This is a genomic window from Streptomyces sp. NPDC060205, from assembly GCF_042728395.1.
Classification (GTDB): Bacteria; Actinomycetota; Actinomycetes; order Streptomycetales; family Streptomycetaceae; genus Streptomyces.
Genome location: NZ_JBHWZP010000015.1, coordinates 1 through 57164 on the forward strand (window position 1 = coordinate 1; position 57164 = coordinate 57164).

At 72.2% G+C, this 57164-nt stretch carries 46 protein-coding genes and 2 pseudogenes (1 of these 48 running past the window's edge); 23 read left to right on the forward strand and 25 right to left on the reverse strand.

Annotation, left to right across the window (positions count from 1 at the left end; all coding sequences use genetic code 11):
• Positions 1-50: 50 nt before the first annotated feature.
• From ACFWGJ_RS04530 to ACFWGJ_RS04545, 4 genes are all read right to left on the reverse strand, one after another.
• Positions 51-656 (reverse strand): ATP/GTP-binding protein, encoded by a 606-nt coding sequence (locus tag ACFWGJ_RS04530; protein WP_387320966.1) that lies wholly within the window; start codon positions 654-656, stop codon positions 51-53.
• A 61-nt stretch (positions 657-717) separates the two neighbouring features.
• Entirely contained in the window at positions 718-1113 is a 396-nt protein-coding gene (locus tag ACFWGJ_RS04535) for a DUF742 domain-containing protein (protein ID WP_107019590.1), read from the reverse strand.
• 9 nt (positions 1114-1122) lie between these two features.
• Positions 1123-1563, reverse strand: coding sequence for a roadblock/LC7 domain-containing protein (locus ACFWGJ_RS04540; protein WP_387320967.1), 441 nt, complete (start codon positions 1561-1563; stop codon positions 1123-1125).
• Positions 1560-4571, reverse strand: coding sequence for a nitrate- and nitrite sensing domain-containing protein (locus ACFWGJ_RS04545; protein ID WP_387320968.1), 3012 nt, complete (start codon positions 4569-4571; stop codon positions 1560-1562). Before ACFWGJ_RS04545 ends, ACFWGJ_RS04540 begins: the two co-directional genes overlap by 4 nt.
• Positions 4572-5274: 703 nt before the next feature.
• On the opposite strand from ACFWGJ_RS04545, the gene ACFWGJ_RS04550 reads away from it, so the two are divergent.
• Positions 5275-5790 (forward strand): hypothetical protein, encoded by a 516-nt coding sequence (locus tag ACFWGJ_RS04550; protein ID WP_387321031.1) that lies wholly within the window; start codon positions 5275-5277, stop codon positions 5788-5790.
• Between the two features lie 33 nt (positions 5791-5823).
• On the opposite strand, the gene ACFWGJ_RS04555 is transcribed toward ACFWGJ_RS04550, so the two are convergent.
• Genes ACFWGJ_RS04555 through ACFWGJ_RS04565 form a run of 3 tightly spaced genes read right to left on the reverse strand, consistent with a single transcriptional unit; the run spans position 5824 to position 7735 of the window.
• Positions 5824-7005: an NAD(P)/FAD-dependent oxidoreductase gene (locus tag ACFWGJ_RS04555; RefSeq protein ID WP_387320970.1), complete on the reverse strand. Its 1182-nt coding sequence runs from the start codon at positions 7003-7005 to the stop codon at positions 5824-5826.
• Positions 7002-7418, reverse strand: a complete 417-nt coding sequence (locus ACFWGJ_RS04560) for a hypothetical protein (protein ID WP_387320972.1) — start codon at positions 7416-7418, stop codon at positions 7002-7004. Before ACFWGJ_RS04560 ends, ACFWGJ_RS04555 begins: the two co-directional genes overlap by 4 nt.
• Positions 7415-7735 carry a bifunctional 3-phenylpropionate/cinnamic acid dioxygenase ferredoxin subunit gene (locus ACFWGJ_RS04565; RefSeq protein ID WP_384812145.1) on the reverse strand — a complete coding sequence of 107 codons (321 nt, stop codon included), beginning with the start codon at positions 7733-7735 and terminating at the stop codon, positions 7415-7417. The genes ACFWGJ_RS04560 and ACFWGJ_RS04565 overlap by 4 nt, the downstream gene beginning before the upstream one ends.
• Before the next feature lie 215 nt (positions 7736-7950).
• Here ACFWGJ_RS04565 and ACFWGJ_RS04570 point away from each other — a divergent pair, with 215 nt between their 5' ends.
• The 8 genes from ACFWGJ_RS04570 (at position 7951) to ACFWGJ_RS04605 (ending at position 20269) form a co-directional block, all read left to right on the forward strand.
• Entirely contained in the window at positions 7951-8769 is an 819-nt protein-coding gene (locus tag ACFWGJ_RS04570) for an IclR family transcriptional regulator (protein WP_328497635.1), read from the forward strand.
• A 514-nt stretch (positions 8770-9283) separates the two neighbouring features.
• On the forward strand, positions 9284-10369 hold the full coding sequence (locus tag ACFWGJ_RS04575) for an S-(hydroxymethyl)mycothiol dehydrogenase (protein WP_387320974.1): 1086 nt from the start codon (positions 9284-9286) through the stop codon (positions 10367-10369).
• Entirely contained in the window at positions 10366-12882 is a 2517-nt protein-coding gene (locus ACFWGJ_RS04580; RefSeq protein ID WP_387320976.1) for an FAD-dependent oxidoreductase, read from the forward strand. Before ACFWGJ_RS04575 ends, ACFWGJ_RS04580 begins: the two co-directional genes overlap by 4 nt.
• A 175-nt stretch (positions 12883-13057) precedes the next feature.
• A complete protein-coding gene (solA, locus tag ACFWGJ_RS04585) occupies positions 13058-14212 on the forward strand; it encodes an N-methyl-L-tryptophan oxidase (protein WP_387320978.1) in 1155 nt (384 codons plus the stop codon).
• Positions 14213-14223: 11 nt separating this feature from the next.
• The gene (locus ACFWGJ_RS04590; protein WP_387320979.1) at positions 14224-15426 is read left to right on the forward strand and encodes an aromatic ring-hydroxylating dioxygenase subunit alpha; all 1203 of its coding nucleotides are present in this window, start codon (positions 14224-14226) and stop codon (positions 15424-15426) included.
• Entirely contained in the window at positions 15368-16834 is a 1467-nt protein-coding gene (locus ACFWGJ_RS04595; RefSeq protein WP_387320981.1) for an aldehyde dehydrogenase family protein, read from the forward strand. Before ACFWGJ_RS04590 ends, ACFWGJ_RS04595 begins: the two co-directional genes overlap by 59 nt.
• Before the next feature lie 183 nt (positions 16835-17017).
• On the forward strand, positions 17018-18625 hold the full coding sequence (locus ACFWGJ_RS04600; RefSeq protein WP_387320982.1) for an APC family permease: 1608 nt from the start codon (positions 17018-17020) through the stop codon (positions 18623-18625).
• Positions 18626-18715: 90 nt separating this feature from the next.
• The gene (locus tag ACFWGJ_RS04605; protein ID WP_387320983.1) at positions 18716-20269 is read left to right on the forward strand and encodes a GMC family oxidoreductase; all 1554 of its coding nucleotides are present in this window, start codon (positions 18716-18718) and stop codon (positions 20267-20269) included.
• A 146-nt stretch (positions 20270-20415) separates the two neighbouring features.
• On the opposite strand, the pseudogene ACFWGJ_RS04610 reads toward ACFWGJ_RS04605, so the two are convergent.
• The 5 genes and pseudogenes from ACFWGJ_RS04610 to ACFWGJ_RS04630 all read right to left on the reverse strand — a co-directional run.
• Positions 20416-22371: pseudogene (locus ACFWGJ_RS04610) on the reverse strand (hypothetical protein); the annotation flags it as partial.
• Positions 22372-22492: 121 nt separating this feature from the next.
• Positions 22493-25222: pseudogene (locus ACFWGJ_RS04615) on the reverse strand (hypothetical protein); the annotation flags it as partial.
• 67 nt (positions 25223-25289) lie between these two features.
• Positions 25290-26168, reverse strand: coding sequence for a hypothetical protein (locus ACFWGJ_RS04620; protein WP_387320984.1), 879 nt, complete (start codon positions 26166-26168; stop codon positions 25290-25292).
• Positions 26169-26322: 154 nt separating this feature from the next.
• On the reverse strand, positions 26323-27849 hold the full coding sequence (locus ACFWGJ_RS04625) for a hypothetical protein (protein ID WP_387320985.1): 1527 nt from the start codon (positions 27847-27849) through the stop codon (positions 26323-26325).
• A 180-nt stretch (positions 27850-28029) separates the two neighbouring features.
• Positions 28030-28722 (reverse strand): GntR family transcriptional regulator, encoded by a 693-nt coding sequence (locus tag ACFWGJ_RS04630; RefSeq protein WP_387320986.1) that lies wholly within the window; start codon positions 28720-28722, stop codon positions 28030-28032.
• A gap of 230 nt (positions 28723-28952) precedes the next feature.
• Between ACFWGJ_RS04630 and ACFWGJ_RS04635 the strand changes: the two genes are divergently transcribed.
• The 5 genes from ACFWGJ_RS04635 to ACFWGJ_RS04655 are packed head-to-tail and all read left to right on the forward strand — an operon-like array spanning position 28953 to position 33431.
• On the forward strand, positions 28953-30272 hold the full coding sequence (locus ACFWGJ_RS04635; protein WP_387320988.1) for an MFS transporter: 1320 nt from the start codon (positions 28953-28955) through the stop codon (positions 30270-30272).
• Entirely contained in the window at positions 30269-31099 is an 831-nt protein-coding gene (locus ACFWGJ_RS04640) for a putative hydro-lyase (RefSeq protein ID WP_387320990.1), read from the forward strand. Before ACFWGJ_RS04635 ends, ACFWGJ_RS04640 begins: the two co-directional genes overlap by 4 nt.
• 36 nt (positions 31100-31135) lie before the next feature.
• Positions 31136-31918: a LamB/YcsF family protein gene (locus ACFWGJ_RS04645; RefSeq protein ID WP_387320991.1), complete on the forward strand. Its 783-nt coding sequence runs from the start codon at positions 31136-31138 to the stop codon at positions 31916-31918.
• A complete protein-coding gene (gene pxpB, locus ACFWGJ_RS04650) occupies positions 31915-32529 on the forward strand; it encodes a 5-oxoprolinase subunit PxpB (RefSeq protein ID WP_387320993.1) in 615 nt (204 codons plus the stop codon). Before ACFWGJ_RS04645 ends, pxpB begins: the two co-directional genes overlap by 4 nt.
• Entirely contained in the window at positions 32529-33431 is a 903-nt protein-coding gene (locus tag ACFWGJ_RS04655) for a biotin-dependent carboxyltransferase family protein (RefSeq protein WP_387320995.1), read from the forward strand. Before pxpB ends, ACFWGJ_RS04655 begins: the two co-directional genes overlap by 1 nt.
• A gap of 195 nt (positions 33432-33626) precedes the next feature.
• Here ACFWGJ_RS04655 and ACFWGJ_RS04660 read toward each other — a convergent pair whose 3' ends face one another.
• The 5 genes from ACFWGJ_RS04660 to ACFWGJ_RS04680 form a co-directional block, all read right to left on the reverse strand.
• Positions 33627-34481: an SGNH/GDSL hydrolase family protein gene (locus ACFWGJ_RS04660; protein ID WP_387320997.1), complete on the reverse strand. Its 855-nt coding sequence runs from the start codon at positions 34479-34481 to the stop codon at positions 33627-33629.
• Positions 34478-35710: a glycosyltransferase gene (locus ACFWGJ_RS04665; protein WP_387320999.1), complete on the reverse strand. Its 1233-nt coding sequence runs from the start codon at positions 35708-35710 to the stop codon at positions 34478-34480. The genes ACFWGJ_RS04660 and ACFWGJ_RS04665 overlap by 4 nt, the downstream gene beginning before the upstream one ends.
• Positions 35707-36873: a glycosyltransferase family 4 protein gene (locus ACFWGJ_RS04670; protein ID WP_387321001.1), complete on the reverse strand. Its 1167-nt coding sequence runs from the start codon at positions 36871-36873 to the stop codon at positions 35707-35709. Before ACFWGJ_RS04670 ends, ACFWGJ_RS04665 begins: the two co-directional genes overlap by 4 nt.
• Positions 36874-37161: 288 nt before the next feature.
• Positions 37162-38580 (reverse strand): HEAT repeat domain-containing protein, encoded by a 1419-nt coding sequence (locus ACFWGJ_RS04675; protein ID WP_387321003.1) that lies wholly within the window; start codon positions 38578-38580, stop codon positions 37162-37164.
• 300 nt (positions 38581-38880) lie between these two features.
• A complete protein-coding gene (locus tag ACFWGJ_RS04680; protein WP_387321005.1) occupies positions 38881-39273 on the reverse strand; it encodes an ankyrin repeat domain-containing protein in 393 nt (130 codons plus the stop codon).
• Positions 39274-39624: 351 nt separating this feature from the next.
• Between ACFWGJ_RS04680 and ACFWGJ_RS04685 the strand changes: the two genes are divergently transcribed.
• Entirely contained in the window at positions 39625-39819 is a 195-nt protein-coding gene (locus tag ACFWGJ_RS04685; RefSeq protein WP_041991757.1) for a hypothetical protein, read from the forward strand.
• Between the two features lie 37 nt (positions 39820-39856).
• Positions 39857-41443 (forward strand): hypothetical protein, encoded by a 1587-nt coding sequence (locus ACFWGJ_RS04690; protein ID WP_387321008.1) that lies wholly within the window; start codon positions 39857-39859, stop codon positions 41441-41443.
• A 269-nt stretch (positions 41444-41712) separates the two neighbouring features.
• Here the strand turns inward: ACFWGJ_RS04690 and ACFWGJ_RS04695 are convergent, their stop codons facing one another.
• A complete protein-coding gene (locus ACFWGJ_RS04695) occupies positions 41713-43212 on the reverse strand; it encodes a PLP-dependent aminotransferase family protein (protein WP_387321010.1) in 1500 nt (499 codons plus the stop codon).
• Positions 43213-43323: 111 nt separating this feature from the next.
• Between ACFWGJ_RS04695 and ACFWGJ_RS04700 the strand changes: the two genes are divergently transcribed.
• The 4 genes from ACFWGJ_RS04700 (at position 43324) to ACFWGJ_RS04715 (ending at position 46805) form a co-directional block, all read left to right on the forward strand.
• Positions 43324-43986 carry a YitT family protein gene (locus ACFWGJ_RS04700; RefSeq protein WP_387321012.1) on the forward strand — a complete coding sequence of 221 codons (663 nt, stop codon included), beginning with the start codon at positions 43324-43326 and terminating at the stop codon, positions 43984-43986.
• On the forward strand, positions 43983-44750 hold the full coding sequence (locus tag ACFWGJ_RS04705; RefSeq protein WP_387321013.1) for a glycerophosphodiester phosphodiesterase: 768 nt from the start codon (positions 43983-43985) through the stop codon (positions 44748-44750). Before ACFWGJ_RS04700 ends, ACFWGJ_RS04705 begins: the two co-directional genes overlap by 4 nt.
• Before the next feature lie 63 nt (positions 44751-44813).
• Positions 44814-46175, forward strand: a complete 1362-nt coding sequence (locus tag ACFWGJ_RS04710) for an MFS transporter (RefSeq protein WP_387321015.1) — start codon at positions 44814-44816, stop codon at positions 46173-46175.
• 255 nt (positions 46176-46430) lie between these two features.
• Entirely contained in the window at positions 46431-46805 is a 375-nt protein-coding gene (locus ACFWGJ_RS04715) for an RNA polymerase-binding protein RbpA (protein WP_003977404.1), read from the forward strand.
• Positions 46806-47151: 346 nt separating this feature from the next.
• Here ACFWGJ_RS04715 and fxsA read toward each other — a convergent pair whose 3' ends face one another.
• The 4 genes from fxsA to ACFWGJ_RS04735 form a co-directional block, all read right to left on the reverse strand.
• On the reverse strand, positions 47152-47748 hold the full coding sequence (fxsA, locus tag ACFWGJ_RS04720) for an FxsA family membrane protein (protein WP_387321017.1): 597 nt from the start codon (positions 47746-47748) through the stop codon (positions 47152-47154).
• Positions 47749-47831: 83 nt separating this feature from the next.
• Positions 47832-48599 (reverse strand): polyprenol monophosphomannose synthase, encoded by a 768-nt coding sequence (locus ACFWGJ_RS04725; RefSeq protein WP_387321018.1) that lies wholly within the window; start codon positions 48597-48599, stop codon positions 47832-47834.
• 536 nt (positions 48600-49135) lie between these two features.
• On the reverse strand, positions 49136-50782 hold the full coding sequence (locus tag ACFWGJ_RS04730) for an amidohydrolase (RefSeq protein ID WP_387321020.1): 1647 nt from the start codon (positions 50780-50782) through the stop codon (positions 49136-49138).
• Positions 50783-51084: 302 nt separating this feature from the next.
• The gene (locus ACFWGJ_RS04735; RefSeq protein ID WP_107019623.1) at positions 51085-51525 is read right to left on the reverse strand and encodes an Lrp/AsnC family transcriptional regulator; all 441 of its coding nucleotides are present in this window, start codon (positions 51523-51525) and stop codon (positions 51085-51087) included.
• Between the two features lie 265 nt (positions 51526-51790).
• Here ACFWGJ_RS04735 and ACFWGJ_RS04740 point away from each other — a divergent pair, with 265 nt between their 5' ends.
• Positions 51791-52228 carry a hypothetical protein gene (locus tag ACFWGJ_RS04740; protein ID WP_387321021.1) on the forward strand — a complete coding sequence of 146 codons (438 nt, stop codon included), beginning with the start codon at positions 51791-51793 and terminating at the stop codon, positions 52226-52228.
• 51 nt (positions 52229-52279) lie between these two features.
• On the opposite strand, the gene ACFWGJ_RS04745 is transcribed toward ACFWGJ_RS04740, so the two are convergent.
• Both ACFWGJ_RS04745 and ACFWGJ_RS04750 read right to left on the reverse strand, forming a co-directional pair.
• On the reverse strand, positions 52280-53392 hold the full coding sequence (locus tag ACFWGJ_RS04745) for a phosphotransferase family protein (protein WP_387321023.1): 1113 nt from the start codon (positions 53390-53392) through the stop codon (positions 52280-52282).
• A 63-nt stretch (positions 53393-53455) separates the two neighbouring features.
• A complete protein-coding gene (locus ACFWGJ_RS04750) occupies positions 53456-54580 on the reverse strand; it encodes a hypothetical protein (protein WP_387321024.1) in 1125 nt (374 codons plus the stop codon).
• Between the two features lie 401 nt (positions 54581-54981).
• Between ACFWGJ_RS04750 and ACFWGJ_RS04755 the strand changes: the two genes are divergently transcribed.
• The gene (locus tag ACFWGJ_RS04755) at positions 54982-55218 is read left to right on the forward strand and encodes a hypothetical protein (protein ID WP_387321032.1); all 237 of its coding nucleotides are present in this window, start codon (positions 54982-54984) and stop codon (positions 55216-55218) included.
• Here ACFWGJ_RS04755 and ACFWGJ_RS04760 read toward each other — a convergent pair.
• On the reverse strand, positions 55181-56353 hold the full coding sequence (locus tag ACFWGJ_RS04760; protein ID WP_387321025.1) for an acyl-CoA dehydrogenase family protein: 1173 nt from the start codon (positions 56351-56353) through the stop codon (positions 55181-55183). The two genes, ACFWGJ_RS04755 and ACFWGJ_RS04760, sit on opposite strands and share 38 nt — an antisense overlap.
• 331 nt (positions 56354-56684) lie before the next feature.
• On the opposite strand from ACFWGJ_RS04760, the gene ACFWGJ_RS04765 reads away from it, so the two are divergent.
• A protein-coding gene (locus ACFWGJ_RS04765) for a glycoside hydrolase family 18 protein (protein ID WP_387321026.1) crosses the window boundary here: on the forward strand, positions 56685-57164 show its beginning. The gene runs 801 nt beyond the window's last position; the window shows 480 of its 1281 coding nt (coding positions 1-480); it begins with the start codon at positions 56685-56687; its stop codon lies off the right edge, out of view.

Below are 57164 nucleotides of genomic sequence, written 5' to 3' on the forward strand. Positions count from 1 at the left end.
CGCGTGGAGCACGAAAAGCGGTGGAAGCACGGCCAGGGTCTCCGGGTGGTTCAGCCGGTGACGGTGTGCCGGCGTTCGGCCGCGTACGCCATCGCGTGCTGGACGACCTCGATGAGGACCTCCTTGACCGACTCCCGGCCGCGTGCGTCGCACAGGACCACGGGGACCGCGGCGTCCAGGTCGAGGGCCTGGCGGACGTCCTCGGTGGGGTAACGGGAGGCGCCCTCGAAGCAGTTGACGCCCACCACGAAGGGGATGGAGCGCCGCTCGAAGTAGTCGACCGCCGCGAAGCAGTCCTCCAGGCGGCGGGTGTCGGCGAGCACGATCGCCCCCAGGGCGCCGGTCGCGAGCTCGTCCCACAGGAACCAGAAGCGGTCCTGGCCGGGGGTGCCGAAGAGATACAGCACGAGGTCCTCGCGCAGCGTGATGCGGCCGAAGTCCATGGCGACGGTGGTGGTGTGCTTGCCCTCCACACCGCTGGTGTCGTCCACCGGACGGCCCGCCTCGGTCAGCAGTTCCTCGGTGCGCAGCGGCTTGATCTCGCTGACGGCGCCGACCAGGGTGGTCTTGCCGACGCCGAAGCCGCCCGCCACGAGGATCTTGAGAGTGACGGGCTCGACCGGGGCCTTGCCGCGTTCAGTGCGCCCGAAGATCATCGGTCTCTTCTCTCGCTTCTCGCTCGCTCAGGTGGTGTCTCGTTGCCGCTGTGCCAGGGGTTCACAGGGCCCGAAGGCCGCTGATCACGTCACGCAGAATGCTTTCGTCCGGCAGCTCCGCTGGGGGTACCGGACGGGTCACATGGACCAGTTCGTCCTCGACGAGGTCGCCGATGAGGACCCGTACGACCCCGATGGGCAGGTCGAGTTCGGCGGCCAGTTCCGCGACCGACTGGGGGGCGTCACGGCAGAGTTCGACGATGTCCACGTGTTCCGGGGACAGGGAGTTGTCCGCCTCCGGGTCGGAGGCGTACTCCTCCGTCACCACGACCGCGATCAGGTCGAGGCGGTGCTGGTTCGGGCTGGTGGTGCGGCCCCGTGTCATGGCATACGGACGGACCACCGGTCCGGCCTCGTCGTCGAACCAGTGGGACAGCTCCTGCCCGTCTCCGCTCATGCCGACTCACTACCCGCCCGAGGACAGTTCGGTGCGCGGAGCGGCGGCGAGATGTGCGCCGACGCGCTTCACCAGCAGCGTCATCTCGTACGCGACCTGCCCGACGTCGGAGTCGGCGTCGGAGAGCACGGCGAGGCAGCTGCCGTCACCGGCGGCCGTGACGAACAGGAACGCCTCGTCCAGTTCGACCACCGTCTGCCGGACGCTGCCCGCGTCGAAGTGCCGGCCGACGCCCTTGGCGAGGCTGTGGAATCCGGAGGCGACGGCGGCGAGGTGTTCGCTGTCCTCCCTCGTCAGATCGGTCGAGACCCCCGTGGGGAGGCCGTCTCCGGAGAGCACGAGTGCTTTGCGGATGCTGGCGACACGCGCCACCAGGTCGTCGAGGAGCCAGTTGAGCTCCCCCGTCGCCGTGGTGGTCGTCATGTGGCCGGCGGCCTTCGGTGCGGTCATCGGCCGTCTCCCTTGGTCGTTCCTGGTGCTGTGCCGTCCTGGGCCTCGTCGCCCGCGGCGTTCTCCTCGCGCCCACGCCGCCAACCACGCTGGAGCGAGGCCATCCGGTTGCGTACTTCGTCCGCGTCACGCTCCGAGGGGTCCGTCGTACGGGCCGGGGCGCGCGTGGTGCGCAGGTCGGGCCCTTCCTTGAGCTGCGGGGCGAGATTGGCCTGCCGTACCCGGCGGGGCAGGCCGGAAGCAGGGCCTCCGGCCGGTCCTGCGGTGCGGGGGCCCGCGATACCGGGCGACGGGGTGCCCGGACGCGTGCCGTTCGGTTCGACGCCGCGACGCGATCCCCGCTGCGGCAGGGCCGGGGCCTCACCCGGTCCGCCGTCCGCGGCTCCCGGTCCGCGCACGACCGCTCCGCCCGCCGTTCCCCCCGGCTCGCCGCCGCGGTCCACGCCGCGGTCGAGGGCCGTGCGGCGTCCGCGGTCCGCCGGGCCGTCGCCGGCTCCCGTGGGCCAGTCGTCGGCCTCGCCTCCGCGGGCCGACAGCGGGTCCGCGGTGTCACGGCGGCCCGGCCCACGCCTGGCGCCCCTCGACCGCTTCGGCAGCTCTTCGAGCACACCTGAGCGCTCGGGCCGCTCCTCGGACCTGGTCCGATCCTGCGCCGACTGGGGCAGTTCGGTGACCTCGCCGTCGTCCGGGCGGTCCGTCAGCTCGTCGCGCCGCGATCTGCCGTGGGTCACGGGGCGGCCGTGCGAGCTGACCAGCTTGGGGGTGCGGCGGCGGGACAGCGAGACACCGGGCCGCTCGTCCTCCGGGGAGGGTGACGGCTCGCGGGGCGGCTCACGCGTCTCGTCGGCCGCCGTCCCGGCGATGGAACGGCGCGGGCGGAAGATGCCGCCGTGTTCGCCGTCATCGTCGTCGAGGGCGCCGGGGAAGCCTTCGAGGGCGTCCAGGCCGACGGGCGCCTCCAGTTCGACCGGTCCGTCGAGGATCGACGCCGACAGGCCGGGCAGCGTGACCGGCACCTGCGACAGCGCGGCCCTGCGGCCCTCCTCGGCCTCGTTCTTCGCACTCCTGGAGGGAACCGCCCGGTCGAGCCGGAACCCGACGCCGTTGGTGTCGGGCACGTCGTCCGAGAGCAGCGCGTCGGGCACGAAGACCACCGCGGTCGTCCCGCCGTACGGGGACGGCTGCAGGGAGACGCGTACGTTCTGCCGCTGGGCGAGCCGGCTGACCACGAAGAGGCCGAGCCGGTCGGTGTCGGACAGCTCGAACTCGGGGGTCTCGGCGAGCCGGAGATTGGCGTCGAGGAGCGCCTCCGCGGCCATTCCGAGGCCGCGGTCGTGGATCTCCAGGGTGAAGCCGTTGGCGACGCGCTCGCCGAGGACCTGTACGGCCGTGTGCGGCGGCGAGAACACCGTGGCGTTCTCCAGGAGTTCGGCCACCAGGTGGGTGAGGTCGGCGACGGCCGATCCGGTGACCGCCATCCGCGGCAGCCGCCGGACCTCGATGCGCTCGTAGTCCTCGACCTCGGCGACGGCGGCGCGTACGACGTCCATCAGCTGGACGGGCTTGCGCCACTGCCTGGAGGGGGCCGCTCCGGAGAGGATCACCAGGCCTTCCGCGTGGCGGCGCATACGGGTCGTCAGGTGGTCGAGGCGGAAGAGGTCGGCGAGTTCGTCGGTGTCCTCGGTCCTGCGTTCCATCGTGTCGAGGAGCGTGAGCTGCTTGTGCAGCAGGACCTGGCTGCGGCGGGCGAGGTTCACGAAGACGTCGGAGACGCCGCTGCGCAGTTCGGACTGCTTCACCGCGGCCTCGACGGCGGACCGCTGGAGGCTGTTGAGCGCCTGGCTGACCTCGCCGATCTCGTTCTTCTCGTACTCCAGGCGCGGTACTTCGGTCTCGACGTCGACCTGTTCGCCCGCGGAGAGGCGGCGCATCACGCTGGGCAGCCGGACGCCGGCGGTCTCGTGGGCCTCCTGGCGGAGGCGGCGCAGGTCGCGGATGAGGCTGCGGCCGATACGTACGGACATGAAGAGCGAGATGAGGACCGCGGCCAGGCCGAGCACGCCGGCGATGGCGGCCTTGACGATGACGCCGACCGCGACGGGGCGGACGCGGTCCTGGAAGCGGTCGCCCGCCTGGGTGTTGAACTTGTCGAGGCCGTCGAGGACCCCGTCGGCGAGGCCGTCCCAGCTCTTCGCGGTGACACCGCGCGGGGTGCCCGGCGCGGAGGCGAGGGCCGACTGCTCGGCCACGCGCAGGGGCGCGGTGGCGGCGTTCTTCCAGTAGCGCTCGTAGCGGACGCGTTCCGCGGAGGGCAGCTGCGGGAGGTTGCTCTCGTACATGATCGTGCGCTGGGCGACGAGGTCGGAGATGTCGCGTGCCTCGTCGCGGGTCACCTTGCCGACGACGAGGGCGGATCCGAGCAGGGCGTCCTCGCGGGCGAGCAGTTCACGGGCGCGTGACATGTTGACGAGGGCGCGGCCCTGCTTGTCCACGTCCACGTTGTCGAGGACCTGGAGGTTGGCCAGGAGGATGTAACAGGGGTCCACCAGGCGGTTGTAGAGGTCCAGGGCCTGCGCGCGGGTGACGGTGTTGTCCTCGACGCTCTGGCGCAGCGACCCGACGCCGTCGAAGGCGTCCAGGATCGCGGTGAGACGCTCGGTGGTGTCGGAACCCATCTCGTCCCGTACGTCGGAGTCCCTGGCGTTCCTGCGGATCTTCGAGACGACCTCGTCGGTGGCGGTGCGGCTGCGGCGCAGGTCGGTGAGGGCGTCGGAGGCCCGGGGGTCCGCGAGGTAGACGAGGGTCTGACGGCGCTCGGCCTGGAGGACGCTGATGACGTCCTCGGTGGGGTAGCCGATCTCCTGCACGATGAAGGTCGTGTCGAACAGCTGGTTGACCTCGCGGCCCGTCAGTACGGTGGCGAAGCCCCAGATCCCGGTCAGGGAGAGCAGCGGCACGAGAAGCAGCGCCACGATCTTCCGGCGGATGGACTTCCCGCGAAAGCGCATGGCCTCCCCCAGCTCGGCCCCCGGGACCGGGGGCACACATGTACGGCAACAAACGGCGTGAGCCTACTACCGACACACAGGTATCTCGAAGGCCTGTCCGAGCCTGTCCGGGTCGACTCGGCGCGTATCCGGAACGAGACATCCGCAGTTGTCCGTTCATTGCGGGAGATTGCCTCCCCGAAACCGACACGGGGAAAGAGGCCCGACCGAGCCCGCTCAGCGGACCACTTGGCCGAAATTTTTCGATCGCCGGGAATCTTCGGCTTACGCCGATCGTCTGTCTGTATGGAAGTTGGAGGCGGAATCGGCTGCAGGTGCCGGATGCCGCGCCCAGGGGGCGTATAACAGCGCAAGCCGGGCAGCCGATGGGGAGCCGGAGTCTCGTGACACCGGAGCGAGCGGCTGTCAGGCGGTGGGGAGTGACAGGTTGATGGGCACGGCGGAGCGGTACGGGGCACCCGGGACGGGCGCCACGACGATCGCGGAGGCGGAGCGGGGGTCACAGATCCCGCGTCGGGACATTCCGGCCGACATAGCGGCGGATCTCGCGGCGATGAACCGCGCGGCGGCGGAAGCGGACCGTGTGGCGGAGGCCAGGTGGGCTTCCGCCATTGCCGCGGGGGCCGGGACCGCGCCCGTGACGGAGGCGAGGGCTGTGTCGGAGGCAGAGGCCGTGTCCGCCGCTCGGACGGGCACGAGGACGGTGACGGAGAGCGGGACGGGGGCTGTGACGGAAGCCGGGGCGAGGCCCTTCGCGAGGAGCGGGGACGACCGGGTGCCGGAGGCTGGCGAGCAGTACGTCACGGAGGCCGAAGAGCAGGCGTACTACCGGCCCTTGTGGGTCGAGGAGCCCGCGAACAGGCGCAGGCTGCCCGATCCCGTGCGTACGTCCGCGGTGCGCGCCGTCATCATCATCGCCGTCACGCTGATCCAGGCGATGGTCGCCTTCCTGTGCACGCTGGCCGGTTCCTGGCTCGCGTTCCCCATGGTGCTGAGCAGCGTGGCGAGCACGGTGGTGGCCACGTGGGGCGCGCTGGACGTGTGGGTCACGCGCCAGGTGTGGAACCAGCGCTACGGCGTGGTGTCGGAGCCGAGCAGCACCGCCCGGGCCCTGCGCCGCGAGCGGCGCAAGATCCGTCGTCAGGAGCGGTCCGCGGAGCGGACCAAGGAGCGGATACGCCGTCGGGGCGGCGGCGCGGGGCAGTTGTCGCACTCCTGACACGCCACATGACCCAGGACACCGGCTCCGCCACTAGGACACCGTTTCCATCGCGCCCGCCCCGCGGCCCAGTTCGCGCCGGGCCCGCATGAAGGGGCGGGGGCGGTCCACGGACAGCACCGCGGTCGTGCGGCCCTCGCGCTCGTACAGCGCGAGCAGGCCGTCCTCGCCCGGTGCCCCGTCGGTGAGCGTGCCCTCCGCGATACGGACGGTGTCGGTGTCGAGCCGCCGTCCGGCGAACTGAATCCGCGCCCCGTACTGGTCGGACCAGAAGTAGGGCAGCGGGCGCAGGGTCTCCGCGGTGTACCCGGCCAGCAGGTTGCGCACGGCGATCCGGGGCTGCTCGGTGGCGCTGGTCCAGTGTTCGGCGCGGATTCCGCCGACGCGGGCCACGTCTCCGACGGCGACCACCTGCGGCAGAGCCGTCGCACAGCCGTCGTCGCACAGCACGCCGTCGTGCAGCGCGAGCGGCGAGCCCGCCAGCCAGTCGGTGTTGGGGACGGCGCCGATGCCGACGATCACGACATCGGCGGGGAGGAGACGGCCGTCGGAGAGTTCCACCCCGGTGACCGCGCCGCGACCGCGCAGTGCGGCGACGCCCGTGCCCGTGACCAGGTCGACGCCCCCGCGCCGATGCAGCGCCGCGCACACCGCGGCCATCTCGGGACCGAGTTGGGGCACCAGCGGCAGCGGAGCCGCTTCCACGACGGTGACGTCGTGGCCGAGTGCTGCGCACGAGGACGCGGTCTCGGCGCCGATGAAGCCTCCGCCGATCACGACGACACGGCGGTCGCCCGCGGTGAGTTCGGCGCGCAGGGCGCGGGCGTCGTCGAGGGTGCGCAGGGTGTGGACTCCGGCGAGTCCGGGCCCCGGCAGCCGGCGCGCGGCAGCTCCCGTGGCGATGACGACTCCGTCGCCGGAGACGGTGCGGCCGTCGTCCAGCAGGACGGTGCGGCCTCGGGTGTCGAGGCCGCGGGCGCGGGTGCCGAGCAGCCACTCGGCGTCGAGTTCGGTGATCTCCTCGGTGTCGCTGAGGGCCAGGCCGTCCTCGCCGGACCGGCCGGTGAGGAAGTCCTTGGACAGGGGCGGGCGGTCGTAGGGGCGGTGCGGTTCGTCCCCGACGACCACCAACCGCCCGTCGAACCCCTGGGCACGCAGCTCACGGGCCGCGTACAGCCCGGAGAGCGAGGCCCCGACGACGATGACGGTCCTCATACGGCCGGCTCCTTCCGGACGGCGGGCGCGGATGGTGGGCTCGTGCGAACCGGTGCCCTGCGGCCGGGTGTTCCTCTGCCGCACTCGGCCCGGTCCGCGACCGACCCGCCGCCGTGCCCGGCGGACGCCGTCACCGGCTCGGCGCCGGATCCCGTGGGATCGGATCCCGTGGGGTCGGATCCCATGGGGTCGGATGCCGTGGGGTCGGATCCCGCGGGATCGGGAGCGAGGGCCACCGTGACGGCATGCGCGGCGGGCGTCGCACCGGTGTCGTGCTCGGCCCAGATACCGGGGCGTGCCCCGCCCCGCGCCGGGAGGCGCACGGGCCTCTTGGCGGTGTGCCGGGTGGGGCGCATGAAAAGGTGGGGCGCGGAGGGGCGCGCTGTCGTGGCCCTCGCACGGGGGATCGTCATGCCGCCGTGTCCTCCTTCGCCGCCACGTGGACATGGATGACGCCGTCGTCGACGGTGACGCGGTGGGTGCGGACGGCGCGGCGCGCGGGCAGGCACGTCGGCAGTCCCGTGCGGAGATCGAACGAGGCGGCGTGCAAGGGGCATTCGACCAGACAGCCCTCCAGCCACCCCTCGGAGAGCGACGCGTCCTGATGGGTGCAGGTGTCGTCGATGGCGTACAGCTCGCCGTCGGCGTTGAACACGGCGATGGGCGGCATGGTGTCGACACGGACGGATTCGCCCGCGGGGAGGTCATCAAGGCGGCAGACGGGAATCACGGGCCCCCCTCTCGGTCCAGGACCCACGGTCCTGGTCCTCACAGGTCCGGTCTGGTCCGAGACCTTCCCGGTCACGGACTCTTCGGTAACATGATGTTTCGTATGGCGCACGAGGGAGCGCTATGCGCAACAGAATCCGCGCGGGATGCCCGTCGCGTCAAGGGCTTCCGGCAGATGCGGCTCAAACCGGGCCGCCAGGTGGTGAGAGTTGAGCTATGACCCGCACTCAGAAGCAGGCTGACCGCACAGGGGAGACACCGGAGAAGCAGAGCAGAGGCGCGGGGAGCGCCGTCCAGTCGGTGGACCGCGCGGTGAGCGTGCTGGAGATCCTCGCCAGGCTCGGCGAGGCGGGCGTCACCGAGATCGCCGACGAGCTGGAGGTGCACAAGTCCACGGCCTTCCGGCTCCTCGGCGTGCTGGAGAACCGCGGCCTCGTCGCCCAGGCGAAGGACCGCGGCAAGTATTTCCTGGGGGCCGGCGTACTACGCCTGGCGGGGGCGGCGGCAGTGCGTCTCGACATCTCGCAGGAGGGGGTGCCCGTCTGCCGCGAACTCGCGGACGAGCTGGGCGAGACCGTGAACATCGCGGTCCTGGACGACAACGCGGCGGTCAACATCATGCAGGCCCGTGGCGCCGCGTCGGTCACCGCGCAGAACTGGCTGGGCAGACGCACTCCCCTGCACGCCACCTCAAGCGGCAAGGTCCTGCTGGCCCACCTGCCGCCGACCCTCCGCGAAGGGCTGCTGGCCAGGACCCTGCCGCGCTTCACCGAGCGCACGATCACCGGGACGGCCGCGCTGCGCGCCGAGCTGGAGGCCGTGGTCGAGCAGGGGTACGCGTTCGCGCTGGAGGAACTGGAGCTGGGGCTGGCCGCCACGGCCTCGCCGGTGCGCGCGCACGACGGCAAGGTGATCGGCGCGATCAGCGTCTCCGGGCCGGTGTACCGGCTGGAGCCGGACCGGCTGCCGGAACTCGCCAAGCGCACGGTCGCCGCCGCGGCCGACCTCTCGCGCCGGATGGGGTACGGCTTCTGACGGAAGCGGAGGCACCCACGCCGGCGGACCCGTGACCGGCCACGGTACGGAGTCGGACACCGGACTCGTACGGGTCCGGAACCGGCCACGGAACCGAGCCGGGCACCGGACTCGTACGGACCCGGAACCGGCCACGGAACCGAGCCGGGCACCGGACTCGTACGGACCCGGAACCGGCCACGGAACCGAGCCGGGCACCGAACTCGTACCGGCACGGAACCGGTCACGGGAACGAGCCGGACGGCGGCCTGGGGGGGCGGGGGTTCGGCCGCCGCCCCTACCGGGACGGGGGGCTTCGTGCGTCCCGGGCCCGCGCCGCCCACCAGGGGGCGAAACCGGGCGGGGGTGCTGGCACACCGGCCCCCGCGCCCGCGTGTGTCGGACACATTTCGGGGCGCCGGTTCCTTTTGCCAAGGGTTAACCCGTACCTCTTGACGGCCCCCTGGAGGCGTTCTCACTATGTTCCCCATAGCGCAACCCATAGTGCATTGCGCAACAGCAGAGGAGCTAGGTCGTGCCATACGAGGTCCGTGCCGTAGTCGCTGTGAAGAAGGGCGCACCCGTCGAGGTGCGGACGATCGTCGTCCCCGATCCCGGTCCTGGCGAGGTGCTCGTCACCGTGCAGGCCTGCGGGGTCTGCCACACGGATCTGCACTATCGCGAGGGCGCGATCAGCGACGACTTCCCGTTCCTGCTGGGCCACGAGGCGGCCGGCACGATCGAGGCGGTCGGCGAGGGCGTCACCGACCTCAGGACCGGCGACTACGTGGTCCTCGCCTGGCGGGCCCCCTGCGGTTCCTGTCGCTCCTGCCGCCGGGGCCGCCCCTGGTACTGCTTCGATTCGCGCAACGCCACCCAGCCGATGACCCTCCTCGACGGCACCCCGCTCACCAACGCGCTCGGTATCGGTGCCTTCGCCGAGAAGACACTGGTCGCCGCGGGCCAGGCCGTGAAGATCAACCCCGCGGCCCGCCCCGAGGCCGCCGGCCTGGTCGGCTGCGGGGTGATGGCCGGGTACGGCGCGGCGGTGAACACCGGCAACGTGGGGCGCGGTGACACGGTCGCCGTGATCGGCTGCGGCGGTGTCGGCGACGCGGCCATCGCGGGCGCCTGCCTCAACGGCGCCATGAAGGTCATCGCCGTCGACATCGACGACAAGAAGCTCGACCGGGCGGAGCGGTTCGGCGCCACCCACACGGTCAACTCCCGCGGCACCGACCCGGTCGAGGCGGTACGCGCCCTCACCGACGGCTTCGGGGTCGACATCGCCATCGACGCCGTGGGCCGCCCGGAGACCTTCGAGCAGGCCTTCTACATGCGCGATCACGCGGGGCTGCTGGTGCAGGTCGGCGTCCCGACCCCGGAGATGAAGATAGAACTGCCGCTGATCGACGTGTTCTCCCGGGGCGGCGCGATCAAGTCCTCCTGGTACGGCGACTGTCTGCCGAGCCGCGACTTCCCGTTCCTCATCGACCAGTACCTCTACGGGCTCCTCGACCTCGGCGCGTTCGTCTCGGAGACCATCACGCTCGACCAGGTCGAGGAGGCCCTGTCGACCATGCACCGCGGTGAGGTGCTGCGCTCGGTGGTGGTCCTGTGAGCGGCCACGAGTCCGACAGCAGCCGTCCGGTCGTCGCGCCCCATACGGTCGTCGCGCCCCGCGTGGTCGTCGTGGGCGCCGGCATCGTCGGCTGCTCCCTCGCGGACGAGCTGACCGCCCGCGGCTGGACCGACGTCACCGTCCTGGAACAGGGGCCGCTCCCCGCTCCCGGCGGCTCCACCTCCCACGCGCCGGGCCTCGTCTTCCAGACCAGTCCGTCCAAGACCCTCACGGCCTTCGCCCGCTACACGGTCGAGAAATTCAACTCCCTCGAAGTGGACGGCGTCTCCTGCTTCAACCAGGTGGGCGGCCTGGAGCTCGCGACGACCCCCGAGCGCCTCGCCGAGCTGCACCGCAGGGCCGGTTACGCCGCCTCCTGGGGCGTACGCGGCGAGATCGTGAGCGCGGCCCGCTGCAAGGAACTCTGGCCGCTGATCGACGAGTCGGCGGTCCTCGGCGGATTCCACACCCCCGACGACGGCCTGGCCCGCGCCCTGCTCGCCGCCCGCGCCCAGATGGAACGGGCCGTGGGCCGCGGCGCCCGCTTCCTGGACCGGCACACCGTCACCGGGATCGAGCAGGAGGACGGCAGGATCACCGCCGTCGTCACCGACCAGGGCGTCTTCCCCGCCGACCACGTCGTCTCGGCGGCCGGGTTCTGGGGGCCGGTGATCGGCCGCATGGCCGGAGTCGACGTACCTCTGCAGCCGCTCGCCCACCAGTACGCGCGGACGAAGCCCCTGCCCGAACTGGCCGGGGCGGGCACAGGGCCGCAGGCAGTCGCGGAGGCGTCGCGGCCCATCCTCCGTTTCCAGGACCGCGACCTCTACTTCCGTGAGCACGGTGACCGCATCGGCATCGGCAGTTACGCCCACCGGCCGCTCCCCGTGGACCCCTTCGCGGTTCTCGGCTACGACGAGGCGCGCGCCGGCGGCCTGGAGATGCCGTCGTCGTTCCCCTTCACCGAGGAGGACTGGGCGCCGAGCTGGGACGACTGCCGCCGGCTGCTGCCCGCGCTGCGCGGGAGCGAGATCGAGGAGGGCTTCAACGGCGTCTTCTCCTTCACCCCGGACGGCATGCCGGTCCTCGGCGAATCGCGTGCGCTGCGGGGCTTCTGGCTGGCGGAGGCCGTCTGGGTGACCCACTCGGCCGGTGTCGCCAAGGCCGTGGCCGAGTGGATGACCGACGGCCGCCCCGGGATCGACGCCCACGAGTGCGACCTCACGCGCTTCGAGGAGGCCCAGCGCTCACCCGCGTACATCAGGGAGCGCGGCTCGCAGCAGTTCGTCGAGGTGTACGACGTCCTGCATCCGCTCCAGCCGATGGAACGGCCGCGGCCTCTTCGGGTCAGCCCCTTCCACGCCCGCCAGCAGGAACTGGGCGCGTACTTCCTGGAGGGCGGCGGCTGGGAGCGCCCGCACTGGTACGAGGCGAACGCGCCGCTCGCCGCCGGCCTTGACGTGCCCGCGCGGGACGCCTGGTCGGCGCGGTACTGGTCGCCCGTCGCGGCGGCCGAGGCGCGGGCGACCCGCGAGAAGGTCGCGCTCTACGACATGACTCCCCTGCGCCGCCTCGAAGTCACCGGACCCGGCGCCCTCGAATTCCTGCACGGCATGACCACCAACAACCTCCGCAAGAAGCCCGGCGCGGTCACCTACACGCTGCTCCTGGACGAGACCGGTGGCATCCGCTCCGACCTCACCGTCGCGCGCCTCGGCCCGGACCGCTTCCAGGTGGGCGCCAACTCCCCCGCGGACCTGGACTGGTTGACCAGGCACGCCCCCGACGGCGTCCACATCCGGGACATCACGTCCGGTACGTGCTGCGTCGGCGTCTGGGGGCCGCTCGCCCGCGCGCTCGTACAGCCGCTCACCCGCGACGACTTCTCGCACGAGGGCTTCGGCTACTTCCGCGCCAAGGAGACGTACATCGGGCATGTCCCGGTCACCGCCATGCGGTTGAGCTACGTCGGTGAGCTGGGCTGGGAGCTGTACACCAGCGCCGACCTGGGGCTCCGCCTCTGGGACACGCTCTGGGAGGCGGGCCGGGAGCACGGCGTGATCGCGGCCGGGCGTTCCGCCTTCAACAGCCTGCGGCTGGAGAAGGGGTACCGGGCGTGGGGTGTCGACATGACCGACGAGCACGATCCGTACGAGGCGGGGGTGGGGTTCGCCGTCCGGCTGGACAAGGGGGAGTTCCTGGGCATGAGGGCGCTGGAGGGTCGCGGCGGGCACGGCGGGCGTCGGTCTCTGCGGCGGCTCACGCCGTTGTTGCTCGACGATCCGTCGGCCGTGGTGCTCGGCAAGGAGCCCGTGTACGTCGACGGTTCCGCGGCGGGGTACGTCACGAGTGCGGCGTACGGGTACTCCGTGGGGCGGTGTGTGGCTTACGCCTGGTTGCCGGAGTTGCCCGTGGGGGCGGGGGTGTCTGTCGAGTACTTCGGGGAGAAGGTTGCGGCGACTGTCGTCGATGAGCCGATCTTCGATCCGAAGATGAGCCGTATTCGCCGGTGAGTCCCCCCCGGGGGGAAGAGGGGAGGGACCGTGGGACGGCCTGCGGGTCCGTGGGGGCTGGTCGCGCCCTGCGGCGGAGCCGCATATCGATACGGCCCCGCGCCCCTAAAAGCAAAAGATTGCGCCGTTCCCCGCGCCCCTGGAAATGCAACCCGTGCCATAGACGGAGGTCCCCGTGTCCCCCAGTTACGACGTCGTCGTCATCGGTCTTGGCGGTATGGGTAGTGCCGCCGCTCATCACCTGTCCTCGCGTGGTGCGCGGGTGCTCGGGCTTGAGAAGTTCGGGCCCGTCCACAACCGTGGGTCCAGTCACGGTGGGTCGCGGATCACCCGGCAGTCCTACTTCGAGGATCCGGCGTACGTGCCCCTGCTGCTGCGTTCCTACGAGCTGTACGAGGACGTCGAGCGGGCCACCGGGCGGGACATCGCCACCCTGTGCGGCGGTGTGATGATCGGCCGGCCCGATTCGCTGACCGTGTCAGGCTCGCTGCGTTCGGCGCTCCAGTGGGACCTGCCGCACGAGATGCTCGACGCGGCCGAGATCCGCCGCCGCTTCCCCACCCTCGCTCCGCAGGACGACGAGGTCGGGCTCTTCGAGGAGAAGGCAGGCCTGGTCCGCCCCGAGAACATGGTCGCGGCCCATCTGCAGCTCGCCACCCGGCAGGGCGCCGACCTGCACTTCGACGAGCCGATGACCCGCTGGGAGCCGTACCGGGACGGTGTACGCGTGCACACGGCCGAGAACACGTACACGGCGGGCCAGTTGGTGATCTGCCCGGGCGCGTGGGCGCCGCAGCTGCTCACCGACCTCGGGGTGCCGTTCACCATCGAACGGCAGGTCATGTACTGGTTCCAGCCCCGGGGCGGGGTCCGGCCCTTCCTCCCCCGGAACCACCCGATCTACATCTGGGAGGACGCGGACGACGTCCAGGTGTACGGCTTCCCGTCCATCGACGGGCCGGAGCTGGGCGCCAAGGTCGCGTTCTTCCGCAAGGGACAGATCTGCACGCCGGAGACCATCGACCGCACGGTCCACGAGGACGAGATCCGGGCGATGGCGGACCATATGGCCCGCTGCATCCCCGATCTGCCCGGCACCTTCCTCAAGGCCGCCACCTGCATGTACTCCAACACTCCGGACGAGCACTTCGTCATCGCCCGGCATCCCGCGCATCCCGAGTCCGTGACCGTGGCCTGCGGTTTCTCCGGCCATGGCTTCAAGTTCGTGCCGGTCGTCGGCGAGATCCTCGCCGATCTGGCCCTGACGGGGACCACCGGTCACCCCATCGGCCTGTTCGACCCCCACCGCCTCGCCGCCGCGCCCGCCTGAGGAGCACGCTCGTGTCGACGACCCCCCTGACCCCCGTCCCCGCCCAGCTGCCCCCGAGCCTGATCAGCACACTTCCGGGGCACTACTACACCGATCCGGAGATCTTCCGGCAGGAGCAGGAGCACCTCTTCGAGTCGATGTGGTTCTGCGCGGTCCGCGCCGCCGACCTGGCCAAACCCGGGGCGTTCCGTACGGTCCAGGTGGGCCGCGAGAACGTCCTGGTCACCCGGTCCCGTACCGGTGAGCTGCGGGCCTTCCTCAACATCTGCCGGCACCGCGGGGCCAGGCTCTGCACCGAGGAGGCCGGCGAGGTCCGGCGCAACCTCCAGTGCCCGTACCACGCCTGGACGTACGGCCTGGACGGGAAGCTGATCGCGGCGCCGAACCTGGTGAGGATGCCGGACGTCGACCGTACGGAGTACGGCCTGATCACGGTCGCGCTGCGGGAGTGGCTCGGGTACGCCTGGGTGTGCCTGGCCGACGAGCCGCCGTCCTTCGAGGAGACGGTGATGGGCGCGGCCGTCGAACGGCTCGGGAACGCGGCGGCCATCGAGCACTACGGCACGGAGAATCTCGCCCTCGGCAAACGCATCACCTACGACGTGCGGGCGAACTGGAAACTGATCGTCGAGAACTTCATGGAGTGCTACCACTGCGCGACCATCCACCCCGAACTCACCGAGGTGCTGCCGGAGTTCGCGGACGGTTACGCCGCCCAGTACTACGTGGGCCACGGCGCCGAGTTCGGCGACGGGGTCAAGGGATTCACGGTCGACGGCGGCGAGGGATTCGGCAGGCTGCCCGAGGTCGCGGAGGATCAGGACCGTCGTTACTATGCGATAACGGTCAAACCCACTGTGTTCATCAATCTCGTCCCCGACCATGTCATCCTGCACCGCATGTTCCCCCTCGCCGAGGACCGGACGATCGTGGAGTGCGACTGGCTCTACGCCCCCGAGGTCGTCGAGTCGGGCGCCGACGTGTCGAGGTCCGTGGAACTCTTCCACCGGGTCAACGCCCAGGACTTCGAGGCGTGCGAGCGAACGCAGCCCGCCATGGCGTCCCGCGCCTACCGCAGGGGCGGGGTGCTGGTGCCCACCGAGCACCACATCGGGATGTTCCACGAGTGGCTCATAGGCATGCTGGGAGGCAGGGATGGCGGATCTCTACATCGGCGGCACCTGGACGGGCGCGCGGGAGAAACGCACGCGTGAGATCCGCTGTCCGGCCGACGGATCGCTCGTGGCCGTCGTCGACGAGGCGGGCGGCGAGGACACCGCCGACGCGATCGCCGCCGCGCGCCGCGCCTTCGACGAGGGCCCCTGGCCGCGGACCCCGGCGAACGAACGCGGCGATCTGCTGCTGCGCGTCGCCGACCTGCTCGCCCGCGACAAGACCGCACTCGCCCGCGCGGAGTCCCTCGACACCGGCAAACGCCTGGTGGAGAGCGAGTACGACATCGACGACATCGAGAACTGCTTCCGCTACTTCGGACGACTCGTCGCCAGTGAGTCCGGCCGGGTCGTGGAGACGGGCACGGAGGGTGTCGACAGCCGGGTCGTACACGAACCGGTCGGGGTGTGCGCGCTGATCACCCCCTGGAACTATCCGCTGCTCCAGACGGCGTGGAAGGTCGCCCCGGCGCTGGCCGCGGGCAACACGTTCGTCCTCAAGCCGAGCGAGCTGACCCCGCACACCGCGATCCATCTGATGCGTCTCCTGGAGGAGGCCGGGCTGCCCGCCGGGGTGGCGAACCTGATTCTCGGCGCCGGTCCGGAGGCGGGCGCTCCGCTGGGCGACCATCCGGACGTGGACCTCGTCTCCTTCACCGGCGGCCTGCAGACCGGCCGCCGGCTCATGGCCGCGGCGGCCGGAACGGTGAAGAAGGTCGCCCTCGAACTGGGCGGCAAGAACCCGAACATCGTCTTCGCCGACGCCGACTTCGAGACGGCCGTCGACATGGCGCTGACCGCCGTCTTCCTGCATTCCGGGCAGGTCTGCTCGGCCGGGGCGCGGCTGCTGGTGGAGGACTCCCTGCACGACCGTTTCGTCGACGAGGTCGTCCGCAGGGCCCGGCAGATCAGGCTGGGCGGGCCGTTCGACGAGCGGGCGCAGACCGGTCCGCTGATCTCGGCGGCCCACCGGGCGAAGGTCGAGGCGTACGTGGCCAAGGGACTGGAGGAGGGGGCCGTCCTGCGCTGCGGAGGGGGGCGGCCGGCCGAGCCCCCGCATCCGGAGGGCTTCTACTACCCGCCGACGGTGCTCGACGAGTGCTCCGGCGGGATGTCCGTGGTCCAGGAGGAGTCCTTCGGGCCGGTCCTGACCGTGGAGCGGTTCACCGACGAGGCGGAGGCGGTACGGCTGGCCAACGCCACGATCTACGGACTGGCCGGCGGCATCTTCACGTCGGACGAGGCGAAGGCCCAGCGCGTCGCGTCGGCGCTGCGCATCGGAACGATCTGGATCAACGACTACCACCCGTACGTCCCGCAGGCGGAGTGGGGAGGGTACAAGCAGTCCGGGTTCGGGCGGGAACTCGGACCCGCGGGCCTCGCCGAGTACCGCGAGACCAAGCACATCTGGCGGACCACGAATCCCAGTCCACAGGGCTGGTTCTCATGACCGGACCCCGCGGTCCCCGCTGCGGGTGACTCGGGGGCCTGCCGACAACAAGCGCGAAATCCACCGCACTTCACCGTACGGATCCGGCCGCCGGCGCCATAAGATCCAGTCTTCACCGACGACCCCGCACGAGCCGCACTCCCCTCCCGCCCGGGAGAACTCCCCCTTCCCAGGAGGCCGCTCATGACCACCACCGAGCAACCATCGGAGCAACCAGCCGGTCCGCACGGTCACCACGACCAGCACGGCCACGACGACTCCGAACTCAACGAGTTCGGCTACAAGCCCGAGCTCAAGCGCACGCTCGGCAACTTCCACACCTTCGCCGCCGGTATCAGCTACATCTCCATCCTCACCGGCACCTTCCAGCTGTTCTACTTCGGCTACGGCAGTGGCGGACCCGCCTACTGGTGGTCCTGGCCCATGGTCTTCATCGGCCAGTTCATGGTCGCGCTCTGTTTCGCGGAACTCGCCGCCCGCTATCCCGTGGCCGGTTCCGTCTACAACTGGTCCAAGAAGATAGGCAATCCGCACATAGGCTGGCTGGCCGGCTGGACCATGCTGATCGCCTCGGTCGTCTCGATCGCGGCCGTGGCCCTCGCCTACCAGCTGACACTCCCGCAGATCTCCTCCGCCTTCCAGTTCGTGGGCGACGGCACGGGCAAGTACGACGTCGCCACCAACGCCGTACTGCTGGCCTCCGTCCTGATCATCTTCACCACGCTGGTGAACGCCCTCGGTGTGAAGCTGATGGCCCGGATCAACACGGCCGGCGTCTTCATCGAACTGATCGCCACCGTCGTCCTCATCGTGCTGTTCGCCGTGCACATCACCCGTGGCCCGGGGGTCGTGCTGGAGACGAACGGCACGGGCGCGGGCCAGCCCGGCGGCTACTTCGGCGCGTTCCTCGTCGCGTCGCTGGCGTCCGCGTACGTGATGTACGGCTTCGACACGGCCGCCTCCCTCGGCGAGGAGTCCCTGGACCCCTCGCGCAACGCGCCGCGTGCGATCATCCGTGCCATCGTCGCCTCGTTCGTCCTCGGCGGACTCGTCCTGCTGCTCGCGCTGATGAGCGTGTCCAGTCTGAAGGGCGACCGGCTCTCCACGGACGGTCTGCAGTACGTCGTCCTCGACGTGCTCGGTGAGGACGCGGGCAAGGCCATGCTGTGGTGCGTGTTCATCGCGGTCACCGTGTGCGCCCTGGCCGTGCACACCGCGGCGATCCGGCTGGCCTTCGCGATGGCGCGGGACAACAACCTGCCCGCCTCCGCCAAGCTGGCCAAGGTCCATCCGCGTTTCCAGACCCCGATCGTGCCCGCCGTGATCATCGGGATCCTGGCGCTGGCGATCCTGGTGGTCAACATCCGCCAGCCGCAGATCTTCACCGTGGTCACCAGTATCGGCATCATCCTGATCTATCTCGCGTATCTGCTGGTCACCGGGCCCATGCTGGTGGCCAGGCTGCGCGGCGCATGGCAGCCCGCCGAAGGGGGCCGGTTCTCGCTCGGCCGCTGGGGACTGCCCGTCAACATCGTCGCCGTGGTGTGGGGCGCGGCCATGATGATCAACCTGATCTGGCCGCGCGCCGCGGTCTACAACGCGTCCGCCCCGTACCACTGGTATCTGCGGTGGGGTGCCGTCCTGTTCGTCGGCATCGTGATGGGTGGCGGCTTCGCCTACTACTGGTTCGTGCAGCGGCATCGCACGGGGGTGCTCGCGGAGCACCAGTACAAAGCGGCCGACACCCCGCTGCCGCCCGCGTCTCCGGCGGCCACGCCCACGGCAGACTGACGCCCCCCGCACCCGACGACCGACGACCGCGAATCCTCAAGAATCGCAAGGGCTCCAGGACTGTCAGGACTACAAGGAGGTCAACTCACCATGCAGACAGACGAGTTCGACTATGTCGTGGTGGGCGGGGGTACCGCGGGCAATGTGGTCGCGGCCCGGCTCTCCGGGGACCCGGCCGTCACGGTCTGCGTCCTGGAGGCCGGTCCCAGTGACGTCGGCGACGACGCCGTCATGAAGCTGGAGCGCTGGATGGGGCTGCTGGAGTCCGGCTACGACTGGGACTATCCGGTCGAACCGCAGGCCAGCGGCAACAGCTTCATGCGGCATGCCCGCGCCAGGGTCCTCGGCGGCTGCTCCTCGCACAATTCCTGTATCGCTTTCTGGGCACCGGCCGAGGACCTGGACGACTGGGCCGCCGCGGGCTGTACGGGGTGGAGTGCGGCCGAGCTCTTCCCGCTCTACCAACGGCTGGAGAACAACGACGCCCCCGGGGAGCACCACGGCCGCACCGGCCCGGTGAAGCTGCGGACGCTCAAGAGCGACGACCCGTGCGGTACGGCGCTGCTGGAGGCCTGCGCCCAGGAGGGCATCCCGACGACGCCCTTCAACTCGGGCAGGACCGTCGTCCGGGGCGCCAACTGGTTCCAGATCAACTCCGACGAGAACAACATCCGGCAGTCCTCGTCGGTCGCGTATCTGCACCCGATCCTCGGCAAGCGCCCCAACCTCGACGTACGGACCGGGGTGCGCGCCAAGAAGCTCGTGCTCGACGGGCGGCGCTGCGTGGGCGCCGAGTACCTGGACCCCGACCTGATCCACACCCGGACGGTACGGGCCAGGCGCGAGGTGATCGTGTCCTGCGGCTCGATCGACAGCGCGAAACTGCTGATGCTGTCGGGCATCGGGCCCGCCGGACATCTGCGCGAGGTCGGCGTCGACGTGGTGGTGGACGCGGCCGGCGTGGGCGAGAACCTCCAGGACCATCCCGAGGGCGTCATCATGTGGGACGCCAAGCAGCCCATGACGACCACCTCAAGCCAGTGGTGGGAGGCGGGCATCTTCTACGACACCGAACCGGGTCTCGACCGGCCCGACCTGATGTTCCACTACGGGTCGGTGCCGTTCGACATGAACACCGCCCGGTGGGGCTATCCGACCTCCGAGAACGCGTTCTGTCTCACGCCGAACGTCACCCGTGCGAAGTCGCGCGGCACGGTGCGGCTGCGGACCCGCGACTACCGGGACAAGCCGAGGGTCGATCCGCGGTACTTCACGCACGAGCACGACGTGCGCGTCATGACGTACGGGCTGAAGCTGGCCCGGCGGATCGCCGCGCAGCCCGCGCTGAGCGGGTGGGCCGGGGCCGAGCTGGCCCCGGGTCCTGACGTCCGCACGGACGACGAGCTGCTCGACTACATCCACAAGACCCACAACACCGTCTACCACCCGTCGTGCACGGTGAAGATGGGAACGGAGGGGGACGCTTCCGCCCCGCTGGACCCGCGGTTGCGGGTCAAGGGGGTGGAGCGGCTGCGGGTCGCGGACGGGTCGGTGATGCCGGATCTTGTGAGCGTGAATCCATGCGTCACGACGATGATGATCGGCGAAAAGTGCGCCGATCTTCTGAAAGAGGACGCCCTCTAGGCCCCGTCAGGGGCCCCTTTAGGGGCGCGGGGAACTGCGCGACCGGCCCCCACCGGGCCGCCAGTTCCCCACCACCGCGCGGTTACGGGTCCCTGCGGGTACGTCGTGGCTGGCCGCGCAGTTCCCCGCGCCCCTAAAGGGCGCCCCTACGGGGCCGCCGGCGCGGGCCGCTTGTACATGCGGGTCGCAGTGATCTCCGTGTGGGCGGCCTCCCCCGCCGGAACCTCCCGCGGGAGCCCCGGCCGGAGGTGTTCCTCCACGCTGATGTACTTCAGCCCCGCCCTCAGGTCCGCGTCGTTGCGCAGGCGGATGACCAGCGGGAACTCCGCGAGCGCGGTCGTGTCGAACAGGCCTGTCGTGTACAGGAGCTGGACGCCGAGCGCATCGGAGACGGCCCGCTGCAGCTCCAGCAGGTACGTCGCGTTGGCGCGCCCGATGGGGTTGTCCAGGAACAGCGTGCCGGCGTGGCGGTGCTTGTCCCGGCCGCGGTCGTTCGAGCGCAGGGCCGCCATCGTGCAGTACAGCGCGATGGCGGCGGTGAGCAGCTGGCCGCCGGAGAACACGTCGCCCATCTGCCCGACGGGGACGCGCTCGGCGCGCAGTACGGCGTCGGGCTTGAGGATCTCGACGGCGACGCCCTTCGGCTGGAGCGCCGCGGCCACCCCTCTGAGCAGCAGGGACATCCCGTCGCGGCGCAGGTCGGAGTTCTTCTTGACGGCCGCCCTGGTGGCCTCGTCGACGACCTCGCCGAGGCGCTCGGCGAGCGTGGCCTGGTCGGGCTCCTCGAAGCGGATCCGCAGGAACTCCTGTCCCGACCACTCCCCCAGCCCTTCGGGCAGCCGGGACAGCCGCTGGGCCGACCGCAGGGTGGCGAGCGCGGACTCGACGAGGCCGCGCAGCCGGTCCACGATCGAGTCGCGGTTGCGCTCCAGCTGCGCCAACTCGTCGGTGAGGACGCGCAGTCGGGGCGCGAAGGCGTCCGCCCACTTCTGCGCGTGCTCGGGCAGTGCGGACGCGGGCAGCTCCCGGATCTGCTGGCGCGCGGGCGTGCGCACCTGCTCGTAGCGCGTGGAGTTGGCGTGCCGTACGAGGATGTCGCTCGCCTCGCGCACGGCCGCCTCGGCGGCGGAGAGGTCGGCCGCGCAGCCGCGCAGGGAGCGGCGGGTCTCGGCGGCGGACTGCCTGGCCTCTTCGAGCGTGCCGGGGTAGGGCTCGGGCTCCTCCTGCTCGTCGTCCGCGTGCTCCCGCAGGAGGTCCCGGAGGAGGGCGGCCGTCTCGTCGAAGCCGCCGGCCGCGTCCTCGGCGGCGTGGTGGGCGTCGAGCAGTTCGGTGTGCGCGGCGCGCGCCTGACTCAACGCGTCGGTGCGGGAGGCGAGTTCGCCGGTGGCGGTGCGCAGCAGGCTCTGCGCGTGCTCGGCGTCGCGGGGCACGAGGTCGTCGGGCAGCTCGGTGTGGGCGTCGGCCTCCTCGGGTGCGTGCCGCTCGGCCTCGCCGCGCAGCCGGCCGAGCTGTTCGCTCGCGGTCGACACCCGGCCTTCGAGGATTTGGACCAGTTCCTCGGCGCGGGCCACGGCCGCCTGCCGGGACGGTCCGTCGGAGCCGTCGGTGGACTCCAGGAGCTGGGCGGCCCGGGTGCGCACCTTGTTGGTGAGCCGGTTCAGCTCGGTGAGCGCGGCGCTCTCGTCGCTCTCGGCCCGCGCCTGCTCGGCGCGCAGGTCGGCGCCGACGCCGACCTTCTCGTACAGCTGGGAGGCGGCCCGGTAGGCCTCGCGGAGGGCGGGCAGCGACGATTTCGCGGCTCCCGGCTCCTCCTCCGGCAGCTCGTCGGGGGCGCCCGCGATCTCCGCGCGCTCGGCGCGCAGGGCGCGGGCTGTGCGCCGGGCGTCGTCGGCGGCGCGCTGGGTGCCGCGCCGGTCCTCGTCGGCGGCGCGGGCCCGCTCCAGACAGGCCTGGGCGCGGGCCTCCGACTCGGCGGCGTCGTCGGCGAGTTCCCGTACCTTGACCTGCCAGCCGGCGCGCTCGCGCAGCCGGAAGGCGAGTCCGGCGAGCGCGTCGGCGGCGCGCCGGGCCCGCTGGGCGGCCTCCTGCCGCTCGTCCCGTACGAGGGCCGCCTCGGCCGCGGCGCCGGCCGGGGCGGGGGGCCCCCCCGGGGGGGCCCGGTGGGGGGGGGCGGGGGGCCGCGGGGGGGGGGGGCCCGGACCAGGCGGCCGGGGGCGGGCGGGGGGCCGCCTCGGCCGCCGCCTCGTCGGCCTCGGTCCGCACAGCGCGTGCCTCGGACAGCTCGGCCTCGGCCTCCTCGGCGAAGGTGCGCGCGTCACGAGCCGCCGTGGCCAGTTCGGTGAGCCGCCCCGCCGGGCAGCCCGTGCGCCAGGAGGCGAGCCGGGCGGCGAGCTCCCGGTCCTTGGCGAGCCGGGCGGCCGACTCGCGGATCTCGTCGTCCCGCTCGGCCGCGCGCCTGCGCAGCGCCTGCCGCTCCTCGTCGGCGGCGTGCTCGTCGTGCATGGCCGGGTTCGGCGGTACGAGGAAGACGTCGTCCCCACCCGCGCCGGGGGCCGGGGTCGGCGCGAGCAGCGCGGCGGCCGTGCCGACGGCCACCGTGGAGCGCGGGAGCAGCGCGGCGTCGGTTAGGGCCTCGCGGGCCCGGGCGTGGGTGTCGGGGTCCGTGATGATCACGCCGTCGACCAGTTCGGGCCGGGCGGCGAGCACGCGCGCGTGGTCGACGGGGTCGACGGCCTGCGCGAGGTAGCGCCAGCCGGGCAGCGCGGGGATGCCGTGCTCGCCCAGGTACTCCACGGTGGCGAGGACGTCGGGGCCGGGCGGCAGCAGCCCGCCGTCACCGAGCGCGCCGAGGATCCGGGAGTCGTCGGCCGCGGCGGTCCGCAGCTCGAAGAGCTGTCGTTCGGCGGAGGTGACGGTGTCGTCGAGGAGCTGCCGCAGTTCGTCGGCGTAGTGGTCCAGCTGCTGGGGGGTGAGAGAGCCGTCGGCCTCGGGGCCGTCCGAGCCCGCCGTGGTGGTGATCCCCCTGCCGTCGGCGCTCGCGTCCGGGGCGGCCGGGTGCCGGGGCCCCGGCAGCGACGGGCGTCCGGAGCCGCCCGGACCGCCGGAGGCTCCCGGCAGGCCGAGCAGTTCGGTGAGCCGCTCCTCGCCCGCCAGGGCCTGGGCGATCCGCCGTTCCGCGTCGTACGCGTGCTCGGCCGCCGTCGCCGCGTCGGCCGCGCGGGCCGCCGTCAGCTCGGCCCGGGACTCGGCGGACGCGGCCTCCCGGGCCTGGTCCGCGGTGCGGCGGGACGCCTCGCGCGCGGTGTCCCAGGCGGCCACGGCCGTCTTCTCGGCGTCGCTGGCGGCGAGCGCGGCGCGGGCCGGGTCGGCGTCGGGGGCGGTGTCGTCGAGCCAGCCGGCCCGCACGGCCTCTGCGGTCTCCTGCTCGACCTCGCCGAGACGCTGGCGCAGATGGCCGACCTCGCTGCGGGCGCGCTGTGCCTCGGTGGCGGCGGACGTCGCGTCCCGGTGGGCGGCCTCCCCGACCTCCTGGAGCGAACTGGACCGCTCCTCCTGCTCGTTGGCGAGCGATTCGGCCCCTTCGGCAGCGGCGTGCAGCGCGCGTACGAGGTCGACGGCGGCCTTGGCCCGGGCGGCGAGGGCGGGGGCGGCGTCCCGCTCGGCCTCCAGGATCGCGGCGGCCACCCGGGTGGAGCGGTCGGCCGCCGCGCGGTGGCGCAGCACGGCTTCCGCCGCCTGCCACGCGGAGTGCAGGGTGCGCGCGTCGGCGAGTTCCTTCTTCTGTGCGGCGGCGCCCTTCTCGGCCGCGGCGAGCGCCAGCGAGGCGTGCCGGTAGGCCAGTTCGGCCGCGATCAGCGCACTGCGCTCCCGGGAGCCCTCCGCCTCGGTGACGCGGTGGGCGGCGGTGGTGACCTGCTGGGCGAGATCGCCGGTGCGGCCCCGCTCCAGCACGGCGCGCGCGGACAGCCGCCTGGCCAGCGTGCGCGTACGCCGCTCGGCGGCCGTGTGGATGTCGCGCGCGTGGGAGCGCGCCCCGGCGGCCTCGACGATCCGTCCGAGCAGGTCCACGGACCCGGCGGTGAACTCCCGCTCGGCGATCAGTTCGGCCCGTCGTCCCAGCTTGTTGCCGAATCCGCCCACCAGGTCGGCCAGGCCGTCGGTGTCCCGGGTGTCGGTGACCGCGCGCAGCAGCAGGTCGGTGAAGTCGGAGTCCTTCTTGACGGCGAAGAGACCGGCGGCCTCGCCCTCGTCGGCGTTCATCTCACGCTGGTAGCGGAAGAGTTCGGGGTCGAGGCCCAGGTCACCGAGGTGTTCGATCCACCGGTCGTGGATCTCCTCCCAGTGCACTTCGAGGTGCGGGTACGCCTTGCCGGCCTCGGTGAGCGCGTCCCGGAAGCCCTTCATGGTGCGCCGCCGGCCCTGCGCGCCCGAGGCGCCCTCGACGGGCGGCCGGACGGCGGTGGCCTCGGCGACCGGCAGGTTGTCCAGGCTCAGCCCGGGTCCGGGCCGGAAGGAGTACCAGGCCTCGGCGAACTTCCGCGGGTCGTTGGAGACCTGCCGTCCGCGCCACTCGCTGACCTTTCCGACGACGACGCACTCCCCGGTGAGGGTGTGCTGCCACTCCAGCGCCACGTGCCCGCAGTCGTCCGCGAGCAGGAACTTGCGCAGCACACCGGAGCTGGCGCCGCCCAGGGTGTTGCGGTGGCCGGGCAGCATCACCGAGAAGATCAGCTTGAGGAGTACGGACTTGCCGCCGCCGTTCTCCAGGAAGAGCACACCGGCGGGCGCGGGGCGGCGCGGCGGCCCGACGGGCTCCTCCTCGAAGAACTCCGCCTGCGTGGGCGCGGGGTCGGGCACGACCGCGCCGACTCCGCGCAGGTCCAGCACGGTGTCGGCGTAGCGCGCACCGGCCGGCCCGATGGAGTAGAGGCGGACCCGGGACAGCTCGTACATGGCGGACTCTCGTGGTCGTGAGGGGTGTGGGGGATGTGACGGGAGGGCGTCGAAGGGTCTGGTCCGGTTACGAGTGAAACGGCAGCCCGGCGTCGGCGGCCAGCTCCAGATCGTCGGTGTCCTCGGCGGGCATCAGGCTCGCGGTGCCGTCGGTCACCGGCACGACCCCCAGCTCCAGCAGCTCGGCCAGGGCGGCGCTGCCCGCCATGTCCCGCACCTGGAGCTGATAGCGGGCGGTGGTGCGGTACGTGCCCCCGGCGTCGTCCCCGGTGCGCTGCAGGAACCCGGAGTCGGTGAGGAACGCGGCGGCCTTGCCGACGATGCCGGTGGTGGAACCGGCCAGTCTGCGGGCGTCCTTGGTGGCCCCGGCGGAGCTGCGCCGGGCCCAGATCCGCCAGGCGGCCTCAAGTCCCGGGGCGTCCGTGGCCGGATCGGTGTTCTCCCCCTGCTCCTCGGCCCGCTCCTCCAGACGCCGGCAGGCCTGCCGTACGAACGCGTCGACGCCGTTGACCGAGACGCGGCCGATGTATCCGTCGTCCGCGAGGTCCTCGGGTCTCGGAAAGGCCAGGGCGGCGACGGCGAGGTGGGCGAGGCCGTGCAGGAAGCGGTCGCCCGAGTCGGCGGACGCCCGTCGCGCGTAGTCGCCCATGCGCACGGCGAACACCGAGTCCTCGGCGGCGGTCACGGCCATGCCGGCCCGCGGGGACACCTCAAGGACGACGAGCCCGAGCCCGGTGGCCACGGCGTCGGCGAGCCGCGCGAAGGGGGGATCCTCGCGGTAGCGCCGCAGCAGTTCGGCGTACTCCTGGTCCCGCGCGGGCTGTGTCTTGGGCTGCAGCCCGAAGGCCACGAGCCGTGCCGCGTCCGCGGTGTCGGCAGGGGTGACGGGGGCGCTCACCGCCGCGGCGACCGTCTCCGCCTCACTCCACTCGACCTGCTCACTCACGACTGCCACTCCTTGCTACGGAAAACGCGACCCCTGTGCCTGTCGGGGCCCAGGTCGGGCGCCCGCTCAGGGGCGCGGGGAACTGCGCGACCGGCCACGGACGGCCCGCACGTCACAACCCGCCCGCGGTACCCCACCGTGCTCAAGCAACTGCTCACGCGACCTCCGACCGGCCCGCGGTCATCCCGACCACATCCAGCAGAGCCATCCCCACGATCAGATCCGCCCCGCCGAACTCCGGATCGTCCAGCTCGACCCCGTCGTCCACGGCGAACAGCAGCCGCTCCTCCCCCTGCCGGTACGCGGTACCAACCGGCGGACTCGCCGCGTGCACCGCCAGCAGGGCGACGAGGTACGGCAGTTCGGGATCCCGCCGCCGCGCGTCGGCGAGCAGCCCGGACAGCCGGCGCGGCGCGTCGGCGGGCAGGTCGAGCAGTTCCATGGCGGCGGCGAGCTGTTCCTCGCTGAACCGGCTGTCGTCCGGCGTGGCGATCAGATCGGGCTCGGGCATCTCCGCACCGAGATGCTCCCGCTCCACCGGCGGTGTCAGCAGCAGGTCGACCAGATCCCCGACCCGGACGGACGCCGGGGTGCGCAGCCCGGTCCCGCGCGCGAAGAAGGCGTCGGTCACCCGCAGCGCCTGCTCCAGGGGCAGCGGCAGCACGGGGGCCACGAGATGGCCGTAGAGGTCTATCCCGGAGGTCGTCATCGGGGTCGCGAAGGCCTGCCGGTCCTGCTCGGCGCGGAACAGCGGCCCGGCCTCCAGCAGCCGGGACTGCAACTGCGTGTGACGCCGGATGCAGTCCTTCACGATGTCGACCAGCTCGGCGGCCCGGCGCTTCTGCTCGGGGTCCTCCGACTCGTCGCGCGCCTTGCGGATGTTGGTGAGGATCGCGTTCTCGTGGCGGTAGCGGTCCGCCACGTGGTCGAGGGCCTCGGCGATCATGTCGGGCACGGCCTGCAGCCAGTCCACCGCCCGGACGTTGCGCCGGGTCGCGTCCAGGGCCCTGCGGAGCGTCTCCGAGTACTGCACGGTGCGGTAGCGGGCCTGCTCGGCGGCGAGCTGGGCGTCCGCGAGACGGCCCCGGCTGATCAGCACCTCCAGCTTGACCTCGGCGGCGATCTGCGCGCTGGTGACGTCGGTGTCGAGGGCGCCCACGAGGACGTTGACCGCTTCGTCCGTCGTACGGAGGTACACGCTCCCTCCGTAGCCCGCGACCTCCTCGATCAGCTTGAAGTCGTAGTCGCGGCGCACGTACGAACCGTCGGGCGCGAACGTGCCGTAGACGGCGCGGAAGCCGCGGTCGACGCTGCCGACGTTGATCAGGTTCTCCAGGACCCAGCGGGCCACCCGCTCGTGCTCGGCGACGGGCCGGCGCGGGGCCTGGGCGGCGATGCGCGGAATGAGCCTGGCCACTATCTGGTCGTGGTCGGCACCCGTGTCGAAGTCCATGTTCAGCGTGATGAGGTCGATGGAGGCGAGGGCCACCTCCGCCATGCCGTACACCGAGTACTCACCCGCGAGGTTCGCCTTGCGCACGTCGAGGTCGTGCAGGGGCGCGGTGCAGGCGAGCGCGCGCAGGCGGCGCGCCAGGCCCTCGTCGGCGGCCGGGCCCAGCGCGGGGCGCGGCCCCGCGCTGAGCTGGGGCGGAACGCTGTCCGTCGATGCAGGCGAAGTCACGGTGCACAGACTAGGTCCTTGGTCTGACAACAGCCCAAAACGGCCTGTGGTGTCCTGTGTGCCGCCTGCTGGGAGCAGAGGGCTTGCGGCCGGATGTTCGGTGCGGGTCCGTCGTGGCTGGTCGCGCCCACGCGGCCGAGCCGCACATGGCACAGCCCCGCGCCCCAGTCGGGGCGCCCGTCAGGCCTCCTCCGCCACCCGGTTGCCGTATACCTCCGTGACCCTTCTGCGGGAGTCGTCGAGGTAGACGGCCAGGAGGGACTCCGCCTCCTCGCGGTCGCCGTCCTGGAGGGCCTGCAGTATCTGGCCGTTGCGGGCCAGATACGGCTCGTGGAGGCGCTTGGGGTCGTCGACCAGGTGGAAGGCGAGGCGGAGTTCGGCGAAGACGCTGCGCATCAGTTCGTCGGTACGGGCGCTGCCGGCGAGGGCGACCAGTTCCTGGTGGAAGTGGATGTTGGCGGTGCCCACGCCCTTCCAGTCGCCCTCGTGGGCCGCCCGCCGCCCGTCCGCGACCGAGTCGGCGAGGCCGTCCACCGCGTACGGCGGCTTGCCGAGTCCGCGGACGACCGCGCATTCGACGAGGCTGCGGGTGCGGTAGATGTCCTCGACGTCCTCGACGGTCAGCACCCGTACGAAGACACCGCGGTTGAGCTGGTGGACCAGCAGCCGTTCGTGCGTGAGCAGCCGGAACGCTTCGCGCAGGGTGTTGCGGGAGACGCCGAGCGCGCCGCCGATGCTGTCCTCGGACAGGCGCTTGCCGGGCGGGAAGTACCCGTCGGCGATCCGGCTCCGCAGGATGTCCGAGACCCGCTCGGCGGTGCTGGTGCGGCCCAGCAGCGCGCGGTCGTCCGCCAGTCCGTTCAGTTCGGCCACGCCCGAATTCAATCGCAGATACAAGAACGAAACAACATGGGTATTGAAGGATCGTTCAACGATCCTCTACCTTGCTTATCAGGCGCCGGGTTTCCCGGGCACCGCCCGCTCGTCGGGGCACCGCCCTCCCGTTCGGGCACCGCCCGCTCGTCCCGGCGCCGACGGCTTCCGCACGCCATGGCACGGCTCAGTCCCCAAGCACCCTCCCGTCCCTCATCTGCGAGGTGCCCATGAGCACGACCCCTCCACCGCAGGCCCTGCCCGCCGAGACGCGCCCCGGAGCGGGTGAACCCACCGGCGACGAGGGTGCGTTCGCCTGGCTGCGGGCCCTCGGGCCGCGCGGCCGCCGCGCCTTCGGCGGCGCGTTCGGCGGCTACGGCCTCGACTCGTACGACTACTTCACGCTGCCGCTGAGCATGGTGGCCCTGGCCGCGTACTTCGGCCTCAGCAGCGGCCAGACCGGGCTGTTCACGACCGTCACGCTCGTCGTGTCCGCGATCGGCGGCGCCGCGGCGGGTGTCCTCGCGGACCGGATCGGGCGCGTCAAGGCACTGATGATCACCGTCGTCACGTACGCGGTCTTCACCGTGGCCTGCGGCTTCGCGCCCAACTACGAGACACTGCTGGTCTTCCGCGCTCTCCAGGGGCTCGGTTTCGGCGGCGAGTGGGCAGTCGGCGCGATCCTGGTCGCCGAGTACGCGAGCCCCAAGCACCGGGGCCGTACGCTCGGCGCGGTCCAGAGCGCCTGGGCCGTCGGCTGGGGGCTCGCCGTGGTCGTCTACACGCTGGTCTTCCAGTTCCTCGACGACGACATCGCCTGGCGCGTGATGTTCTGGACCGGCGCCCTGCCGGCCCTGCTGGTCGTCTGGGTGCGCCGGCAGGTCAAGGACGCCCCCGAGGCGGCCGAACGCCGCAAGGAGAGCCCCGAGAAGGGTTCCTTCGCCGCTATCTTCAAGCCCGGCACGGCCGGCGCGCCCGGCCTCCTGAAGACGACGATCTTCGCCGTGCTGCTCTCCACGGGCGTCCAGGGTGGCTACTACACGCTGGCCACCTGGGTGCCGACGTATCTCAAGACGGACCGCGGACTGTCCGTCGTCGGCACCGGCGGCTATCTCACGTTCCTGATCTCCGGAGCCTTCATCGGCTACCTGACCGGCGGTTATCTCACCGACAAGCTGGGCCGCAAGCGGAACATCCTGCTCTTCGCGATCCTCTCGGCGATCTGCATCCTGGCCTACGCGAACATCCCGAGCGGCGCCAACACCCTCGTCCTCGTGCTCGGATTCCCGCTCGGGTTCTGCATGTCGGCGATCTTCAGCGGCTTCGGCTCGTTCCTCAGTGAGCTGTATCCGACGGCCGTACGCGGCACAGGACAGGGCTTCACGTACAACACGGGCCGTGCCGTGGGCGCGGTCTTCCCGACCCTCGTCGGCTTCCTGGCCGACAGTTGGGGTGTCGGGGGCGCGCTCGTCTTCGGTGCGATCGGATACGGACTCGCGGCACTGGCCCTGATCGGTCTGCCCGAGACCCGTGGGAAGGAACTCCTGTGACCCGGCCCCAGAGCACACGGCACCGCCCGCTCGACCTTCTCGACGACCACGCGCACGCGTGGAGCCCGGCGGAGGCACGTTCCCGCTTCCGCGCGGGCGTGTCGGGTCCCACCGCGGGCTGCGCGGCGGGCCACACCCAGGCGAACCTGATCTCGGTGCCGGCCGACTGGGCGTACGACATGCTCCTGTTCTGCCAGCGCAACCCCAAGCCCTGCCCGGTGCTGGACGTCACCGACGCCGGTTCCTGGTCGACCGTCCTGGCCGAGGGCGCCGATCTGCGCACCGATCTGCCGCGCTACCGCGTGTGGGAGCACGGCGAGCTGGTCGAGGAGCCCACGGACGTGGTGGCGCACTGGCGCGACGACCTCGTGTCGTTCCTCATCGGGTGCAGCTTCACCTTCGAGTGGGCGCTGACCGAGGCGGGCGTCCCGATGCGCCACATCGAGCAGGGCCGCAACGTCTCCATGTACGTGACCGGCCGCCAGTGCCGTCCCGCCGGACGGCTGCGCGGACCCATGGTGGTGTCCATGCGTCCGGTGCCGCCCGAGCACCTGCCCGTGGCGATCCGGGAGACCAGTCTGCTGCCCGCGGTGCACGGCAGCCCGGTGTACTGCGGCGATCCGGGCACCCTCGGCATCGCGGACCTGGGCCGCCCCGACTTCGGGGATCCGGTGGACTTCGAGCCGGACGACATCCCGGTGTTCTGGGCCTGCGGTGTGACACCGCAGGCCGCGGTGATGGCCTCGCGCCCGCCGTTCGCGATCACCCACGCGCCCGGCCACATGTTCGTCACCGACGCCCGTGACGAGCAGTACCGCGTCGCCTGAGTCAGCCGATCCGCCCGACCGGAGAACGGACACTCCATGACCTCCACCGGTATCCCCACCGGTACCGCGACCGATCTCAACGCCGATCTCGGCGAGGGGTTCGGCCGCTGGCACCTGACCGACGACGAACAGCTGCTGTCCGTCGTCACCAGTGCCAACGTGGCCTGCGGCTTCCACGCCGGGGACCCCTCCACCATGCGGCGGGTGTGCGATCTCGCCGCCGCGCGCGGGGTACGGATCGGCGCCCAGGTCTCCTACCGGGACCTGGCGGGCTTCGGGCGGCGCGCGATGGACGTGCCGTCCGGCGAGCTGGCGGCCGAGGTGGCGTACCAGATCGGTGCCCTGGAGGTCTTCGCGCGCGCGGCGGGCGCGCGCGTGGCGTACGTCAAACCGCACGGCGCGCTCTACAACCGCATCGTGCACGACGAGGAACAGGCGAAGGCGGTCGTCGACGGGGTACGGCTCGCCGACGCCGCGCTGCCGGTGCTCGGGCTGCCCGGCTCCCGGTTCCTCGACGTGGCCGCGAAGGCCGGACTGCCGGTCGTCACCGAGGCGTTCGCGGACCGCGCGTACACCGACGAGGGCACACTCGTGCCGCGTGGCCGGCAGGGGGCGGTCATCACCCGTCCGGACGACGTCGTGGAACGCTCGGTGGGCCTCGCCCGTTCTGGTGTCGTCACGTCCCACTCGGGCCGTGAGATCGCCGTACGGGCCCGGTCCCTGTGCCTGCACGGCGACACGCCCGGCGCGGTGGACCTGGCCCGCCGGGTCCGGGCACGGCTGGAGGAGGCGGGCGTCCGCGTGGAGGCGTTCGTATGAGGGCACTGCCGGTCGGTGACCGCGCCCTGCTCGTCGAGGTGTCCACGGACGAGGAGGCACAGGCCCTGCACGCCGATCTGCTCCGCCGCCGCGCGGAGGGCTCCCTCTCCGTGCGCGAGATCGTCCCCGCCGCCCGCACGGTGCTCCTGGACGGCCTGGAGGACCCCTCCCGGCTGGCCGCGCAGCTGGCCGGCACACGGCTTGCGTCCGTTCCTCCGCCCGTCGCGGACGTCGTGGAGATCGCCGTGCGCTACGACGGCCCCGACCTGGCGGACGTCGCCGAAATCTGGGGCGTGTCCCCGGAGGAGGTGGCGCGTATCCACGCGGCGGCCGACTTCCGGGTCGCCTTCTGCGGGTTCGCTCCCGGCTTCGGCTATCTGACCGGGCTCCCGGCCCGCTACGGCGTGCCCCGGCGGGCGACACCCCGTACGGCGGTCCCGGCGGGCTCGGTGGGCCTCGCGGGCCCGTACACGGGCGTGTACCCGCGCTCGTCGCCGGGCGGCTGGCAGCTCATCGGCACGACGGACGCCGTGCTGTGGGACCACGCGCGCGTGCCGGCCGCGCTGCTGTCGCCGGGCACGCCGGTCCGCTTCGTCCCGGTGGACTCCTGATGACGGACCGCGCACTGGTCGTCGTACGGGCCGGGGCGCTGACCACGGTGCAGGACCGGGGGCGCCCGGGCCACGCGCACCTCGGCGTACCGCGCTCCGGCGCGCTGGACGCGCCCGCCGCCGCCCTGATGAACCGGCTCGTCGGCAATCCGCCCGAGGCGGCCCTCCTGGAGACCACGCTCAACGGCTGCGACCTGCGGCCGCGTTCGGCGCTCACGGTGGCCGTCGGGGGTGCCCCGTGCCCCGTCTCCGTGGACGGCCGCCCGGCCCCCTGGGGCGCCCCCGTGCACGTGCCCGCCGGAGCGCTGCTGTCGGTCGGAACGGCCGTCTCCGGAGTACGCGCCTACGTGGCCGTCGCGGGCGGTGTGACCGTCGACCCGGTGCTCGGCAGCCGCTCGACCGACCTCCTCTCGGGCCTCGGCCCACCGCCCCTCACCGCCGGGACGGTGCTCCCCCTGGGGAAGCCGTACGACGTCCCCGCGCGCGTGGACGTCGTTCCGCAGCCGTCCCCGCCGGCCGAACTGGTCCTGCGGGTGATGCCGGGGCCCCGCGACGACTGGTTCACGGCGGCGGCCTGGCACACGTTCACCACGCACACCTACCGGGTGTCCTCGGCGAGCAACCGCATCGGCCTGCGCACGGAGGGGCCTGCCCTGGAGAGGGCGATCGGCGGTGAACTGCCCAGCGAGGGCATGGTCCTGGGCGCCGTCCAGGTCCCCCCGGACGGCAGCCCGGTGGTCTTCCTCGCGGACCACCCCACGACCGGCGGCTACCCGGTCATCGCAGTGGTCCACCCCGAAGACCTCCCGACCACAGCTCAGTCCACCCCGGGCACCCCGGTACGTTTCGTCCCGACCTGCACCCCCCAGGGGCACGGCGAACGGCGCAGTCTTTCATCTTGAGGCCCCGCAGCCCCCAGGGGCACAGCCCCAGGGGCGCGGGAAACGGCGCAGTCTTTTGTCTGTCGGGGGCGCAGCCCCCAAGGGGCGCGGGGAACGGCGCAGTCCTTGGCTTTCAAGGGGCGCGGGGAACGGCGCGGCCAGCCACAACGAACCCGCACCCGACAACGCACCCCAGGCGGAGCCACCTTCAAAACCTCACGCCGCATCCGCAGGATCCCCCACCGCAACCCCCGCCAACGCGGAAGCCACAGCCCGAGAAGCCGCAAGATCAAGCCGCACGCCAGTGCCCCGCACCCGATGCCGCACCTCGGAAGCTGCCAGCCCGAGAAGCTGCGGCAACAGATCGGTGCACCGCCGAGCCACCCACCCGGCCCCGGAGGTGGCCAGCCACCGAAGACTGGCCGCCCGAGATGGCCCGGGAAACTCGGCCACGGCACTCGGCACGGGCCCCGAGGCGAGCCCCGCCTCCACCAACAGCGCATGGAAGCGCAGCGCGAGCTGCCGATGCCCCCGCTCCCCCGGATGCAACCGGTCCGCACTCCACATCCCCCGCTCCGCGACCCAGTCCCCCTCGGCGGCATGCAGATGCACGGCCCCGTACCGCTCGGACAGCGCGTGCACGACCGCGTTCACGGCCCGCTGCCGCCGTGCCAGCGGCCGTGCGAGTGCCCCCGGCAGCCCCAGCATCGTCCCGGGGTCGGGCAGACAGGCGGTGAGGAGGACGGCGCCCTGCCCGGTGAACGCCGCGTACACCTCGTCGAGTCGTTCGGCCACGGCGTGGATGTCGAAGGTGCAGCGCAGGGTGTCGTTCACCCCGATGACGACCGAGGCGAGGTCGGGCAGCGCGGCGAGCGCCACGGGCAGCTGGCGTTCCAGGACGTCACGCGTCTGAGCGCCGCTGACCGCGAGGTTGCGGAACTCGACCGGCGCCTCGGACGGGGCCAGGCCCGCGGCGAGCAGCGCGGCCCAGCCGCGCCACCCCTCGCCCACGGGGTCGCCCACCCCTTCCGTCAGGGAGTCGCCCAGCGCCACGAACCGCAGGGGTCTCATACGACGCCCTCCCGGGGCCGTGGCACGGACCGGAGAGCGGTGGCGGGGAGCGCTGCCCTTGGCGCCCCCACCCGGACGGCGGCATCGTGCGCGGCGAGGAACGCCTCCACGGCGGCCGGCCACCCGAAACACGCGGCACGCGCGCGTGCGGCCTCCCGGCGTTCGTCCTCGGGCCGGTCCAGGAGCATGCCGATCGCGACACCGAACGCCGTCCCGGTGTCCGCGGCGGTCGCTCCGGCGGAGCCGATGACCTCCGGAAGGGCGGAGGTGGCGCTGGCGACGACGGGCGTGCCGCAGGCCATGGCCTCCAGGGCGGCGAGCCCGAAGGTCTCGGCGGGCCCCGGCGCCAGACACACGTCGGCGGAGGCCTGCAGTCCGCCGAGCAGCGCGCGGTCGGCGACGTGCCCGAGGAAGGTCACGGGCAGCCGCCGTTCACGCGCCCGCTGTTCGAGCCGGGCCCGCAGCGGCCCGTCGCCGGCCACGACGAGCACCGCGCGCCGCCCGCCCCGCAGCAAAGCCTCCAGCGCGTCCAGGGCCGTACCGGGCCGCTTCTCGACGGACAGCCTGGAGCACATGACCAGCAGGGTCTGGTCCACGCGCGCGTACCGGGCCCGTACCGCCGGGTCCCGCAGCGCGGGGTGGCGCCCCTCCAGGTCGACGCCCAGCGGGGCGCGTACGACATTGCGGGCGCCGATGCGGACGAACTCGCGCTCCGCGAACTCCGTGGTGCACACGATCCGCGCGTAGTGGTGGGCGGTACGGAGGTTGAGGGCGTCCGAGGTGCGCCGGGCGAGGCCCGGCGACATGCCCCAGGTGCGCAGCACGCCGTCGGCGGTCTCGTGGGAGACCATCACCGCGGGCACCCGGGCGCGCCGCGCCCAGACGCCGGTCCAGCGCAGCGTCGTACGGTCGGAGACTTCGAGCCGGTCGGGGGCGAGCGTCTCCAGGAGCGCCGCCACGCGCCGCCTGTCGGTGAGGACGCGGTAGCCGCCGGTGCCGGGCAGCAGCGGGCCCGGCAGGGTGATGACACGTCCCTGTTCGGTCTCGCGGTCCGAGGCGCGTTCGCCGGGCACGATCAGGACGGGCCGGTGGCCCGCCTCCAGGTAACCGGCGCCCAGTTCGCGCAGCGCGGTCCGCAGGCCCCCCGAGGAGGGGGCGACGAAGTTGGCGAGCCGCACGATGCTCAGGGGCTCGTTGCTCAGAGACTCGTCGCTCAGGGCATCGCTCATGCCGCCACCACCGCCCGGCCGGCGAGGACGTCCGTGTAGTGCTCGATGAGCGCGTCCCCGACGGCGGCCCAGGTACGGCCCTCGACGGTACGGCGTGCCTCGGCGCCGTAGGCGGCCCGCAGGGCGGGGTCGGCGGCGAGCGACCACACGGCGTCGCGCACGGCGGCCTCGTCGCGCGGCGGGACGAGCAGCCCGGTGCGCCCGTGCGCCACCAGGTCCAGGGGACCGCCCGCGGCGGGGGCGACGACCGGTACCCCGCTGGCCATCGCCTCCTGGACGGTCTGGCAGAAGGTCTCGAAGGGGCCGGTGTGCACGAAGACGTCCAGGGAGGCGAAGATCCGGGCGAGTTCGTCGCCGGTGCGGCGCCCCAGGAAGACGGCGCCCGGCAGCGCCTGGTCGAGGCCCGGCCGGCTCGGGCCGTCGCCGACGACGACCACACGCACGCCGGGCAGAGCGCAGGCTCCGGCGAGGAGTTCGATCTGCTTCTCGGGGGCGAGCCGGCCCACGTAACCGACGATCAGTTCGCCGTTCGGGGCGAGTTCACGGCGCAGGGCGTCGTCCCGGTGCTGGGGCCGGAAGCGGACGGTGTCGACGCCCCGCGGCCACAGCCGTACCCGGGGCACGCCGTGCGCCTCCAGGTCGTGCAGGGCGGCGGTGGACGGGGCGAGGGTGCGGTCGGCGGCGGCGTGGACGGAGCGGATACGGCGCCAGGCGGTGGCCTCGCCGGTGCTGATGTACGTACGGGCGTAGCCGGCGAGGTCGGTCTGGTAGACGGCCACGGCGGGGATGCCGAGGCGGCCGGCTGCGGCCATGCCGCGGACGCCGAGGACGAAGGGGCTGGCCAGGTGCACGATGTCGGCACGGTGTGCGGTGATCGCGGCGGCGACGCGTCGGCTGGGGAGGGCGACGCGGACCTGGGGGTAGCCGGGGAGTGGCAGGGACGGGATGCGGACGACGGGGCACGGTGCGGCTGCCTCGGGCGCGGTCCCGAAGGAGGCGCCCGACTGTTCGGAGGGGGTGGTCGAGAGCTTGGGGGAGGTTGCCGGAGCGACGACAACGGGGGTGTGACCGCGCTCGACGAGGTGCCGGGCGGTCTGGAGCGCGCAGTGGGCCACGCCGTTCACATCGGGGGGAAAGGACTCGGTGACGATGACGACACGCATACGGGTGTTGTCGTCGTGCTGGACGTGGCCGCGTCAACGTGGATCTTTCCGGATGAGGAACGTCCCATGAGCGTTGGGCTCCGCACGCCCTCTCATCACGGAGCGGTCACGCTCCGGCGTCCGGGCCCGTACCAACGGGATACGGGCCGACGACGGGACGCTCACACGCCGGTCGCGCACACCGGCGCGCGGGGCGCTCGCCGCGATCACCGTGCGCGCGGTCCCACTCCGCGCGCTCCCCGGCTGCCTCCACGCGGTCCGGCCCTCGGTCCGGCCCGCGGTCCTGGGTCACACGGCGGACGCGTCCGGTCCGATGCGGCTGCGGACCGCGGTCTGTACGTCGGCCTCCTCGGCCGGGTCGGCGGCGAGCCGGCGGAGCTGGTCGACCACGCGGGCGTCCCCGGTCTCGGCGTGCCGTGCGGCCACTTCGCGGGTGGTCTCCTCGCAGTCCCACAGGCACTCGACGGCGAAGCCCGCGGCGAAGGACGGGTCGGTGGCGGCCAGCGCGCGTGCCGCCCGGCCGCGCAGGTGGGAGGAGGCGGTCTCGCGGTAGACGTGCCGCAGGACGGGTGCCGCTCCCGCGATACCGAGCCGTCCGGCGCCGTCGACGAGGGTCCACAGGGTCTGCGCGTCGGGTCCCTCACCCCGTACGGCTTCGCGCAGGGCGCCCAGGACCAGTTCGCTGTCCTGTGCGCCGCCCCGGCAGGCGAGGACGCGTCCGGCGGCCTCTCCCAGGGCGTCGGGCCGGTGGGCCCAGCCGCGGGCCCGTTGTACGGCGGCGACGCTGCGCATCCGTTCGAAGGCGTCCACGGCGGCCTCCACCACGAGGGGTGAGCCGGAGGACTGTGCGGCCTCGACCAGATCCAGTACCTCGGGATCGTGACTGTCGGCGAGATAGCGCAGGGCGGTGCAGCGTGCGCCGTCGTCCCCAGTGCGGGCGGCCTCGACGATCTCGGGGCGGTCCTCGGGTCCGGCGACGGCCGTGAGGCAGCGCGCGGCGGGCACATGGAGCGCGGCTCCGCGCTCGATGCCCTGCTGGGCCCATTCGAAGACGGCCCGCACGCTCCATCCGGGGCGGGGCCCGGACGGTCGCATCTGTTGCTGCCAGCGGTCGAAGGAACCGCTTTCCCGGGCGGCACGCACGCGCGTGCCGATGGATGAGCGTGGATCGTCGGCCCACAGCCGCCAGGGCCGCGGCTCGAAGGAGTCGCGCACGACGGCGGCCAGTTCGGCCTCGCCCTCGGGGTCGGTGGCGAAGCGGGCGAGGACGGGGGCCGCGAGGGCGCGCAGCCCGGCGTCGTCGTCGCGCAGCGCCAGTTCGTCGAGGGCCCACGTCCAGTTGGCGCCGCTTGCGGCGTACCGCCGCAGCAGTTCCAGGGCGTCCCGCCTGCCGTACGAGGCGAGGTGGCCGAGGACGGCGAGCGCGAGGCCCGTGCGTGACTCGTCGGTGTCGAGCACGTCCGCCGCGTCGAAGAGGTGGGCCTCGATCTCGTCGAGGCCGCCACCCAGGTCGAGGTGGAGACGTGCGTAGTAGAGCGAGCGGTTCTCCACCTGCCAGTCGTGGCGGGGGTCGCTCAGCACACAGTGGTTCAGTGCCGCGAGCGCTTCGGCGCGCGGTGCGGTGAGCGCGTGCAGCGTGCCGTCGCCGCGGCCCCTCTGGAGCAGGCCGAGCAGCGTACCGCTGGGCGCTATGACCGGATCGAACATGGGAAACAGCCTCACATCAAGCGTCGACGCAACCGGGATCCTGCTCTACCTGGCCGCGTGACAACACGTCGGGGCGCCCGCCGTTTCCTGCTTGCTGTAGACCATCTTCCTCTGCCTCTCGTCGGTGGCCCGTGCGGGCCGCATCACGGTCCGCGCGGTGCGGCAACACCTGCCCAGCCATCGCGTCCGTGAATCACGACGTCATGATGACCCAGCGGTTCTCGCTGCCGCGACCGCATTTCCGGCGGCCCCGTCCCGCCTCCCCCAAAAAAGCTGTTTCGCCTGGTCAAGGCGGATGGTTCAGTGTGCTCCGAACAGGTCGAGCAGGTCGGCCTTGGCGAACATCCGGGCCGTGTCGACGGCGGAGGGCGTCCCCGCCGAGGGGTCCGCGCCCGCGGCCAGGAGGACGCGGATGACGGCGTCCTCGCCCTTGAAGACGGCCCCGGCGAGCGGAGTCTGGCCTCGGTCGTTGATACGGTCCGCCTCCGCCCCGCGCTCCAGGAGGGCGCTCACGGCGTCGGCGTGACCGTGGTAGGCGGCGAGCATCACGAGCGAGTCGCCGCGGTCGTTGGTGAGGTTGGCCGGAACACCCGCGTCGACGTACGCCACGAGCGCCTCGGTCCGCCCCTGCCGGGCCAGATCGAAGATCTTGGTCGCCAGCTCCACGACCTCGGGGTCGGGCGCTTCACTCATCGACGGGACCGCCTCTCACTGGGGAATCACTGGGGGACTCGCACCGCGGGAACGGTGCGACGACGAACGGGACCGAACGGGACTGCGGGGACGTGCGGCCGTAGCGGTGCGACCGTACGGGTGAATCGCCAGAGTACTGGCTTCGCGGGCACATGACCTGGCCCACCCGAGGCAAGGATCACTACGAAACCGACAAATCACCGAGCGGGCCACCGAGGGGCCCTCCCGAGCAGGCCCATCGGGGTGAAATAAGCAGAATTTCACCCAGTTGCACCTTTTATCGTATGGATACATGCTGTGAGCCTGGAAGTACTCATGGTGACTGTCCCCATCGATCCAGGAGAAACAATCATGATCCTGTCCATGTCAGGCGTGGTCCTGCTCGGCATCATCGTCTTCCTCTTCTTCCGCAAGGACGGCCTCAAGGCCTCGCACGCGATGGTCAGCGCCCTCTTCGGGTTCTACCTCGCCGGCACGGCCATCGCCCCGAGCATCACGGCGGGCGGCGCGAGCCTGGCCGGACTGCTCGGCGGGATCAAGTTCTGACCCCCACCCCGTTCGCACGCACCTCCAGGAGACAGCAGTGGCCCGGCGCCCCCTCCCCCGCATTCTGAGTACCGGCAGCGCGCAGATCGCCCGCAGCAGGGACCTGGCCCGGACGGCCGCCGACAGCGCCACCGACGTCCTCCACCCGCTGATCACCATCAGCCGTGGACTGCGTCGGCTGGCGGCCGCCGGCCGGCGCAAATGGGCGGACACCCCCAAGGACCGGCGCGGTCCACTGCTGTTCCTGGTGGCCTCGGTCGTCCTGATCGTGGCCCTCATCCCGTACGGGCCGCTGCTGGCCGTCATCACCCTGATGGCGGCGGCCGCCTGGCAGGGCCGGGACCACACCCCGGCCGTGCCCACAGGCCCCGACGACTCACAGAGCAAGCGCCTGGAGTCCCTCTACGAGGCGCTCGTTCCGTACTTCTCCGTCCCCGAGGACCCGGCCCCGCTCTACGCCCACGGCGGCGAGTGGGGCAAGGCCTTCGACGCGTACGAGTTCGACGACACCGGCCGGGTCTCGCAGCTGTCCGTGCGCTACCCCGCCTACTTCCGGGACGGGGAGGCCGACTCCCGGGCCCGTATCGAGCAGCTGCTGCACGCCAAGTCGGGCCGCGGCCGGGAGTACCGCTTCGCGTGGGACGAGGAGAGCAACCAGCTCTCGGTCGCCGTCCTGCCTCCGCTGCCCACCGACATCGCCGCCCAGCGGTTCGTCACGGCACCGGGCGAGACCGTCCTCGGCTTCACCGACCCGGCGGGCGTGCAGCGCACGCTCCCCCTCGACTTCGGCCAGGAGCAGCGGGACGTTCCTCCGGTGGTCTGGCGCACCGGCGTGCGCTCCACCGAGCCGCACCTCCTCGCCGTCGGCGGGCCCGGCAGCGGCACGACCACGCTTCTGCGCTCGATCGCGCTGCAGGCCCTGCGGCACGGTGACGTACTGATCGTCGAGGGCGGCGGCACGGGCGAGTACGCGTGCCTGGCGGGGCGCGACGGCGTCCTGGGCATCGAATGCGGTCTGTCGGGGGCGCTGGCGGCCCTCGAATGGGCCGCGCACGAGACGGAGCGGCGTCTCGTCACGGCGAACCGGTCCCGGCAGGCGGGGCTGACGCCGCCGGAGGACACACGGCGTCCGCTGTGGCTCCTCCTGGACCGGCCGACCGCGCTCGGCCACCTCGCGGCGGCCGACAGCCGCAGTGATCCGCAGACGCTCCTCCAGGTGCCTTTGCGTCACGGGCGCGCGGCCGGGGTCACGGTCGTGGTGGCCGAACAGTTCGACGCCGTGGAATCGCTCGGCGAGGCGGTTCTGGGGCACACACGCGCGCGTGTCGTGCTCGGGGCGGCTTCGACGGGGCAGCTCGAAGCGGTGCTGGGGGTGCCGCCACACACGACTCCCACGGCCGACGTGCCGGCGGGGCGGGGGTACGCGCGGCTCGGCGCGGGCCCCGTCCACCGCCTTCAGGTGCCGGCGACGCCGGACCCGTACGACGAGGCGACGAGCGAGACGCATCGCCGGGCGGTCCTGGACCTGCTCCCCCCGGCGGGCACGGCCCCGGAAGCCCCGGCGGCCCCCGCGCCCGCCCGCGTCACGGCACCGGGCCCGGTGGGCGTGGCCGCGGAGGGCTGACCGCCGGACATCACCCTCCGGAGCGTCGTGGCTGGCCGCGCAGTTCCCCGCGCCCCTGAAAGCCAAAAGACTGCGCCGTTCCCCGCGCCCCTGACGGGGCACAGCCCCTCCCTAGGGGCGCGGGGAACGGCGCGGCCGACCACGACGCACCCGCACATGCAGGCCCCGGCACCCCCACCCACCCAGGGGCGCGGGGAACTGCGCGGCCAGTCACAACGCACCCGCACCCGACAAACCACCCGGGAGCGCCGCGTCTCAACCCGCGGGTGTCACGCCACGAACGTGCGGGGCGCCTCCCCACCGCCAAGCGCCCCGGTCGCAACCATCCGCGCCGCCGCCCCCAGCCGCGCAACCGCCTCGTCGGCCACCGCACCCCCGACGGTGAACGGCAGCCGCACATACCCCTCGAACGCCCCGTCCACCCCGAACCGGGGCCCGGACGGCACCCGTACCCCCACCCGCTCGCCCACCTCGGCCAACCGCGACCCGGACAGACCCCCCGTGCGCACCCACAGCGTGAGCCCGCCGTGCGGCACGTCGAACTCCCAGTCCGGGAGTTCGCGGCGCAGCGCCCCCACCAGCGCGTCCCGGTTCTCGCGGGCCTGGTCGCGCCGCACGCCCACGGCCTGCTCCCAACCGCCCGTGCTGAGCAGCCAGTTCACGGCCAGCTGCTCCAGGACGGGGGTGCCCAGGTCGGCGTACGCACGCGCCGCGACGAGGCTGCGGATCACGTCGGGCGCGGCACGGACCCAGCCGATCCGCATCCCCGCCCAGAAGGCCTTGCTGGCCGAGCCGACCGTGATGACCGTCGACCCGGCCGGGTCGAATCCGCAGACGGGCCGCGGCCGTTCGATGCCCTCGTCCAGCTGGAGCTCGCTCATGGTCTCGTCCACGACGAGCACGGTCCCGGCCGACCGCGCGGCGTCGACGAGCTGCCGCCGCTGGTTCTCGTCAGCGAGCGCCCCGGTCGGGTTGTGGAAGTCGGCGACGACATAGGCGAGCCGGGGCGCCGCGTCGCGCAGCACCTGCCGCCAGCGGTCCATGTCCCAGCCCGCCAGCCCCTCGGCCATGGCGACGGGCACCAGCCGCGCCCCCGCCTCACGCATCAGCTGAAGGATGTTGGCGTACGAGGGCGACTCGACGGCGATGCGCTCCCCGCGGCCGGCGAAGAGGTGACAGATGGCGTCGATGGCCCCCATGGCCCCGGTGGTCACCATGATCTGCTCGGGCATGGTGGGAATGCCACGTGCGGTGTACCGGTCGGCGAGGGTCTGGCGCAGCGCGGGCAGCCCCGCCGGATAGTCGCCGTGCGTGTGGGCGTACGGCGGCAGCTCCTCCAGGGCGCCCTGGACGGCGCGGGTGAGCCAGGGTTCGGGGGCGGGCAGGGCCGCGCAGCCCAGGTCGATCATGGAGCCGAGGGTCTCGGGCGGCAGGGGTTCGAGACCGCGTGCGGGCAACGGGTTTCCCGCCGGTACGGCGGTCCAGCTGCCCGCGCCCCGGCGGGACTCCAGGAAGCCCTCGGCGCGCAGTGCCTCGTAGGCCGCTGCCACGGTGGTGCGGCTGACGGACAGCGAGAGGGCCAGTTCGCGCTCGGCGGGCAGGCGCGCGGCCACGGGGACCCGGCCTTCGAGAACGAGCAGCCGGATACCGTCGGCGAGGGCGCGGTAGGCGGGCGGGCGGCGCGTGCCGGGGCCCGCGGGGCGCTCCTGCTGGGAGTTGAGCAGTCGGGCAAGCTGGGCGGCTCCCACCGCCGAAGTCCACTGCGCCATGTTTTCCAGTCCACCTTCCCCGAATTGGCCATGGAAGAGGTTTATCCTCACGCCACAGAGTGTCATGAGTCAGTCCAGTGACACCACCGCACCGCCATCAGGGAGCACACCGTGTCCAGCCCGCCGCCCAGGCACCTCACCCGTCGACTTCTTCAGCTGTACGTGGGGCTGGCCCTGTACGGAGTGAGCTCCGCCCTCCTCGTGGAGGCGGGCCTGGGCCTTGAGCCCTGGGGTGTGCTGCATCAGGGCCTCGCCGAGCTGACCGGGCTGACCATCGGTGTCGTGTCGATCATCATCGGGGCCGTCGTCCTTCTCCTGTGGATACCGCTGCGCCAGCGCCCGGGCCTCGGCACGGTGTCCAACGTCTTCGTGGTCGGCATCGCGATGGACGGCATGCTCGCCCTCCTGCCGGACGTGCACGCCCTCGGGGCCCGTGTCCCGTTGATGGTGGCGGGCATCCTGCTGAACGGCCTGGCGACCGGCCTCTACATAGCGGCGCGTTTCGGGCCGGGTCCGCGCGACGGCCTGATGACGGGCTTCCATCAGCGCACCGGCCGTTCGGTCCGCCTGGTGCGCACGACCCTGGAGGTGGCCGTGGTCGCGACGGGCTTCGTCCTCGGCGGCACGGTCGGTGTCGGCACGGTCCTGTACGCGCTCGCCATCGGGCCGCTGGCCCAGCTGTTCCTGCGGGTGTTCGCCGTCCCTGCCGCATCACCGGACGGCAGCACGGTCGTTGCCGCAGGGCCATCGAAGCGGGCGATACTGCGCGAGTGATCTCGCGCATACGCCACCCCTACCTCGACCATCCCGGGCCCATAGCCTTCGCCCACCGGGGCGGGGCCGCCGACGGCCTGGAGAACACCGTCGCCCAGTTCCGCCGCGCGGTCGAGGCAGGCTACCGGTACATCGAGACCGATGTGCACGCCACGGCGGACGGAAAACTCGTCGCCTTCCACGACGCGACGCTGGACCGGGTGACCGACGGCGCCGGCCGCATAGCCGACCTCCCCTGGGACGACGTACGGCACGCGCGCGTGGCGGGCGCCGAACCGGTCCCCCTCTTCGACGAGCTCCTGGAGTCCTTCCCCGACGTCCGCTGGAACGTCGACGTGAAGGCGGAGCCAGCGCTGCTCCCCCTCCTCGATCTGATCCGCTCCACCGCCGCCTGGGACCGGGTCTGCGTGGGCTCCTTCTCCGACGCGCGCGTCGCCCGGGCCCAGCGCGTGGCCGGCCCGCGCCTGGCCACCTCGTACGGCACCCGGGGTGTGCTCGGGCTGCGGCTGAAGTCGTGGGGGCTGCCCGCCGCGCCGCGGCGCTCGGCGGTCTGCGCGCAGGTTCCCGAGGCGCAGTCGGGCATCCCGGTGGTGGACCGCCGTTTCGTGGACGCCGCCCACGCGCGCGGGCTGCAGGTCCATGTGTGGACGGTCAACGAACCCGAGCGGATGCACCGGCTTCTGGACCTGGGAGTCGATGGCATCATGACCGATCACATCGAGACGCTGCGCGGGGTCCTCCAGGACCGCGGCACCTGGGCCTGAACGGTCCCGGCACGCCACGCGGTACGCCCTGCACGAGCACGACACGGGGAAGCGAGGGCACGGGTGGGCACCGACACCGTGCGGGAACGGGCGGCCGACGGGGCCGCCGAACGGCGGCGCGAACAACGCGGCTGGTACTTCTACGACTGGGCCTGCTCCGTCTATTCGACGAGCGTGCTCACCGTGTTCCTCGGCCCTTATCTGACGTCGGTCGCCAAGGCGGCGGCGGACGCTGACGGATTCGTGCACCCGCTGGGGATACCCCTGCGCGCCGGTTCGTTCTTCGCCTACAGCGTGTCCGCGTCCGTGATCCTGTCGATCTTCGTGATGCCCCTGGCGGGCGCGGCGGCCGACCGCGGCGGCCGTAAGAAGCCGCTCCTCGCGTGCTCGGCGTATCTGGGCGCCGCGGCCACGGCGGGCATGTTCTTCCTGGACGGCGACCGCTATCTGCTGGGCGGCCTCCTGCTCATCGTGGCCAATGCCTCGCTGGCCGTCTCGATGGTGCTCTACAACTCGTATCTGCCGCAGATCGCCCCGCCCGAGGAGCGCGATGCCGTCTCGTCGAGGGGCTGGGCGTTCGGTTACGCGGCGGGCTCGCTGGTCCTGGTGGCGAACCTGGTGCTCTACAGCGCCCACGACAGCTTCGGTGTCTCGGAGGCGACGGCGGTCCGCATCTGCCTGGCCTCGGCGGGCATCTGGTGGGGCGCCTTCACCCTCATCCCGCTCCGACGGCTGCGCGACCGCCGTACGGCGGACTCCCCCGCGGGCTCGCCGGGCGCGCCCGGACGCGGCTGGCGGCAGCTCGCGGCGACCGTGCGCGACATGCGCCGCCAGCCGCTCACCCTCGCCTTCCTCCTGGCGTACCTGGTCTACAACGACGGCATCCAGACGGTCATCTCACAGGCCTCCGTGTACGGGTCCGAGGAGCTGGGCCTGGACCAGTCGACGCTGATCGTGGCCGTGCTGCTGGTCCAGCTGCTCGCGGTGGCCGGGGCCCTCGGAATGGGCCGGCTGGCCCGGACGTACGGCGCCAAACGGATCATTCTCGGATCCCTGGTCGCCTGGACGCTCACGCTGGCCGCCGGATATTTCCTGCCCGCGGGAGCGCCCGGCTGGTTCTTCGTCCTCGCGGCGGGCATCGGGCTGGTCCTCGGCGGCAGCCAGGCGCTCTCCCGGTCCCTGTTCTCGCATCTGGTGCCGCCCGGCAAGGAGGCCGAGTACTTCTCCGCGTACGAGATGAGCGACCGTGGCATGAGCTGGCTGGGGCCGCTCCTGTTCGGCGTGACCTACCAGCTGACGGGCAGCTACCGGGACGCGATCCTCTCCCTCGTGGCCTTCTTCGTCCTGGGATTCGTGCTGCTCGCGAGGGTTCCGGTGCGCCGGGCGGTGCGCGACGCGGGCAACCCCGTTCCGGCGAGGATTTAGCGCTCAGCGCCAAAGGGCGGTAGTGTACGCGTTTGGCCTGCCAGGCGTACCGTTACTGCGCGTCAAAGATGCCGCAACACCGGGTGACATCTACTGCCAGATGTGACATACCGGGCGCAGGTGGGTACAACAACGGGCGGCTACGACGGCGACGCATGTCCCGGAGCGGGAATCTTTACCGCCGACCGGACGTTGACCGGATGACGACGACAGCGACACCTGTCCTGTGGGCGACAAGCCCGGGAGGCACGATTCATGAGTGAGCGAGCTCTTCGCGGCACGCGCCTCGTGGTGACTAGCTACGAGACGGACCGCGGCATCGACCTGGCCCCGCGCCAGGCCGTGGAGTACGCATGCGAGAAGGGCCATCGATTCGAGATGCCCTTCTCGGTGGAGGCGGAGATCCCGCCGGAGTGGGAGTGCAAGGTCTGCGGGGCCCAGGCACTCCTGGTGGACGGCGACGGCCCTGAAGAGAAGAAGGCCAAGCCCGCGCGTACGCATTGGGACATGCTGATGGAACGGCGTACGCGAGAGGAGCTCGAAGAGGTCCTCGAAGAGCGCCTGGCCGTGCTTCGATCCGGCGCCATGAACATTGCGGTCCACCCTCGGGACAGCCGCAAGTCCGCGTAGCCCTTCAGGGGGCTGAGCGGCATACAGCGCACGCACGCGACCGCGGGCGCCGTGTCTTCGGGCACGGTTCCTGCGGTTTTGTGCGTTTGCGTGGGACCCGGGTTCGGTTCCGGGTGCGTGCGGGCCGGCCGTGGCTGGGGTTGCGCAGTTCCCCGCGCCCCTGGGTATCTCAGCCCCTCCGGCGTTTGAGGAGCGAGGGTTCAGGGGCGGAGCCCCTGGGTATCTCAGCCCCTCCGGCGTTTGAGGAGCGGGGGTTCGGGGGCGGAGCCCCTGAGGTCGTGACGGGAACGGGTAGGGGCGGCGGGGGCGGAAAAAGCCCCCACCCACCCCCGGCGGCGGCCGGCCCTCAGCCGGTCAGCGGCGGGCGCGAGCCCTGGTTGTCCTCGCGGTCGCGCGGCACGTCGTCCCGGATGACCTCACCCTGGACCACCTTCCCGTCAGGCCGATGGATCCGAGCCTGCTGGAACGCGTTCCCGAACGACCCCGAAGCCTCCCGCACCTTCCGCTCGAACGTCCGCTCCGCATACCGCGAGAGCGCCTTCTGCACGGGCGGCACCAGCAGAAGCAGCCCGAGCGCGTCGGAGATCAGCCCCGGCAGCATCAGGAGCAGCCCGCCGAGCATCATCAGGCCGTTGCCCTCGGAGTTGGCCCGGCCCTGCGGCAGCGCCCCGCTCTGCTGCTGTTGCAACGTCTCGCTCAGCGCGCGAAAGGCCCGCCGCCCGGCCCGCTTGATCACCACGGCGCCGAGGACGAACCCGCCGATCAGCAGCAGGACCACCGCGAACCCGCTCGCCGCGCCCGCCACCACCGTCAGCAGCCAGATCTCCAGCACGAGCCACGCGGCCACGCCCAGGGGCAGGAACCTCAGCAGTCGTGAGCGCCGGGGCCGACGAGCGGTAAGGCCGGGGGCGGAGGAGGGCGGGATCGGTGCGCCAGTCGTCATGCCTCCAGTGTGCCTGGCCAGGGCTCAGTACGGCATAAAGCGTAAAGACGGGGTCAGCCCGGTCTGTGCGACAGGGAGGCCGCTCAGGGCTTCTTCCGCCCCAGCACGCGCCCGGCCCGCTCCCCCACACCCCACGTGGTGACCCGCCACAGCGCCTCCACCAGGATGTCGCGGCTCATCTTGGAGTCGCCCAGTTCCCGTTCGACGAAGGTGATCGGCACCTCGACGACGTGACAGCCGGCCCGCACGGCCCGGCGGGCCAGGTCGACCTGGAAGCAGTACCCCTGCGAGGCGACCTCTCCGAGGCCGAGCCGCTCCAGGGTCTCGCTCCGGAAGGCCCGGTAGCCGCCGGTGACGTCGCGGATCGGCACGTCGAGCAGGACACGCGAGTACAGGCTTCCGCCGCGCGAGAGGAACTCACGGGACTTGGGCCAGTTCACCACCCGGCCGCCAGGCACCCAGCGGGAGCCGAGCACCAGGTCGGCGCCCTTGAGCGCGGTCAGCAGCCGGGGCAGCTCCTCGGGCTGGTGGGAGCCGTCGGCGTCCATCTCGACCAGGACGCCGTACCCGTTCTCCAGGCCCCAGCCGAAGCCGGCGAGGTAGGCGGCGCCGAGGCCCTCCTTGCCCTTGCGGTGCAGGACGTGGACGTGTTCGTCCTCGACGGCCAGTTCGTCGGCGAGCTTGCCGGTGCCGTCGGGGCTGTTGTCGTCGGCGATCAGGACGTGCGCCGCGGGTACGGCCGCCCGCACCCGGCCCACGATCCTCTTGATGTTCTCCGCCTCGTTGAAGGTCGGGATGATCACCAAGGTCGTGCCGAGCGGACCGAACCGTCGCTCAACGCCGTCGTTCACAGCTTCCCCTTAAAACTTCCGTGCGAGAGGGGCACCACCATAGCGAGCGCCGCTCTTCCCGCAGGTAAGGCGCCGACTTGAAAAGTCGCACAACGGGGTCGTACGAGGGGAAAAGGGGTCACGGGAGGGTGGGGAACTGCGGATCGGGGCCCGGCGCCCTTCGGGCCGACCTGGGACCCGCTGGCTGCGGGTCGACCGAAAGCCGTTGTCTACTGAGCGGCCGGGCCCCACCCGGGTCACACCATCCGGCCGGAACGTTCCCTCGCCCCGTGGCGCGGACGCTGGGCCTGGCTCCCAGTGGTGGTGCGCCGGTGCGGCACACCACCCCTGACCCAACTGCGCTGCGGCGACTGCGCGGAAGTTCACCGGCCGGACGTCCGGTGGTGGACCCGGCCGAACCTACCGGCCACCTGCCGCTCACTGTCAACAGTCGTTCCACCTGCGGGTTTTCCAAGAAACGCCTGGTCAGCGCCGAGGATGCGCAGGTCGCGCGACAGCCCGTCGGACCATGATCGGCGCCGCGCCACCCCGGGACATCACTCGTCCGGCCGTACGAATACGGTTCGACCGTCCACCACGGTGCGCAGACAGACGGGCAGGTCCGCGCCGGGTGACAGGTCGGGCAGCCCGGGGGTTCCGGAGCGGGGGTCGGTCGACCAGCGGGCGACCCGGTCGTCCGGGGCCTGGACCACGAGTTCCTCGGTGCGCCACACCGCGTAGTCAGCGGGCGCGCCCGGCACCAGGGACCCCGCGTCGTCCCGTCCGACCGCCCGCCAGCCGCCCCGGGTGTGCGCCGTGAAGGCGGCGCGCACGGACACCCGGTGTCCGGGCGTTCGATGGAAGGCGGCGGCGCGGACCGTGCCCCAGGGGTCGAGCGGGGTGACGGGGCTGTCGGAACCGAAGGCGAGCGGCACGCCGGCGCGCAGCAGTGCGGCGTAGGGATTGAGCGTACGGGCGCGCTCGGCGCCCAGACGCTCGGCGTACATGCCCTCCTCGCCGCCCCACAGCGCGTCGAAGGCCGGCTGGACGGAGGCGGTGAGGCCGAGGTCGGCGAAACCGGCGATCGTCTCGGGCGTGAGCATCTCGGCATGCTCGACGCGGTGCCGGGCGGCGCGTACGCGGGCCAGGCCGACCTTCTCGGCGGCTGCGCGCACCCCGTCGACCACGGAGGCCACGGCGGCGTCCCCGATGGCGTGGAAGCCCGCCTGGAGCCCCGCCTCGGTGCACGCCACCACATGGGCGGCGACGGCGTCGGTGTCCAGGTAGGCGGTGCCTGTGTGTGCGGCGTCGGTGTACGGCCGGTGCAGACAAGCCGTGTGCGAGCCGAGGGCGCCGTCCACGAAGAGGTCGCCCGCGGCGCCGGCCGCTCCCAGGGCGCGGGCCTTCGCCACGTCCTGCTCGGCCCAGTAGCCGACGACGCGGGGGCCCGCCTCCTCGGCGGCGAGCCGCAGCAGCCCGGTGAAGTCGTCCTCGGAGGAGATCTCGGGGCCCGCGCACTCGTGCACGGAACCGATCCCGAGCGACGCGGCGTGCCGCAGGGCCGCGCGCTGGGCCTCCGTGCGCTGTGCCGGGGTCACGGCGGCGAACGCGGCGGCGCGTACGGCGTGGTGGGCGTCGCGGGTGAGGGGTTCGCCGTCCTGGAAGCCGGCGGCCCCGCGGACGCCCGGTGTCAGGTCCAGCAGGGCCGTGGTGGCGACGGCCGAGTGGACGTCGATCCGGCTGAGGTAGAGCGGCCGGCCGCCGGTGGCCTCGTCCAGTTCGCCGCGCCTCGGGGGGCGCCGCTCGGGCCAGCGGGAGGCGTCCCAGCCGTGGCCGAGGAGCACCCGGTCGCCGGGGCGGGAGGCGGCGAAGTCCCGTAGGCGGGCCAGGGCGTCGCCGAGGGTGCGGGTGCCGGTGAGATCGAGGCCGGTGAGGGCGAGACCGGTGGCCGTGGTGTGCACGTGCGCGTCGGTGAAGGCCGGGGTGACGAGCGCCCCTTCGAGGTCGACCACCTCGTCCACGCCGTCCGAGAACGCGTCGGCGGCGCCCTCCGAACCGACCCAGGCGACCTGTCCGCGCTCCACGACCATCGCGGTGGCGAACGGATCGGCGGGACTGTGCACTTCACCGCCCCGCAGCAACACGGTACGGGGAGCCCCCGGGTGAACACGGTCCGACTCGAATGCGGTGGCGCTGTCGCTCATACCGACAGTCTCACCCCTGAGCGAGGCACCTCGTCGCGCGGCCCCCGCAGCCGGGCCCCGCCAGGATCGCGAGGAACGGCGCAACCAGCCACAACGGACCCGCACGCAAAGACCCGCCACACCCCCACCCACCCAGGGGCGCGAGGAACTGCGCGACAAGCCACGACGGACCCGCAGACACCTCACGCACGCCCGGCACCCACCCCTCAGGGGCGCGGGGAACTGCGCAAACGCCCCCACCGGCCCGCAGACGAACGTCACCCCCCGGCCGGAAAGCCCACGCACGCGATCACGGGTCGCCGTCAGATCTTCGGCGGCCGAGCCTCGTACGGCGTGGAGAGAACCACAGTCGTCCGCGTGGACACCCCCGCCAACGACCGCAACCGCGCAAGCAACTCCTCCAGCTCGTGCGGAGTGGCGACCCGCACCTTCAGGATGTAGTTCTCGTCGCCGGCCACGCTGTGGCACGCCTCGATCTCCGGCACCCCCGCCAGCCGCTCGGCGATGTCGTCCGGCGCGCTGGGATCGAACGGTTTCACCGAGATGAACGCCGTCAGCGGCAGCCCCACCGCCTCCGGGTCGACGACCGCGGCATAGCCGCGGATGACGCCGCGCTGCTCCAGCCGGCGCACCCGCTGGTGCACGGCCGACGTGGACAGGCCCGTGGCCTTGCCCAGGTCGGTGTAGCTCATCCGCCCGTCTTCGACGAGCAGCTGCACGATGTGGCGGTCCAGCTCCTCCATGGCGGAGAACCTACAGTGCCCTTGATCCCACCGGGAACCAGCGGCGCAGGTCATACCCGCCCCGGGGCCGCGGCCGGGCCCGCCCGTCGTCGCGTGCCGGGTACGAACCGGCCGGGTCGGGCACCTGCGGGCAGCATGTGACGAACACCACATGACACCGCCCGCTTCCGTGATGTTCTCGTGATTACCGCGCAGACGGGACGGGAAGTGCTTGCTGTGGCCGAGGTCGCAGCACCTTGTCGGCCCATCCAAGGGGGAGTAACCCATGCAGAGTCTCAAGCGTCTTGGACGTACCGCGCCCAAGCGGCAGCAGTCGGTCTTCGAACCCGAGCCGGAGGGCGTCGAACCGGACGCCCTGGACGGCGAGGAGCTCGACGCGTACGACACCTTCGAGATGTACCGGGTGATCTGCCCGGACTGCGCGCAGCCCATCGCGCTGCTGGCGGACGAGGAGCGCCTGCCGGAGCACGCGCTCTGCGCGTCGCCGTGGAACCCCTTCGGGCTCACGGTCTGCGCCGGTACGGGCCGCGCGGCGGCCGACGCCCAGCCCGCCGACGAGACGATGGAGATCCAGGAGCAGGAAACGGCCCTGCTGTTGACGCTCCCTCAGGGACTCGACTGGCGGACCCAGCCCTTCTCGCACGTCGGAGGTCCCGGTTCGCGGCCCATCCAGGTCCCGGTGATGCGGCGTCTGGCCGCCTAGGACCTGTCCGGTTCCTCACGGCCCGGACCCCGCCGAAGCGCTGAAGGGTCCTCAGTCCCTGTAATCGCCCTGCACCATGGCTCGCAGGCTGTCGTGGTGCAGGATCAGCGTGTCCGGATCCGCCGGGACGTCCGTCTCGCCGAAGTGCACCTGCCGGTAGGCGACGCGCAGCATGACGACGGCGTGCCGCAGGGCCGCGTACAGGATGTGGAAGTCCATGTCGCGTGGTGTGTGGCCGGTGAGGTCGGCGTAGCGCGCCTCGACCCGGTCCCTGCGCAGGAAACCGGGCAGTCCGTGCTGTCCGAAGCTCTCCGTCAGGTCCTGGAAGAAGCGGTGCAGGTAGATCATCCAGCCGAGATCGACCTCGCGCGGGCCCAGTGCCGCCATCTCCCAGTCGAGGACGGCGGCGGGCTCGAACCCGTCGTAGATGACGTTCCCGATGCGCGCGTCGCCCCAGCTGAGCACCGTCTCGCCCTCGTCGCGCGGCCAGAGCGCGTCGAGCCGGTCGAAGGCGTCCTCGATGAGCGGCGAGTGTGACAGCCCGTCAGTCACCCATGCGTAGTAGGCACGTTGGGCTTCGACGTGACATCGCAGAGGGCTGCCGGATCCCGGCGCCGCAAGGAAACCGGCCTCCTTCACCGGGACCTGGTCGTGCAGCCGGGCGAGGAGGCCGACCGACGCCGCCTCCAGCCGTTCGCGCTCCGCCGCGCTCGCGGAGTGCAGCCAATTGCCCTCGTACGTATAGGGCATGACGTCCGGCGGTACGCGTCCCTCGACGCGCTCCATGACGAAGAAGGGCGCCCCGAGCGGCCCCGGGTCCTCCTCCAGCCACAGCACGCGCGGCACGGGGACGTCCGTGCGCTCCGCGACCAGCCGCAGGGTGCGGTACTGCCGCGGCAGGTCGTAGACCGGGAAGACGGTGTACGCCGCCGGGTCCGCCGCGAGTCTCAACGCGCACGCGCGGAGCGGGGGTTCGGGGTGCTCGATGTCGAAGAGCAGGGTCTCGCTCGACATCCCGTTGGAGGCGGGGACACGGACGTCGACCGCCTCCGCGCCGGGCAGCCGTACGGAGAGCCACCCGGTCAGCCGCCGAGCGATCTCCTCCGGATCACGGGTCGTCGTACGAGGACGAGGACGGGGACGGGGACGGGGTGCCTCAGCCATGCGACCACCACTCCTTCGCGACCCGCACGTTCCCCCTCACGGGGCTCACGGGGCTCACGGGACTCACGGGGCGACCGAGTCGAACCCGGTGAACCCGCTCGGGTCGTGCCGCCCGAACGAGCCGTGCTCGAAGATCCCGTACCCGGTGCGCCCGTCCAGGGTGAAGCGGGCCGCATGGTCGGTCACCCCGTACGCGGCGAGTCCGAGAGCGGCCGGATCCGAGAGGTCGTACGCGCGGCGGTCGGTCCAGCCCCTGCCCTGCCAGGTGCCGTGCTGCCAGTCCTCGGCGGGCGGATAGCCGGCGCCGACGGCGAGCGGGGAGGAGGCCAGGATCTCGACGCCCAGTTCGAGCGGCTTGCGGGGGTCGCCGAGGTGGACGGTCGCGCTCCGCGGGTGACGCGTACCGCTCCGGTAGGCGATCTCGGCCCGGGGCCAGCCGAGTTGGCGGTCGCGCCGCCCGGCCCGTACGAGGGTCGCGTCGTTCAGTGTCCGGTAGCCGTCGGCGTCCTCCTGGGTGACGACCATCAGGAAGCGGTCCTCGAAGCGGACGGGGCACCAGAGCCAGTGGAAGCCCTCGGTCCGGTGTTCCTCGGCCAGCCGGCCGCCCTCCTCGCCGGGCAGCGGGCGGGTGCCCCAGCTGCGGTCGCGGGTGCCGGTCCAGTCGTCGCCGGACAGCCGTGTCTCCTGCCCCGCGACCTTGATCCAGCCGTCGCACCGGCCTGCCTGGACGAAGCGTCTGCCCTCCAAGGTGAGGCGGGCGCCCCTGCGTTGCAGGTGATGCGGTTCCCACAGGGCGGGGAAGTCCGCGGACCAGGTGATCTCGTACGAGAGTCCGTCCGGGTCGTCGGGGTCGGCCGCGCAGCTCAGGACGAAGTCCTTCAGGGGGCGCTCGACATGGATCCGGAGCGGCCCGACGGACAGGCGCATCCGCTCGTCGTCGTCGAGGGCGTCCGAGGCGCGCACGGCGTGCAGGGTGTCGCCGACGCGCAGGGTCGCGTACGCGTCGATGACGCCCACGTTCGGATAGACCCCGAGCCCCAGGACGAGCAGCGCCCTGCCCTGGTGGTCGAAGACATGGAAGATGCAGCGGTCGTAGGCGTTCCGGTCCCCCGTCGCCACGTGCTTCATCGAGAGGGGGACCTGGTGCACGGGGTACTCGTCGAGGGCTACGGGGCGGTCGTCCGGCATCGGCTGCCTCCCGGGGCGCGCGGCACGGGAGAGTTGACGGTACGTCAGATGGGCGTCGGGGGCCAGGGTCCGGCAGCCCTTCGAGGCCCCGGAACCCCCGCGAACGCACAGGCGAATTCGCCAGTCGGTGACCTGCCCGCCCCGAAGCACGTTGGCCCGGTATGACCCCTTCGTACGCAGACACATACGCAGAGACGGGCCGTCGTCGCGGGTTTCTCCCTCCCCCGGCAGAATCGGTTTCCCAGGGGACTCAAGGGACGCGGGGCACTCAGGGGACGCAGGGAACCCACAGGACCCAAGGGAGTCACGGATCCCAAGGGAACCATGGGGCTCATGGGAACCTGGGGACGCAGCAGCCTCAGGAGCATCTGGTGCCCCAGGAGACACAGTGGACGCGAGTGCTGCAGGCTCCCGCGCCCCAGGAGCCGCAGGGGCCTCAGCGGTCACAGGGACCGCAGGGGCCCCATCAGCCCGTGGACCCGCCCATCTACCGCGCCATGATGCGGGCCTGGTCCGACCGCGGCCGGACCCTGCCGGGCCGCCACGATCCGGAGTGGGCCCGGCTCATCACCCCCGCGGCGATGTACACGTACGGGCGGTTCAGCGCGACTCGGGACCCGCGAGGTGACGGGCGATGACCATCCGCTGGATCTGATTGGTGCCCTCGACGATCTGCAGCACCTTGGCCTCGCGCATGTACCGCTCGACGGGGAAGTCCGCGGTGTAGCCGTACCCGCCGAGCACCTGCACGGCGTCGATCGTGACCTGCATCGCGGTGTCGGTGCAGAACAGCTTCGCCATGGCCGCCTGCCGGGCGAAGGGCCGTCCCGCGTCCCGCAGCCGGGCCGCGGTGAGATACAGCGAACGGCCCGCCTCGATCCGCGTCGCCATGTCCGCCAGCATGAAGCGCAGGCCCTGGAAGTCCGCGATCGGCCGGCCGAACTGCTCGCGCCCCGTCGCGTAGGCGACCGCCTCGTCCAGCGCGGCCTGGGCGACCCCGACGGCACAGGCCGCGATGCCGAGCCGCCCGGAGTCCAGTGCGGACAGGGCGATCGCGAAGCCCTGCCCCTCCTCGCCGAGGCGCCTGCTGTCGGGGATCCGCACCCCGTCGAAGTGCACCTGGGCGGTCGGTGAGCCCTTCATGCCCATCTTCTTCTCGGGCACCGCGGCGCTCAGGCCCTCGGCGTCACCGGGCACCAGGAACGCCGTGATGCCCCGTGCCCCTTCGCCGCCGGTCCGCGCGAGCACGGTGCAGAAGTCCGCGACCCCGCCGTGCGTGATCCAGGCCTTCGTTCCGGTGAGCACCCAGTCGTCGCCGTCCCGTACGCCCTTCGTCCGCAGGGACGCCGCGTCCGAGCCCGACGCCGGCTCGGAGAGGCAGTAGGCACCCAGGAGGCCGCCGCCGAGCATGTCCGGGAGGTGTTCGACCTGCTGTTCCTTGGTGCCGTAGTTGGCCAGGGCATGGCAGGCGAGGGAGTGCACGCTGACCCCGAGGCCGACGGTGAGGCGGGCGGCGGCCAGCTCTTCCAGCACCTGGAGGTAGACCTCGTACGGCTGGTCACCGCCGCCGTACTCGGAGTCGTACGGAAGGCCGAGCAGTCCCGATTCCGAGAGCAGGGTGAAGATCTCCCGGGGGAAGCGTCCGGCGTCCTCCTCCTCGGCCGCCTTCGGGGCGATCTCGCGCTGCGCGATGTCACGGACGAGCGAGATCAGATCCCGGGCCTCGTCCGTGGGCAGTTGACGGTCCACCGGCTGCGGGGCGCGGTCGGGCATGGCGACGATCCTCCCTGTCGGGCACATCGGCGGGCGCACACCTGGGTGGGGCTGCGCCGCCGGGTCTCACTGAGCACCGGTGATGCTCGCGCCTCCGGGTCGCGGAAGCGCCTGATCAGCGGCTGTGCGCAGTGAGTATGCCCGATCGGAGGCATCGCGTCACCAGTTAACGACCGCTTACTCAAGAGTAAAGGATTCCTATAGGGAATTCCTGGGCGGAATTGGTCCGAACCATTGACCAACTGGTCTAGTCCTCCTACTGTTTCGCTCCAACGCTTCACCGCGTCCATGCCAATCGGCGCATGTTCCCCTCTCCCCCACGAGGAGTCCGATGCTCAGCTCACTCCGCCCCCGCGTCCGCTTCCGGGCGCTCCTGTCCGCCGCGTGTTGCGCCGCCCTCGGCGCGGGACTGCTCGCCGGTGCGGGCACGGCCACCGCGGCCGGCACCTCGGCCCCGGCGGCCACGGCCGGGAAGGCCGCCACCCCCACAGCGGCCACCGCCGCGGCGGCCGGCTCCAAGGTCGTCGGCTACTTCACCGAATGGGGCACGTACGACCGTAAGTACCTGGTCAAGAATGTGGAGACGTCCGGCTCCGCGGCCAAACTGACGCACATCAACTACGCCTTCGGCAATGTCACCGGCGGCAAGTGCGCGATGGGCGACTCCTACGCGGCCACCGAGCGGACGCACACCGCGGCCGAGTCGGTCGACGGCGTCGCGGACACCTGGGACCAGCCCTTGCGCGGCAACTTCAACCAGCTCCGCGAGCTGAAGAAGAAGCACCCGAACCTCAAGATCCTGTGGTCCTTC

Excerpts from the sequence above, each read along its gene's own strand:
- ACFWGJ_RS04635 (WP_387320988.1), top strand. The coding sequence starts at position 28,953 with ATGAGCACGACCCCTCCACCGCAGGCCCTGCCCGCCGAGACGCGCCCC.
- ACFWGJ_RS04680 (WP_387321005.1), bottom strand. The coding sequence starts at position 39,273 with ATGAGTGAAGCGCCCGACCCCGAGGTCGTGGAGCTGGCGACCAAGATC.
- pxpB (WP_387320993.1), top strand. The coding sequence starts at position 31,915 with ATGAGGGCACTGCCGGTCGGTGACCGCGCCCTGCTCGTCGAGGTGTCC.
- ACFWGJ_RS04530 (WP_387320966.1), bottom strand. The coding sequence starts at position 656 with ATGATCTTCGGGCGCACTGAACGCGGCAAGGCCCCGGTCGAGCCCGTC.
- ACFWGJ_RS04545 (WP_387320968.1), bottom strand. The coding sequence starts at position 4,571 with ATGCGCTTTCGCGGGAAGTCCATCCGCCGGAAGATCGTGGCGCTGCTT.
- ACFWGJ_RS04745 (WP_387321023.1), bottom strand. The coding sequence starts at position 53,392 with ATGGCTGAGGCACCCCGTCCCCGTCCCCGTCCTCGTCCTCGTACGACG.
- ACFWGJ_RS04675 (WP_387321003.1), bottom strand. The coding sequence starts at position 38,580 with ATGTTCGATCCGGTCATAGCGCCCAGCGGTACGCTGCTCGGCCTGCTC.
- ACFWGJ_RS04685 (WP_041991757.1), top strand. The coding sequence starts at position 39,625 with ATGATCCTGTCCATGTCAGGCGTGGTCCTGCTCGGCATCATCGTCTTC.
- ACFWGJ_RS04555 (WP_387320970.1), bottom strand. The coding sequence starts at position 7,005 with ATGAGGACCGTCATCGTCGTCGGGGCCTCGCTCTCCGGGCTGTACGCG.
- ACFWGJ_RS04730 (WP_387321020.1), bottom strand. The coding sequence starts at position 50,782 with ATGAGCGACAGCGCCACCGCATTCGAGTCGGACCGTGTTCACCCGGGG.
- ACFWGJ_RS04655 (WP_387320995.1), top strand. The coding sequence starts at position 32,529 with ATGACGGACCGCGCACTGGTCGTCGTACGGGCCGGGGCGCTGACCACG.
- ACFWGJ_RS04660 (WP_387320997.1), bottom strand. The coding sequence starts at position 34,481 with ATGAGACCCCTGCGGTTCGTGGCGCTGGGCGACTCCCTGACGGAAGGG.
- ACFWGJ_RS04760 (WP_387321025.1), bottom strand. The coding sequence starts at position 56,353 with ATGCCCGACCGCGCCCCGCAGCCGGTGGACCGTCAACTGCCCACGGAC.
- ACFWGJ_RS04750 (WP_387321024.1), bottom strand. The coding sequence starts at position 54,580 with ATGCCGGACGACCGCCCCGTAGCCCTCGACGAGTACCCCGTGCACCAG.
- ACFWGJ_RS04540 (WP_387320967.1), bottom strand. The coding sequence starts at position 1,563 with ATGACCGCACCGAAGGCCGCCGGCCACATGACGACCACCACGGCGACG.
- ACFWGJ_RS04595 (WP_387320981.1), top strand. The coding sequence starts at position 15,368 with ATGGCGGATCTCTACATCGGCGGCACCTGGACGGGCGCGCGGGAGAAA.
- ACFWGJ_RS04560 (WP_387320972.1), bottom strand. The coding sequence starts at position 7,418 with ATGACGATCCCCCGTGCGAGGGCCACGACAGCGCGCCCCTCCGCGCCC.
- ACFWGJ_RS04600 (WP_387320982.1), top strand. The coding sequence starts at position 17,018 with ATGACCACCACCGAGCAACCATCGGAGCAACCAGCCGGTCCGCACGGT.
- ACFWGJ_RS04570 (WP_328497635.1), top strand. The coding sequence starts at position 7,951 with ATGACCCGCACTCAGAAGCAGGCTGACCGCACAGGGGAGACACCGGAG.
- ACFWGJ_RS04605 (WP_387320983.1), top strand. The coding sequence starts at position 18,716 with ATGCAGACAGACGAGTTCGACTATGTCGTGGTGGGCGGGGGTACCGCG.
- ACFWGJ_RS04665 (WP_387320999.1), bottom strand. The coding sequence starts at position 35,710 with ATGAGCGATGCCCTGAGCGACGAGTCTCTGAGCAACGAGCCCCTGAGC.
- ACFWGJ_RS04670 (WP_387321001.1), bottom strand. The coding sequence starts at position 36,873 with ATGCGTGTCGTCATCGTCACCGAGTCCTTTCCCCCCGATGTGAACGGC.
- ACFWGJ_RS04740 (WP_387321021.1), top strand. The coding sequence starts at position 51,791 with ATGCAGAGTCTCAAGCGTCTTGGACGTACCGCGCCCAAGCGGCAGCAG.
- ACFWGJ_RS04735 (WP_107019623.1), bottom strand. The coding sequence starts at position 51,525 with ATGGAGGAGCTGGACCGCCACATCGTGCAGCTGCTCGTCGAAGACGGG.
- ACFWGJ_RS04535 (WP_107019590.1), bottom strand. The coding sequence starts at position 1,113 with ATGAGCGGAGACGGGCAGGAGCTGTCCCACTGGTTCGACGACGAGGCC.
- ACFWGJ_RS04715 (WP_003977404.1), top strand. The coding sequence starts at position 46,431 with ATGAGTGAGCGAGCTCTTCGCGGCACGCGCCTCGTGGTGACTAGCTAC.
- ACFWGJ_RS04695 (WP_387321010.1), bottom strand. The coding sequence starts at position 43,212 with ATGGCGCAGTGGACTTCGGCGGTGGGAGCCGCCCAGCTTGCCCGACTG.
- ACFWGJ_RS04645 (WP_387320991.1), top strand. The coding sequence starts at position 31,136 with ATGACCTCCACCGGTATCCCCACCGGTACCGCGACCGATCTCAACGCC.
- fxsA (WP_387321017.1), bottom strand. The coding sequence starts at position 47,748 with ATGACGACTGGCGCACCGATCCCGCCCTCCTCCGCCCCCGGCCTTACC.